51 protein-coding genes (1 of these 51 cut by a window edge) are annotated in these 55,459 nt (G+C 65.2%); 22 read left to right on the top strand and 29 right to left on the bottom strand.

Annotated features, from left to right (window positions below):
- Nucleotides 1-250, bottom strand: partial view of a helix-turn-helix domain-containing protein gene (locus tag ACIPK7_RS27420; protein WP_401091400.1) — the 5' portion only. It extends 182 nt beyond the left edge of the window; only the first 250 of its 432 coding nucleotides appear in the window; the start codon lies at nt 248-250; its stop codon lies beyond the left edge, outside the window.
- Between the two features lie 108 nt (nt 251-358).
- On the opposite strand from ACIPK7_RS27420, the gene ACIPK7_RS27415 reads away from it, so the two are divergent.
- Together ACIPK7_RS27415 and ACIPK7_RS27410 are read left to right on the top strand one after the other, a co-directional pair.
- Nucleotides 359-949, top strand: coding sequence for a flavodoxin family protein (locus ACIPK7_RS27415; protein ID WP_401091398.1), 591 nt, complete (start codon nt 359-361; stop codon nt 947-949).
- Nucleotides 946-1,170: a DUF2798 domain-containing protein gene (locus ACIPK7_RS27410; RefSeq protein ID WP_401091396.1), complete on the top strand. Its 225-nt coding sequence runs from the start codon at nt 946-948 to the stop codon at nt 1,168-1,170. The genes ACIPK7_RS27415 and ACIPK7_RS27410 overlap by 4 nt, the downstream gene beginning before the upstream one ends.
- A 179-nt stretch (nt 1,171-1,349) precedes the next feature.
- Here ACIPK7_RS27410 and ACIPK7_RS27405 read toward each other — a convergent pair whose 3' ends face one another.
- The 8 genes from ACIPK7_RS27405 to ACIPK7_RS27370 form a co-directional block, all read right to left on the bottom strand.
- Nucleotides 1,350-1,751 (bottom strand): hypothetical protein, encoded by a 402-nt coding sequence (locus tag ACIPK7_RS27405; RefSeq protein ID WP_081520563.1) that lies wholly within the window; start codon nt 1,749-1,751, stop codon nt 1,350-1,352.
- 283 nt (nt 1,752-2,034) lie between these two features.
- On the bottom strand, nt 2,035-3,285 hold the full coding sequence (locus ACIPK7_RS27400) for an OprD family porin (RefSeq protein ID WP_401091394.1): 1,251 nt from the start codon (nt 3,283-3,285) through the stop codon (nt 2,035-2,037).
- Between the two features lie 79 nt (nt 3,286-3,364).
- Entirely contained in the window at nt 3,365-4,309 is a 945-nt protein-coding gene (locus ACIPK7_RS27395; RefSeq protein WP_401091392.1) for an electron transfer flavoprotein subunit alpha/FixB family protein, read from the bottom strand.
- Entirely contained in the window at nt 4,309-5,058 is a 750-nt protein-coding gene (locus ACIPK7_RS27390) for an electron transfer flavoprotein subunit beta/FixA family protein (RefSeq protein ID WP_401091390.1), read from the bottom strand. Before ACIPK7_RS27390 ends, ACIPK7_RS27395 begins: the two co-directional genes overlap by 1 nt.
- Before the next feature lie 193 nt (nt 5,059-5,251).
- Nucleotides 5,252-6,490 (bottom strand): CaiB/BaiF CoA transferase family protein, encoded by a 1,239-nt coding sequence (locus ACIPK7_RS27385; protein ID WP_401091389.1) that lies wholly within the window; start codon nt 6,488-6,490, stop codon nt 5,252-5,254.
- 22 nt (nt 6,491-6,512) lie between these two features.
- Nucleotides 6,513-7,715, bottom strand: a complete 1,203-nt coding sequence (locus ACIPK7_RS27380; protein ID WP_401091387.1) for a 3-oxoadipyl-CoA thiolase — start codon at nt 7,713-7,715, stop codon at nt 6,513-6,515.
- A 33-nt stretch (nt 7,716-7,748) separates the two neighbouring features.
- Nucleotides 7,749-9,293: a 3-hydroxyacyl-CoA dehydrogenase gene (locus ACIPK7_RS27375; protein WP_401091385.1), complete on the bottom strand. Its 1,545-nt coding sequence runs from the start codon at nt 9,291-9,293 to the stop codon at nt 7,749-7,751.
- A complete protein-coding gene (locus tag ACIPK7_RS27370; protein ID WP_401091383.1) occupies nt 9,290-10,066 on the bottom strand; it encodes an enoyl-CoA hydratase in 777 nt (258 codons plus the stop codon). Before ACIPK7_RS27370 ends, ACIPK7_RS27375 begins: the two co-directional genes overlap by 4 nt.
- Before the next feature lie 243 nt (nt 10,067-10,309).
- Between ACIPK7_RS27370 and ACIPK7_RS27365 the strand changes: the two genes are divergently transcribed.
- The 3 genes from ACIPK7_RS27365 (at nt 10,310) to ACIPK7_RS27355 (ending at nt 13,799) form a co-directional block, all read left to right on the top strand.
- Entirely contained in the window at nt 10,310-11,176 is an 867-nt protein-coding gene (locus ACIPK7_RS27365) for an IclR family transcriptional regulator (RefSeq protein ID WP_081520824.1), read from the top strand.
- A 59-nt stretch (nt 11,177-11,235) separates the two neighbouring features.
- Nucleotides 11,236-12,390 (top strand): acyl-CoA dehydrogenase family protein, encoded by a 1,155-nt coding sequence (locus ACIPK7_RS27360; RefSeq protein WP_401091381.1) that lies wholly within the window; start codon nt 11,236-11,238, stop codon nt 12,388-12,390.
- Nucleotides 12,391-12,521: 131 nt separating this feature from the next.
- Nucleotides 12,522-13,799 (top strand): MFS transporter, encoded by a 1,278-nt coding sequence (locus ACIPK7_RS27355; RefSeq protein ID WP_401091379.1) that lies wholly within the window; start codon nt 12,522-12,524, stop codon nt 13,797-13,799.
- Between the two features lie 144 nt (nt 13,800-13,943).
- On the opposite strand, the gene ACIPK7_RS27350 is transcribed toward ACIPK7_RS27355, so the two are convergent.
- Nucleotides 13,944-14,153 (bottom strand): cold-shock protein, encoded by a 210-nt coding sequence (locus tag ACIPK7_RS27350; protein ID WP_017518411.1) that lies wholly within the window; start codon nt 14,151-14,153, stop codon nt 13,944-13,946.
- A 290-nt stretch (nt 14,154-14,443) separates the two neighbouring features.
- Here ACIPK7_RS27350 and ACIPK7_RS27345 point away from each other — a divergent pair, with 290 nt between their 5' ends.
- Nucleotides 14,444-14,611 (top strand): hypothetical protein, encoded by a 168-nt coding sequence (locus tag ACIPK7_RS27345; protein ID WP_184596138.1) that lies wholly within the window; start codon nt 14,444-14,446, stop codon nt 14,609-14,611.
- Between the two features lie 47 nt (nt 14,612-14,658).
- On the opposite strand, the gene otsA is transcribed toward ACIPK7_RS27345, so the two are convergent.
- From otsA to otsB, 3 genes are read right to left on the bottom strand one after another with little or no spacing between them, the layout of a single operon-like run.
- Nucleotides 14,659-16,068 (bottom strand): alpha,alpha-trehalose-phosphate synthase (UDP-forming), encoded by a 1,410-nt coding sequence (gene otsA / locus ACIPK7_RS27340; RefSeq protein ID WP_192431000.1) that lies wholly within the window; start codon nt 16,066-16,068, stop codon nt 14,659-14,661.
- Nucleotides 16,050-17,849, bottom strand: coding sequence for a glycoside hydrolase family 15 protein (locus ACIPK7_RS27335; protein WP_401091377.1), 1,800 nt, complete (start codon nt 17,847-17,849; stop codon nt 16,050-16,052). The genes otsA and ACIPK7_RS27335 overlap by 19 nt, the downstream gene beginning before the upstream one ends.
- A complete protein-coding gene (gene otsB / locus ACIPK7_RS27330) occupies nt 17,849-18,661 on the bottom strand; it encodes a trehalose-phosphatase (protein WP_401091375.1) in 813 nt (270 codons plus the stop codon). Before otsB ends, ACIPK7_RS27335 begins: the two co-directional genes overlap by 1 nt.
- 285 nt (nt 18,662-18,946) lie before the next feature.
- Between otsB and ACIPK7_RS27325 the strand changes: the two genes are divergently transcribed.
- Together ACIPK7_RS27325 and ACIPK7_RS27320 are read left to right on the top strand one after the other, a co-directional pair.
- On the top strand, nt 18,947-20,173 hold the full coding sequence (locus ACIPK7_RS27325) for an EAL domain-containing protein (protein ID WP_401091373.1): 1,227 nt from the start codon (nt 18,947-18,949) through the stop codon (nt 20,171-20,173).
- 388 nt (nt 20,174-20,561) lie between these two features.
- A complete protein-coding gene (locus ACIPK7_RS27320) occupies nt 20,562-21,434 on the top strand; it encodes a hypothetical protein (RefSeq protein ID WP_192430997.1) in 873 nt (290 codons plus the stop codon).
- On the opposite strand, the gene ACIPK7_RS27315 is transcribed toward ACIPK7_RS27320, so the two are convergent.
- Entirely contained in the window at nt 21,418-22,371 is a 954-nt protein-coding gene (locus ACIPK7_RS27315; protein ID WP_192430996.1) for a LysR family transcriptional regulator, read from the bottom strand. The two genes, ACIPK7_RS27320 and ACIPK7_RS27315, sit on opposite strands and share 17 nt — an antisense overlap.
- A gap of 105 nt (nt 22,372-22,476) precedes the next feature.
- Between ACIPK7_RS27315 and ACIPK7_RS27310 the strand changes: the two genes are divergently transcribed.
- Nucleotides 22,477-23,478 carry a zinc-dependent alcohol dehydrogenase family protein gene (locus tag ACIPK7_RS27310; RefSeq protein WP_401091370.1) on the top strand — a complete coding sequence of 334 codons (1,002 nt, stop codon included), beginning with the start codon at nt 22,477-22,479 and terminating at the stop codon, nt 23,476-23,478.
- Between the two features lie 130 nt (nt 23,479-23,608).
- Here the strand turns inward: ACIPK7_RS27310 and ACIPK7_RS27305 are convergent, their stop codons facing one another.
- On the bottom strand, nt 23,609-24,652 hold the full coding sequence (locus ACIPK7_RS27305; RefSeq protein ID WP_401091368.1) for an NAD(P)-dependent alcohol dehydrogenase: 1,044 nt from the start codon (nt 24,650-24,652) through the stop codon (nt 23,609-23,611).
- 462 nt (nt 24,653-25,114) lie between these two features.
- Complete coding sequence (locus ACIPK7_RS27300; protein WP_192430993.1) at nt 25,115-25,354, bottom strand: cytoplasmic protein; 240 nt, start codon at nt 25,352-25,354, stop codon at nt 25,115-25,117.
- A 131-nt stretch (nt 25,355-25,485) separates the two neighbouring features.
- On the opposite strand from ACIPK7_RS27300, the gene ACIPK7_RS27295 reads away from it, so the two are divergent.
- Nucleotides 25,486-26,184 carry an MOSC domain-containing protein gene (locus ACIPK7_RS27295; RefSeq protein WP_401091366.1) on the top strand — a complete coding sequence of 233 codons (699 nt, stop codon included), beginning with the start codon at nt 25,486-25,488 and terminating at the stop codon, nt 26,182-26,184.
- 1 nt (nt 26,185) lies between these two features.
- Here the strand turns inward: ACIPK7_RS27295 and ACIPK7_RS27290 are convergent, their stop codons facing one another.
- Nucleotides 26,186-27,136, bottom strand: coding sequence for a DMT family transporter (locus ACIPK7_RS27290; protein WP_401091365.1), 951 nt, complete (start codon nt 27,134-27,136; stop codon nt 26,186-26,188).
- 168 nt (nt 27,137-27,304) lie between these two features.
- On the opposite strand from ACIPK7_RS27290, the gene ACIPK7_RS27285 reads away from it, so the two are divergent.
- Nucleotides 27,305-28,177 carry a LysR substrate-binding domain-containing protein gene (locus ACIPK7_RS27285; RefSeq protein ID WP_401091363.1) on the top strand — a complete coding sequence of 291 codons (873 nt, stop codon included), beginning with the start codon at nt 27,305-27,307 and terminating at the stop codon, nt 28,175-28,177.
- A 166-nt stretch (nt 28,178-28,343) separates the two neighbouring features.
- On the top strand, nt 28,344-29,762 hold the full coding sequence (locus ACIPK7_RS27280) for an alkaline phosphatase D family protein (RefSeq protein WP_401091361.1): 1,419 nt from the start codon (nt 28,344-28,346) through the stop codon (nt 29,760-29,762).
- 50 nt (nt 29,763-29,812) lie between these two features.
- Here the strand turns inward: ACIPK7_RS27280 and ACIPK7_RS27275 are convergent, their stop codons facing one another.
- The 5 genes from ACIPK7_RS27275 to ACIPK7_RS27255 form a co-directional block, all read right to left on the bottom strand.
- Nucleotides 29,813-30,901: an MBL fold metallo-hydrolase gene (locus tag ACIPK7_RS27275; protein WP_401091359.1), complete on the bottom strand. Its 1,089-nt coding sequence runs from the start codon at nt 30,899-30,901 to the stop codon at nt 29,813-29,815.
- A gap of 86 nt (nt 30,902-30,987) precedes the next feature.
- Nucleotides 30,988-31,470 carry an HIT family protein gene (locus ACIPK7_RS27270; protein ID WP_401091357.1) on the bottom strand — a complete coding sequence of 161 codons (483 nt, stop codon included), beginning with the start codon at nt 31,468-31,470 and terminating at the stop codon, nt 30,988-30,990.
- A 49-nt stretch (nt 31,471-31,519) separates the two neighbouring features.
- Nucleotides 31,520-32,209, bottom strand: a complete 690-nt coding sequence (locus ACIPK7_RS27265) for a class I SAM-dependent methyltransferase (RefSeq protein ID WP_192430989.1) — start codon at nt 32,207-32,209, stop codon at nt 31,520-31,522.
- Nucleotides 32,210-32,225: 16 nt separating this feature from the next.
- Entirely contained in the window at nt 32,226-32,612 is a 387-nt protein-coding gene (locus tag ACIPK7_RS27260) for a DUF1360 domain-containing protein (protein ID WP_151186924.1), read from the bottom strand.
- 104 nt (nt 32,613-32,716) lie between these two features.
- The gene (locus ACIPK7_RS27255) at nt 32,717-33,148 is read right to left on the bottom strand and encodes an Rrf2 family transcriptional regulator (protein ID WP_192430988.1); all 432 of its coding nucleotides are present in this window, start codon (nt 33,146-33,148) and stop codon (nt 32,717-32,719) included.
- A 142-nt stretch (nt 33,149-33,290) separates the two neighbouring features.
- On the opposite strand from ACIPK7_RS27255, the gene ACIPK7_RS27250 reads away from it, so the two are divergent.
- From ACIPK7_RS27250 to ACIPK7_RS27240, 3 genes are all read left to right on the top strand, one after another.
- Nucleotides 33,291-33,794, top strand: a complete 504-nt coding sequence (locus ACIPK7_RS27250) for a GNAT family N-acetyltransferase (RefSeq protein WP_401091355.1) — start codon at nt 33,291-33,293, stop codon at nt 33,792-33,794.
- Nucleotides 33,795-33,903: 109 nt separating this feature from the next.
- Nucleotides 33,904-34,347, top strand: a complete 444-nt coding sequence (locus ACIPK7_RS27245; RefSeq protein WP_192430986.1) for a nuclear transport factor 2 family protein — start codon at nt 33,904-33,906, stop codon at nt 34,345-34,347.
- 57 nt (nt 34,348-34,404) lie between these two features.
- Nucleotides 34,405-34,917: a thioredoxin family protein gene (locus ACIPK7_RS27240; RefSeq protein ID WP_401091353.1), complete on the top strand. Its 513-nt coding sequence runs from the start codon at nt 34,405-34,407 to the stop codon at nt 34,915-34,917.
- A 293-nt stretch (nt 34,918-35,210) separates the two neighbouring features.
- Here ACIPK7_RS27240 and ACIPK7_RS27235 read toward each other — a convergent pair whose 3' ends face one another.
- Both ACIPK7_RS27235 and ACIPK7_RS27230 read right to left on the bottom strand, forming a co-directional pair.
- Nucleotides 35,211-37,616: a TonB-dependent siderophore receptor gene (locus ACIPK7_RS27235; protein ID WP_401091351.1), complete on the bottom strand. Its 2,406-nt coding sequence runs from the start codon at nt 37,614-37,616 to the stop codon at nt 35,211-35,213.
- A 229-nt stretch (nt 37,617-37,845) separates the two neighbouring features.
- Complete coding sequence (locus ACIPK7_RS27230; protein WP_401091349.1) at nt 37,846-38,769, bottom strand: LysR family transcriptional regulator; 924 nt, start codon at nt 38,767-38,769, stop codon at nt 37,846-37,848.
- Between the two features lie 132 nt (nt 38,770-38,901).
- Between ACIPK7_RS27230 and ACIPK7_RS27225 the strand changes: the two genes are divergently transcribed.
- From ACIPK7_RS27225 to ACIPK7_RS27195, 7 genes are all read left to right on the top strand, one after another.
- Complete coding sequence (locus ACIPK7_RS27225) at nt 38,902-39,636, top strand: SDR family NAD(P)-dependent oxidoreductase (RefSeq protein WP_192430982.1); 735 nt, start codon at nt 38,902-38,904, stop codon at nt 39,634-39,636.
- 32 nt (nt 39,637-39,668) lie between these two features.
- Nucleotides 39,669-39,884 carry a 4-oxalocrotonate tautomerase family protein gene (locus ACIPK7_RS27220; RefSeq protein ID WP_192430981.1) on the top strand — a complete coding sequence of 72 codons (216 nt, stop codon included), beginning with the start codon at nt 39,669-39,671 and terminating at the stop codon, nt 39,882-39,884.
- 110 nt (nt 39,885-39,994) lie between these two features.
- Nucleotides 39,995-41,191, top strand: a complete 1,197-nt coding sequence (locus ACIPK7_RS27215; RefSeq protein WP_192430980.1) for an MFS transporter — start codon at nt 39,995-39,997, stop codon at nt 41,189-41,191.
- A gap of 58 nt (nt 41,192-41,249) precedes the next feature.
- Nucleotides 41,250-41,750, top strand: a complete 501-nt coding sequence (locus ACIPK7_RS27210) for a DUF2938 domain-containing protein (protein ID WP_192430979.1) — start codon at nt 41,250-41,252, stop codon at nt 41,748-41,750.
- A 56-nt stretch (nt 41,751-41,806) separates the two neighbouring features.
- Nucleotides 41,807-43,504, top strand: coding sequence for a response regulator (locus tag ACIPK7_RS27205; RefSeq protein ID WP_192430978.1), 1,698 nt, complete (start codon nt 41,807-41,809; stop codon nt 43,502-43,504).
- 95 nt (nt 43,505-43,599) lie between these two features.
- Entirely contained in the window at nt 43,600-48,150 is a 4,551-nt protein-coding gene (locus ACIPK7_RS27200) for an autotransporter outer membrane beta-barrel domain-containing protein (RefSeq protein WP_401091346.1), read from the top strand.
- Nucleotides 48,151-48,218: 68 nt separating this feature from the next.
- Nucleotides 48,219-48,425 carry a hypothetical protein gene (locus ACIPK7_RS27195; protein ID WP_401091344.1) on the top strand — a complete coding sequence of 69 codons (207 nt, stop codon included), beginning with the start codon at nt 48,219-48,221 and terminating at the stop codon, nt 48,423-48,425.
- 106 nt (nt 48,426-48,531) lie between these two features.
- Here the strand turns inward: ACIPK7_RS27195 and ACIPK7_RS27190 are convergent, their stop codons facing one another.
- From ACIPK7_RS27190 to ACIPK7_RS27170, 5 genes are all read right to left on the bottom strand, one after another.
- On the bottom strand, nt 48,532-49,977 hold the full coding sequence (locus ACIPK7_RS27190; RefSeq protein ID WP_401091342.1) for a SulP family inorganic anion transporter: 1,446 nt from the start codon (nt 49,975-49,977) through the stop codon (nt 48,532-48,534).
- Between the two features lie 228 nt (nt 49,978-50,205).
- Entirely contained in the window at nt 50,206-51,159 is a 954-nt protein-coding gene (locus ACIPK7_RS27185; protein ID WP_401091340.1) for a hypothetical protein, read from the bottom strand.
- Complete coding sequence (locus ACIPK7_RS27180; RefSeq protein WP_401091338.1) at nt 51,150-53,852, bottom strand: toxin VasX; 2,703 nt, start codon at nt 53,850-53,852, stop codon at nt 51,150-51,152. Before ACIPK7_RS27180 ends, ACIPK7_RS27185 begins: the two co-directional genes overlap by 10 nt.
- A gap of 5 nt (nt 53,853-53,857) precedes the next feature.
- A complete protein-coding gene (locus ACIPK7_RS27175) occupies nt 53,858-54,418 on the bottom strand; it encodes a DUF4123 domain-containing protein (RefSeq protein ID WP_192430972.1) in 561 nt (186 codons plus the stop codon).
- A 39-nt stretch (nt 54,419-54,457) separates the two neighbouring features.
- Nucleotides 54,458-55,459, bottom strand: a 1,002-nt coding sequence (locus ACIPK7_RS27170; RefSeq protein WP_401091336.1) for a DUF2345 domain-containing protein, incomplete at its 5' end; no start/stop codon positions are given.

Below are 55,459 nucleotides of genomic sequence, written 5' to 3'. Positions count from 1 at the left end.
CCGCTTTGGCCGCCAGCATCTGCCGGTTGATGTTCGTCCCGCCGTCGCCTGCGAACATCGAGCGGATTTCCTCCAGGCTGAACCCGGCCGACTGGCCCAGGCTAATCAACGCCAGTTGATCGAGAATCTGCGGCGCGAACTGGCGCCGAGCGCCGGGTTTGGCGAGCGAGACGATCAGCCCCTTCTCCTCGTAGAAACGCAGGGTCGATGCCGGCACGCCGGAACGCCTGGCTACGTCAGCGATATCCATGCAACACCTCTTGACCTCAAGTTCGCTTGAACTTGTAGGTTCACGCCAAAGGCCGCCGAGGTCAATCCACAAGCGGCCTTCCCCCTGCGTGCAACCTGCGGAGAAACCATGAAAACCATCGCCATCGTCTACCACAGCGCCAGCGGCCGTACCGAGCGCATCGCCCAGACCATCGCCAGCGGCGCCCGCCAGGTGCCCGGCTGCGAAGTGAACCTGCTCAAGGCGCAGGGGTTGATCGAACAGCCGCAAGCGCTGCTTGCCTGCCACGGCCTGATCCTCGGTTCGCCCACCTACCTGGGCGGCGTCTCGGCGCCGCTGAAAGCGCTGATGGACGCCACGGGGCCCTTGTGGCGCCAGCAGAAGCTGCGTGGCCGCCTGGCCGCCGGCTTCACCGTCTCGGCGCTGCCGGCGGGCGACAAGCAGTCCACGCTGATCTCGCTGTTCACCTTCTGCATGCAGCACGGCATGCTCTGGGCCGGCAACCCGATCCTCCCCGAGCAGCACCTGGGCGTGCCTGCCGAGGAAGCCGCCAACCGCCTTGGTTCCTGGTCCGGGCTGATGGCCCAGGCAGAGAAGACCACCGCGGACTTCTGCCCCGGCGACCTGAAGACCGCGCGGCTGTTCGGCCAGCACTTCGCCGAAACCCTCGGTCGCCTGCACCAACCGCAGCTTGAGCACGCGCAGGAGGCCCACGCATGATCCCGCGCCGTTACGCACCGCTTCTGTTCGCGCTGATTTTGTCCGGCGTGATGACCCTGCTGGTCTCCGGGCTTGCCACCGGGCGCGCCGTCGGCCTGACGCCGGCCTTCGCCCAGCTCTGGCTGGGCGCGTGGCTCACCAGCTGGAGCATCGGCTTCCCGCTGGTGCTGGTCATCGCCCCGCTGACCCACCGCCTCGTGGAAAGGCTGGTCCGCTCGTAGGCTCAGGAATATCAGGAGGCTCGTGCCTAGGATGGGTGGAGCGGACCATGCCCGCGATCGCGCGCATGGCGCGCATGGCGCGCTCCTACAATTTGCCGGCACGCCGTGCATTCACCGGCACGAATGGATTCGCCCCGCGATGGATTCGCTGGCAGCGCCCGCTCCTAAGGGAGTGGGCCTCACTGCCGAATCCCATCGGTAAACCGGCAGAAGCCGTCACGCACCGCGCCCTCGGTGGTGTACATGCCGCCCAGGGTGACGAAGACATAGCTTACCTTGGAGCCGGAGCCCGACTTTTCCACCACAACGTTCAACGGTGCGTTGCGGCTGCTCAGGATCACGCCCTGGTAGGCGGAGATGGTGCCGCTCTTCTCGTCGGCGTTCTGGATGGTGAAGCCTTCCTTCACCAGCGTCTTCTGCGCCCGGTCGAAGACCTTGGCCACCGGCATGTCCAACTGGACGTTGGACGTGAAGGTCTTGCCGGCAATGAAGCCACCTTCGGTGTTGAAGTTGTCTTCGCACTGGTTGCCGGTCTTCTGGTGCGCACAGCCCTGCAACAGGGCGGCAGCGAGCAGAATCATCGTCACTCGTCGCATCATCGTTCCTTGATCTCGTGGGGCCGCCATCCCTGCGGGTCTACAGCGGCGAAGGGGTTTTATAAGCCGAGGACACGAGCCCTGACCAGACTTTTCCTCGCCTTGTGAGACCGCCAGCACGTAGGAAATATCCCCTCACTCGCTCAAGCACGGGCTTTCACGCCGTTCGTCTCGGAATCTCGCCGGGGTACGTTCCGGGCCTGCCTGCGCAGCGCCCGGAAACTCGGCCCCCCCCCAATCGTCAAGACCGGGAGGCTCCAAGCCGCACTTACCAGATCGGCAAGGTGTAGCTGACGATGAAGCGGGTTTCGTCCATGTCGTTGCCGAAGCTGCTGCGGAAGGTACTGTTGCGCAGCTTGAAGCCGACGTTCTTCAGGGGGCCGCTCTGCACCAGGTAACCGACGTCGGTGTCGCGCTCCCACTCCTTGCCGTTGCCCTGCCCGTTCAGCAGGTCGATGTTGTCGCCGCGCAGGTAGCGGGTCATCAGACTCAGGCCGGGCAGCCCGTAGGAGGCGAAGTTGAAGTCGTAGCGCAGCTGCCAGGAGCGTTCGTCCTTGTTGGCGAAATCGCCGATCTGCACGTAGTTGACCAGGTATGGGTCAGTACCGGACAGGTAGGCGAAGCCGGTGTCGCCGGACATGCGCTGCAGGCCGAGGCCGAACGCCTGGTTGCCCAGTTTGTAGGTGAACATGGCGTTGAGCGCGCGGTTGTCGACGTTGCTGCCGCCATCGTCGGTGGAGCGTGCCCAGCGGATGTCGGACTTCAGCGACTGACCCTCGGCGATCGGCAGCGTGTGCACCAGGCTCACGTAGTGCTGGCGATAGAGGTCTTCGAGGTTGGCGTAGTGGTAGCTGATGCTGAGCTGGTTGCTCCAGCGGTAGGTCCCGCCAGCGAGATTGAAACGGTCGCTGGTGAGGTGGCTGCCAGCAACAATGTTGCGCTTGTTGCCGCGGGTCATCGACAGGTCTTCGTCGTTGGACGAATCGCGCTGCTTCACCTCGCGAAGCTGGCCAAGTTGCAGGTCGAGGTCATCGAGTTCCTTCGACTCCACCAGCGCGCCCTGGAAAGTCTGCGGCAGCAGGCGGGTGTCGTTGTACTGCACCACCGGCAGCTTGGGCAGCAGCGTGCCGACCCTCAGGGTGCTCTTGGAGACGCGTAGCTTGGCGGTCAGGCCGAGGTCGCTGTAGTCATCGGCGGCGCGCTTGTCGCTGGCGGAGTACGGCAGCAGGCCGGAGCCGGAGCGATCCGGGCTGGAGTCGAGCTTCAGGCCCAGCAGGCCGAGGGCATCGACGCCAACGCCGACGGTGCCGTCGGTGTAGCCCGATTCGTAGCGCAGCAGGAAGCCCTGCGCCCATTCCTCGGATTTAGACTGGGCGGCGCCGCTCTGGCGGTAGTCGCGGTTGAAGTAGAAGTTGCGCGTTTCGATGCTGGCCTTGCTGTCGGCGAGGAAATCGGCGTGGACGAACGGGGGCAGCAGCGCCAGTCCGGAGACCAGCACGGGGAGTCGACGAGTATTCATTGTTCTTGTTTCTTTCTACTTGAGGTGTTGGCAAAACGCCGGGCCGATGACGCTGGCCCGGCCAGGGGAATGAGCCGGATCAGATAGTCCGTTCCAGCTCCGGTACGGCTTCGAACAGATCGGCGACCAGGCCGTAGTCGGCGACCTGGAAGATCGGCGCCTCTTCGTCCTTGTTGATCGCAACGATCACTTTCGAGTCCTTCATGCCCGCCAGGTGCTGGATGGCGCCAGAGATGCCGACGGCCACGTACAGCTGCGGAGCGACGATCTTGCCGGTCTGGCCGACCTGCATGTCGTTCGGCACGAAGCCGGCGTCAACGGCAGCGCGGGAAGCGCCGACGGCAGCGCCCAGCTTGTCAGCCAGGGAGTAGAGGATGCTGAAGTTGTCGCCATTGCCCATGCCACGGCCGCCGGAAACGACGATCCTGGCAGCGGTCAGCTCCGGACGGTCGGACTTGGCCAGTTCCTCGCCCACGAAGGCGGACTTGCCGGCGTCGGCCGGGCCGGAAACGGCTTCGACAGCGGCGGAGCCACCTTCGGCAGCGACGGCGTCGAAGCCGGTGCCACGCACGGTGATGACCTTGATGGCAGCCGAGGATTGCACGGTAGCGATGGCGTTGCCGGCATAGATCGGACGCTTGAAGGTATCGGCGCTGACCACTTCGATGATTTCGGAGATCTGGTCGACGTCCAGCAGGGCGGCAACGCGCGGCAGGAAGTTCTTGCCGTTGGTGGTGGCCGGGGCCAGCACGTGGCTGTAGCCCTTGCCCCCATTCTCACCAACAAGAGCTGCGATCAGGGGAGCCACATTCTCCGGCAGCTGGTGAGCGTAGGCGGCGTTGTCGGCGACCAGCACCTTGGCAACACCGGCGATCCTGGCGGCGGCTTCAGCCACGCCACCGACGTTCTGGCCAGCGACCAGCACGCTGATTTCGCCGCCAATCTTCTGCGCAGCGGCAACGGTGTTCAGCGTCGCCGAGCCCAGCGCGCCATTCGAATGTTCTGCAACAACCAGGACAGCCATCAGATCACCTTCGCTTCGTTCTTCAGTTTCTCGACCAGTTCGGCCACCGATTTCACCTTGATGCCGGCGCTGCGCGCGGCGGGCGCTTCCACCTTGAGTGTCTTCACGGTGGAAGCCGTGGAGATGCCCAGCGCATCGGGGGTGAGGATTTCCAGCGGCTTCTTCTTCGCCTTCATGATGTTGGGCAGCGACGCGTAGCGCGGCTCGTTCAGGCGCAGGTCGGTGGTGACGATTGCCGGCAGGTTCAGGGCAACGGTCTGCAGGCCGCCGTCGATTTCACGGGTGACGTTGACCTTGTCGCCCGCGACTTCGACCTTGGAGGCAAAGGTGCCCTGGGCGTAGCCGGTCAGCGCCGCCAGCATCTGGCCGGTCTGGTTGTTGTCGCTGTCGATGGCCTGCTTGCCGAGGATGACCAGTTGCGGCTGCTCTTTGTCGACGAGGGCTTTCAGGGCCTTCGCCACCGCGAGCGAGTTCAGTTCGTCATTGCTCTCAACCAGCACCGCGCGGTCTGCGCCGAGGGCCATCGCGGTACGCAGTTGCTCCTGGGCAGCGGTCGGGCCGACGGAGACCGCAACGATCTCGGTGACGACGCCTTTCTCTTTCAGGCGGACGGCCTCTTCCACGGCAATTTCGCAGAAGGGGTTCATGGACATCTTCACATTGGCCAGATCGACGCCGAAGTGGTCCGCCTTGACGCGGACCTTGACGTTGTAATCGACCACGCGTTTTACCGCGACCAGTACTTTCATTCGGTTGTTTCCTTGGCTTGCGCCGTCATGGATCGACGCTGCGGTTGGGATGGGTTCGCGAGCAGGCTCCCCCCTACGAAGAGCAATGGGGGAACACCCGTAGGAGCGAGCTTGCTCGCGAACGAACTCAACGAACGTAGGGCGGATAACGCTGGCGCGTTATGCGCCCTACTCTCTTGCGAGCATTGAAGCGTCAGGGTTTGCCCAACTGTTCGATCACACCCTCGGCCTTGAGCACAGCCAGGCGCGCGTCGTCGAGCCCCAGGCGGCGCTTGAGCACCTCGTCGGTGTGTTCGCCGAGCATGGGCGCCGGGCGCTGGTACTCCACCGGGGTCTCGGACAGCTTCAGCGGGCTGCCGACCATGCGGAACGCAGGGTTCTGCGCGTGGGGAATCTCCACCAGCATGTCGCGGGCGACCACCTGCGGCTCGTCCAGCGCGCGGCCGATATCGTTGATCACGCCGACCGGCACCTTCATCGCGTGGATGCGCCGCACCCAGTTGTCGGCGGTGTCGCCCTGGAAGTGTTCGGCCAGCTTGCCGACGATCACGTCGCGGTTGCGCACGCGGTCGGCGTTGCGGGTGAAGCGCGGGTCCTTCGGCAGTTCGGGCAGGCCGATGGCGTCGCACAGCGAGACGAACTGGCTGTCGTTGCCGCAGGCGATAATGAAGTCCATGTCCTGCGCGCTGAACACCTGGTACGGCACGATGTTGACGTGGGCATTGCCCTGGCGGCCCGGCGAGCGGCCGGTGGCGAGGTAGTTCTGACTCTGGTTGCCGAGCATGGCGACCTGCACGTCGAGCAGCGCCATGTCGCAGTGCTGTCCGCGGCCGGTCTTCTCCCGCGCCAGCAGCGCGGCCTGGATGGCGACCACCGAGTACAGGCCGGTCATTACGTCGGACACGGCGACACCGACCTTCTGCGGGCTGGCGCCGGGCACGCCGTCCTTCTCGCCGGTGATGCTCATCAGCCCGCCCATGCCCTGGATGATGAAGTCGTAGCCGGGCTCTTCGGCGCGCGGGCCGGTCTGGCCGAAGCCGGTGATGGAGCAGTAGACCAGGCGCGGATTGACCTTGGACAGGCTGTCGTAATCCAGCCCGTACTTGGCCAGCGAGCCGGCCTTGTAGTTCTCGATCAGCACGTCGCACTCGCAGGCCAGGGCGCGCACCAGCGCCTGGCCTTCTTCTGTCGCCAGGTTCAGCGCCACCGACAGCTTGTTGCGGTTGGTCGACTGGTAGTACGCCGCCTCGGAGCTGTCCGAGCCGTCGGCAGCCTTCATGTAAGGCGGGCCCCAGCCGCGGGTGTCGTCACCCACGCCGGGACGTTCGATCTTGATCACTTCCGCGCCCAGGTCGGCCAGCACCTGGCCGCACCAGGGGCCGGCCAGCACGCGGCTGAGATCGAGTACGCGGTATCCGCTCAAAGCACCCATCTTCAATTCCTCGCAGGCGCGCTTACGCGCGCTCGATAACCATGGCGAGCCCCTGGCCCACACCGATGCACAGGCTGATCACCGCATAGCGTTGACCCGTGCGCTGCAGTTGTCGCGCCACGCTCAGCGCCAGCCGCGCGCCGGAAGCGCCCAGCGGGTGGCCGACGGCGATGGCGCCGCCATTGGGATTGACCCGTGCATCGTCGAAGTCCACGCCCAGGCTGTGCAGGCAGCCGAGCACCTGGGAGGCGAAGGCTTCGTTGATCTCGATGATGTCCATGTCGGCAAGGGTCAGTTCGGCACGGGCAAGTGCCTTGTTGATCGCCTCCACCGGGCCGACACCCATGATGCGCGGCTCCACGCCGACCGCCGCCGCCGAGAGAATCCGCGCGAGCGGCTTGAGGCCGTGGCGCTCACCCGCCGCAGCGGAACCGATCAGCAGCGCAGCCGCACCATCGTTGACACCGGAAGCGTTGCCGGCAGTGACCACGCCGCCTTCGGACAGCGGCTTCAGGCGCGCCAGCGCGGCTTCGTCGGAAGACGGACGCGGATGTTCATCCTGCTCGACCAGGTTCGGCGGCGTCTTGCGTCCGGTAGGCACGCTGACCGGGAGGATTTCCCCGGCGAAGAAACCAGCCTTGCGGGCGGCTTCATAGTTGGCCTGGGAACAGGCGGCGAAGCGGTCGGCCTGTTCGCGGCTGATGCCGAACTCGCGGGCCACGTTGTCGCCGGTCTCCGGCATAGTGTCGTTGCCGAAGCCGGCGACGATCTTCGGGTTGGGGAAGCGCGCGCCGATGGTGCTGTCGAATACTGTCAGGTCGCGGCTGTAGGCGGCCTCGGCCTTGGCCATGACGAAGGGCGCGCGGGACATGCTTTCCACCCCGCCAGCGACGAACAGTTCGCCTTCGCCACAGGTCACGGCACGCGCCGCGTCAATGACGGCCGCCAAGCCGCTGGCGCACAGGCGGTTCACCGTCTGCCCCGGCACGGTCACCGGCAGGCCGGCGAGCAGCGCGGCATGGCGGGCGACGTTGCGGCTGTCTTCACCGGCCTGGTTAGTGTTGCCGAGGATCACGTCCTCGATGGCCTCGCCGGGCACGCTGGTGCGGGCCAGCAGTTCGCGGATCACCTGGGCGATCAGGTCGTCCGGGCGTACCGGGGCCAGGGCGCCGCCATGGCGCCCGAAGGGGGTGCGCAGTCCGGCGTAGATAAAGGCATTGAGCATGGAAATCTCCTTGAAAGAGGTGGGCGCCGGGCCTCAGCCCAGCGCGGGCTCGGCGTGGCGCAGCGACAACCCCAGCGCGGCGCGGCGGCGCAGCCAGGGGCCGGGGCGATAGCGAGCGTCGCCGGTCAGGCCGGTCATGCGTTCGAGAATGGTCTGCAGGCGCGCCGGGCCGACGCTGTCGCCCCAGGCCAGCGGGCCTTGCGGGTAACCCAGGCCACGGCGCACGCCTTCGTCGAGGTCATCGACGCTGGCGATGCGCTGCTGAACGATATCGCCGGCCAGGTTGACGATCAGCGCCAGTACGCGCTGGGCGACGAAGCCGACGCTGTCATTGATCACCGTGACGCCCACGCCATCGGCGGCCAGCAGCGCATGGGCGGCGTCGCGCATGGCCGGGGCGGTCGCCGGGTTCTGCATCAGGCAGCGGTGGCGTTGCGGGTCCAGCAGCAGGTCGATGCACAGGGTGCGCGCCGGGTCGGTGCCGAAGGTCTGGCACGCCGTGGTGGCATCCACGCCATAGGGCGCCAGCAGGCACAGCGCCTCGCTGCTCGGCTGGGCGCCCTGCTCCAGCTTCGCGCCAAGCTGCTTCAGCAGTTCGCCGAGGCGTTCGCGGTCCTGGTCGTTCTCCGCGCCGATCCACACCGGCGGCATTGCGGCCACGTTCGGCACCGGTTGCGGTGCGGGCGCATCGATCATCTCGCCGTCGGCATAGCGATAGAAGCCGCGCCCGACCTTGCGCCCGACGAAGCCGGCTTCGAGCATCTGCCGGGTCAGCGCCGCCGGGCGATAGCGCGGCTCCTGGTAGAACTGGTTATAGATGGACTCGATCACCGGGTGCGAAACGTCCAGCGCGGTGAGGTCGAACAGTTCCAGCGGTCCCATGCGGAAACCCAGGCCTTCGCGCAGGATGCGGTCGATATCGGCCGGTTCGGCGATGGCTTCCTTGAGCATCTGCAGGGCTTCGGTGCTGTAGGCGCGGCCGGCGTGGTTGATGATGAAGCCGGGGGTGTCCTTGGCGCGGATACCGCGATGGCCCATGCGCGCGGCGAGCGCCACCAGACGGTCGCCGACCTGCGGGTCGCTGGCCAGGCCGTCGATCACCTCGACCACCTTCATCAGCGGCACCGGGTTGAAGAAGTGGAAGCCTGCCACTCGCTGCGGATGCTGGCAGCCACGGGCGATGCTGGTGACCGACAGCGACGAGGTATTGGTCGCGAGAATGCAGTCGGCGCTGACCACGGCTTCCAGCTCGGCCAGCAGCGACTGCTTGGCATCCAGGCGCTCGATGATCGCCTCGACCACCAGATCGGAATCCGCCAGCTCGCTCAGGGAGCCGGCGACCAGCAGCCGCGCCAGGGTGGCGTCGGCCTCGGCGGTGGTGATCTTGCCCTTCTCCGCTAGCTTGGCGAGGGTCCGGCCGAGGTTGTCGCGGGCGCTTTGCGCGGCGCCGTCGCGGGCGTCGAAGAGTTTCACCTGGATGCCGGCCTGGGCAGCGATCTGGGCGATGCCGCTGCCCATGACACCGGTGCCGACAATCGCTATGCGCTCGATGCGCTCGAAAGAAAGGGTCATGCTCATTCCCCCAGGAAGCTGGCTTGGCGTTTTTCCAGGAAGGCGGCGGCGCCCTCCTTCTGGTCCTGCGAATCGAACAGCAGCTGGAAGGCCTTGCGCTCCAGGGTCAGGGCGCTTTCCAGCGGCAGGTCGGCGCCGGCGAGCATCACTTCCTTGATCTGCGCCACGGCCAGCGGCGGCAGCGCGGCGATCTCGGCGGCCAGCTCCAGCGCTCGGGGCAGCGTGCGTGCATCTTCCACCACCTCGCTGAGCATGCCGATGGCCAGGGCTTCCGGCGCCTTGATCAGGCAGCCGGTCAGGGCAATGCGCATCGCCTGGAACTTGCCCACGGCGCGGATCAGCCGCTGGGTGCCACCCGCGCCGGGCATCAGTCCGAGCTTCACTTCCGGCTGGCCGAAGCGTGCCGACTCACCGGCGACGATGATGTCGCAGTGCATCGCCAGCTCGCAGCCGCCGCCCAGGGCGAAGCCATTCACGGCGGCGATCACCGGCTTCGGGCAGTGCGAGATGGCTTCCCACAGCAGCTCGGTGTGACGGCGGTACATCTCGATGGGGCTGGCTTGGGCGAATTCGCGGATGTCCGCCCCAGCGACGAAGCACTCCTCGCCGCCGGTCAGCACCACCGCGCGAACGTCGCGGTTTTCGCTCAGGGCACGGAAGTGCTCGGCCAGCTGCTGGCGCACGGCAGCATTCAAGGCGTTCTTGGCTTCCGGTCGGTCGATGCGGACGACCGCCACACCATCGGCCTGGATATCGAGATGAACCACGCTGGTATTCATTGGAGCTCTGACCTCTTATATGTTTCGTCTGACGAAACTACATTCCGTATTTCGATTTCATCATAGTGACACCCAATCCAGCCTGTAAACGGTGAAGATCGGCACACCCTCTCAAGGCCTTTAAATACGAGGCTTTTAATATTTTTAAGGGTGCACCTGTACTATCGTTCCCAGACCTATTACAATTTCGCCTGACGAAACTGCATTTTATTTTATTGATTTTCCGTGAATAGGGGTTCTACCATGCGCCGCAACAAGACGGAGATGGATTCGGCTGCGCCGACGAAAAACGAAGGTGAGATCGGCCTGCTGGAACGGGGACTGTATGACCCCGCCACGGCACTGAGCGAAGAGGAAAACAGCGGCCAGTTCGTGACGGCCCTGGCTCGCGGCCTGGAGATCCTGCGTTGCTTCACGCCACGGGAAAACGTGCTGAGCAACCAGGACCTGGCCCGCAAGACCGACCTGCCCAAGCCGACCGTGACACGCCTGACCAACACCCTGATGCGCCTGGGTTGCCTCAAGCGCGAGGTGCATTCGGGCAAGTACCAACTGGACGTCGGCGTACTGGGTTTCGGCTACGCGATGCTGTCGAACCTGTCGATCCGCGCGGTGGCCCATCCGCTGATGGAGGAACTGGCCAACCACGCCCAGGCGGCGGTGGCCATGGCTGCCCGCGACCGCCTGCAGATGGTCTATGTGGACGTCGTGCAGGGCCAGGGAAACATGACGATGCGCCGGCAGATAGGCAGTTACCTGCCGCTGGCGGCGAGTTCGGTGGGCCGCGCGTGCCTCGCGGCGATGCCGGAGAACGAGCGGGAATTCCTGCTCGACCACGTTCGCCAGCGCGAACCGGAAAACTGGCCGGCCATCCGCAAGGGTCTGGACCGCGCCTTCAGGGACTTCACCGATTACGGCTACTGCCTGTCGATCGGCGAATGGCACCGCGACGTCAACTCCGTCGCCGTGCCCTTGGTACATCCGCAGTACGGGCTCCTGGCCTTCAACTGCGGCGGCCCGAGCTTCCAGCTGACACGCGAGAAGCTCGAGGACGACATCGGGCCCCGCCTGATCAACATGGTCAACAACATAGGTGCCGCCGCTCGCTGAATCTCGGGTGACGGTGCCTCGGAAGACAGGCCCGCTCGCGGGCCTTTTGAGGAGTGCACATGATCCGAGACCCAGAAACGCTGCAGATACTTCTGGATTCCATCCACCAGTTCGTCGGCGAAGTGCTGATCCCGCGGGAGAACGAGGTCGCCGAGACCGACGCAATCCCGCAGGACATCGTCCAGCAGATGCGCGAGATGGGCCTGTTCGGCCTGACCATCCCCGAAGAGTTCGGCGGCCTGGGCGTGACCATGGAAGAAGAGGTGAACATCACCTTCGAACTCGGCCGCACCTCCCCCGCCTTCCGTTCCTACATCGGCACCAACAACGGCATCGGCTCCATCGGCATCCTGATCGACGGCACGCCGGAGCAGAAAGCCCACTACCTGCCCAGGCTCGCCAGCGGCGAACTGCTCAGCGCCTTCTGCCTGACCGAGCCGGACTCGGGTTCCGACGCCGCTTCGCTGAAAACCACCGCCGTGCGCGATGGCGACTTCTATGTGCTCAACGGCACCAAGCGCTTCATCACCAACGCCCCGCATGCCGGCATCTATACGGTGATGGCCCGCACCAACCCGGCGATCAAGGGTTCCGCCGGCATCAGCGCGTTCATCGTCGAGCGCGGCACGCCGGGCATCTCCCTGGGCAAGCCGGACCACAAGATGGGCCAGAAAGGCGCGCACACCAGCGACGTGATCTTCGACAACGTGCGCATCCCCGCCAGCCAACTGATCGGCGGCGTCGAGGGCGTGGGCTTCAAGACCGCCATGAAGGTACTCGACAAGGGCCGCCTGCACATCGCCGCGCTGAGTGTCGGCGCCGCCGAGCGCATGCTCGCCGACGCGCTGCAATACGCCCTGGAGCGCAAGCAGTTCGGCCAGCCGATCGCCGAGTTCCAGCTGATCCAGGCAATGCTGGCCGACAGCAAGGCCGAGATCTACGCCGCCCGCTGCATGGTGCTGGACGCCGCGCGCAAGCGCGATGAGGGCCGGAACGTCAGCACCGAAGCCTCCTGCGCGAAGATGTTCGCCACCGAGATGTGCGGCCGCGTGGCCGACCGCTGCGTACAGATCCACGGCGGCGCCGGCTACGTCAGCGAGTACGCCATCGAGCGCTTCTACCGCGACGTCCGCCTGTTCCGACTCTACGAGGGCACCACCCAGATCCAGCAGGTGATCATCGCCCGCAACATGATCCGCGAAGCCCAGTCCTGACAAACAGGCACTGAGGCACCCAATTCGGCAGCGCGTGGCCACGCACCACGCGCCTGCCGGCAGGATTCGCACGCACGCTTACCGAGGGTCGGCCAACCGCCCCGCCAACAACTACAACAGGTAATTCGTTCATGGAAAACACTGCTTCCGCAACGGCTGCAACCGCTGCCACTCAGAGCAAGACCTGGGTCCTGGTCTTCGCCTTCTGCTTCATCGGCCTGCTGATCGATGGCGCAGACCTGATGCTCCTCTCCTACAGTCTCACCAGCCTCAAGGCCGAGTTCGGCCTGAGCAACCTCCAGGCCGGCAGCCTGGGCAGCGTCACCCTGGCCGGCATGGCCTTCGGTGGCATCTACGGCGGCTGGGCCTGCGACCGCTTCGGCCGGGTCAGGACGGTGGTCTGGACCATCGTGCTGTTCTCCGTCGGCACCGCAGTGCTCGGACTGACCCACAACTACTGGCAGTTCGCCGCAGCGCGCTTCGTCGCCTCGCTGGGCCTCGGCGCCCTGTACGTGGCCTGCAACACGCTGATGGCCGAGTACGTACCGACCAAGTACCGCACCACCGTGCTCGGCACCCTGCAGGCCGGCTGGTCGGTCGGCTACATCGTCGCCACCCTGCTGGCCGGCTGGATCCTGCCGGACCACGGCTGGCGCTACCTGTTCTACATCGCCATCATTCCGGTAGTGCTGGCCGTGGCGATGCGCAAGCTCATCCCCGAACCCGCCGCCTGGGTCCAGGCGCAGGCCGAACGCCAGCAGCGCAAGTCCGCCGGCCCGTCGAGCCAGCCCGTCGCGCCGCGGCAGAATGCCTTCCGCCAGATCTTCAGCGATCCGAAGGCCAGCCGCATGTTCCTGTTCTGGGCACTGACCGCCGGCTTCCTGCAGTTCGGCTACTACGGCGTGAACAACTGGATGCCGTCGTACCTGGAAACCGAGATGGGCATGAACTTCAAGGCGATGACCTCCTACCTGGTGGGCACCTACGCCGCGATGATCCTCGGCAAGGTGCTGGCCGGCGTCGCCGCCGACTGGTTCGGCCGCCGCACCGTATTCTCCTTCGGCGCCCTGGGCACTGCGGTATTCCTGCCGGTGATCGTGCTGTTCCACAGCCCCGAGAACATTCTCTGGATGCTGGTGGTGTTCGGCTTCCTCTATGGTATCCCGTACGGTGTGAACGCGACCTACATGACCGAGAGCTTCGCCGCCGCCTTCCGTGGCACGGCAGTCGGTGGTGCGTACAACATCGGCCGCATCGGCGCAGCCATCGCCCCGGCGGTGATTGGCTTCCTCGCCACGCAGATGTCCATTGGCGTGGGCTTCCTTGTGATGGGCGCGGCGTACTTCATCTGCGGCGTCATCCCCGCCCTGCTGATCCGCGACAAGCAGTTCGACCCGCAACAGGAATGACCTGGGCGCTCAGCGCCCAGCCACGAAAAACGCCCGGCGCACTGCACCGGGCGTTTTTATTTGCGCGCCCGAAAGAGTCATCGGGACAAATCGCAGGTAAAAAAAAGCCCCGCCGAAGCGGGGCTCTTTCGTCAGCGATGTCGATTAGACAGCGCGAACTTGTTCAGCTTGCGGGCCTTTCTGGCCGGCAGTCACAACGAAGCTGACCTTCTGGCCTTCGTCGAGGGACTTGTAGCCGTTGCCTTCGATCTGACGGAAGTGAACGAATACGTCCGGGCCGCTTTCCGGGGTGATGAAGCCGAAGCCCTTCTCAGCGTTGAACCACTTGACGATGCCGTTTTGACGATCGGACATGATGTTGTCTCCTAAAAGAATGCTAAAGGCCGGCCGAAAGCCGACCGGCGATGAGCTGAATGCGTAGTGAAGAGGTGCCGAGGAGATGGAGCATCTTGTAGAAGAACATCAAGTCGCGGAACTCGTTACTGGGCAGGCAGCCCATGCAGAATACAAGGTTTGGCGCTAATTCATAGCTTTTTTTCACGACCAGTGGTGATTTTGACAAATGGTCGAGCTATCCCGGCCAAATTCACAAAAGACGTGTAGGCTGACCGGGCCGGTTTGGCGCCCAACGCAAAGGTGACTTCATGACTGATTCACAGCTGATTCGCGAACGTTCGGAGCTCGATGAAAAGATTGCCGCTTTCCTTTCCCAGGGCGGCGAAATCCAGGAAATCCCCGTTGGCCAACTGGCAGTGAAGGTCGAGCGAAAGTCGCAGTGGGCGAAGTCCGAGGGCAAGAAGCCGGCGCCCTGAGCATTTTGAATGCATGAAGAAAACCCCGCACGGCGGGGTTTTGCGTATCAGTGGCCCAGGTAATGGTTCGACAGCCAGTTCAGCGCCCTGCCCGGCCGCGTCAGCGCGTCGATGAAACTCGGCCCCCAGAAACGGATGTCGTTGGCCTCCAGCACCGCATACATGTCGCGGTGGCGTGCCTGGCGCTCCCTGAGGGGCATGCGCAGGGCCTTGAGCATGGCGTCGGCCAGGGCGTCGCGGTCATGGGGGTTGATGATCAGCGCGCCGCCCAGCTCGGCGGCGGCGCCCGCGAACTGGGAGAGGATCAGCACGCCGGGATCGTCCGGGTCCTGGGCAGCGACGAATTCCTTGGCCACCAGGTTCATCCCATCCCGCAGCGGCGTCACCAAGCCGATCCGTGCATGGCGCATGACCATCGCGATGTCCGCGCGCTGGTGATTGCGCGCCACATAACGCAGCGGCACCCAGGACACGGCGCCGAAACGCCCATTGATATGCCCTACCCGCGCACTCACGGCGGCATCGATGTCGACGTACTCGGGAATGTCCTGGCGGCTGCCAGGCGATATCTGCAGGCAGGTGACGCGGTTGTGCCAGTCCGGGTTGCGCTCGAGGAAGCGCTCGTAGCCGTCCAGCCGGTTGACGATGCCCTTGGAGTAGTCGAGACGGTCCACCCCCACCATCAGCGAGCGGCCGCCCAGGCTTTCGCGCAGGTCCTCGGCCGCCTGGCTCTGCGCGGCCTCCTCTGCCAGCCGGCGGAAACCTGCAGCGTCGACGCCCACCGGGAAGACACCGACGCGAAAATGCTGGTCCTCCAGGTGATAACGCCGCCCATCTGGCGTTGCCGCTCCGACCACGCGAGTCAAGTAGCGGGCAAAGTTGCTGGCGTCATTCTCGGTCTGGAAGCCGATCAGGTTGTACTGGGTCAGCGCGCGGATCAGTTCGTCGTGGTGCGGCAGCGCGGTGATGAGGTCGGCCGGCGGCATCGGGATGTGCAGGAAGAAGCCGATACGGTTGCCGTGCCCGCGCTGCCTCAAGGCGGCAGCCAGGGGGATCAGGTGGTAGTCGTGGACCCAGAGGACGTCGTCCTCCTCCAGCAACGGGCTCAGGCGCTCGGCGAAGAACTCGTTGACCCGCTGGTAACCGCCGAACTCGGCTTCGTTGAATTCGGCCAGGTCGACCCGGTAATGCAGGATCGGCCAGAGCACGCGATTGGCGAAGCCGTTGTAGTACTCATCGAAGTCCTGCGGGTGCAGGTCGGTGAGTATGTACTGCAGGTTGTCGCGCTGGACCATGGTCGGCGGGCCTGGCTCCTCGGCCTTCTCGCCGCTCCAGCCGAACCAGATGCCCTCGCGGTTGCGCATGGCGGCGTCCACCGCCACGGCCAGACCGCCCGGCGCCGGGCCGTTTTCATCGGGGATCGCGACCCGATTGGAAATCACCACGAGGCGCGGCATAGGCCTTCCTCCCAACCAATGGAAAGACGCATGGCGGAGTTGATCAGACCGGCCATGGAGTAGGTCTGCGGAATGTTCCCCCAGAGTTCGCCGGTCTCCGGGTGGAGGTCCTCGGAGAGCAGTCCGTAGCGGTTGCGCGCGGCGATCAGTTGCTCGAACAGCTGGCGCGCCTCATCGATGCGGCCGATGGCCGCCAGCGCGTCGAGGTACCAGAACTTCACCACCAGGAAGGCAGTTTCCGGCACGCCGAAATCATCCGCGGCGGCGTAGCGCAGCATCTGCCCGTTGACGTTGAGTTCGCGGCCGATGCACTCGACTGTGGCGATGAAGCGCGGGTCGTCGGCCTCGATGATGCCCAGCTCGTTCATCAGCAGCACACTGGCATCGAGGTCGTCGTGGCCAAAGGCGCCAGTGAAGCACTGCATCTTCTCGCTCCAGGCCTCGGCGAGGATGCGTTCGCGCAGGTTGGCGGCCTTGTCCATCCAACCGCCAGCTTCCTCGTCGCGCCCCAGGCGTTTGGCGATGCGCCCGACGCGGTCGCAGGCAACCCAGCAGAGCAGCGCGGAATGGGTGTGGATGCGCTGGCGACCACGGTATTCCCAGATGCCGGCATCGGGCTCGAAAGCCGCGTGCACGGCCTTGGCGGCGAGGTTCTCCAGCAGTTGCAGCATGCCGTCGCTGCTGGGGTTGGGCAGGCGCTCATCGACGAAGCTCTGCAACACCGCCAGCGCTACCGAGCCGAACACATCGTGCTGGTTCTGCTCCACGGCCTGGTTGCCGACGCGCACCGGCGCGTGGTTGAGGAAGCCGGCGAGCTCCGGCTCGATGCGTTCGGTGAGGACCTGGTTGGGGATGATCCCATACAGCGGCTTGAGCTCGGCATTTCCGCTGGCCACGGTAGTGATGAAGTCGATGTAGCCCTCCATGGTCCGCGTGGCGCCCAGGCGGTTCAGGGCGAGGATCACGAAGTAGGCGTCGCGCAGCCAGCAGTAGCGGTAGTCCCAGTTGCGCTGCGAGTCCGGCGCCTCCGGCACGGAGGTGGTGGCCGCGGCGATGATCGCCCCGGTGTCTTCGAAATTGCACAGCTTCAGGGTAATAGCCGAACGGATCACCACCTGCTGCCATTCGAAGCAGATGGCCAGCCCCCGCACCCAGTCGTGCCAGTGGTTCTGGGTGCGTTTGAGGTAATCGCGGACTACTTCGCCGGGAGCGTTGTCGAGCGGTTCGTCGAGGCCGATCACCAGGCTTAACGGGTGGCGCAGGGCGAACGGCGTTTCGTGCTGGATGTAGGCCAGCGGCGCATCGGTGGTCAGGCGCAACGGCTCGTCGCCGTGCAGGTAGCGGATATGACTGGAGCCGCTGGTGCCCCGGCTGGGCTTGCCGTAGCCATGGGTCGGGCGCACGCGAAGGGTGATCTTCGGCACGCCCTCGATGGGCTCGATCAGCCGGCATAGCTGCGCCGGCCGGTAGAGGTGGCCGTGTTGCAGGAAGCGCGGAGCGAAGTCGGTGATGCGCACCGCGCCGCCGTTGTCGTCGCGCAGCACGGTGGTGATGATCGCCGTATTGCGCTGATAGTCGGACGTGCTGCTGATCTGGTTCTCCAGCACCACGTCGGCAAAGCCTTTCTCGTCATCGCCGGCCAATAGCCGGGAGAAAGCCGGATCGCTGTCGAAGTTCGGGTAGCACCACCAGACCAGCCGTGCCTGCGGGTTGACCAGGGCGGCCACCCGGCAGTTGCCGATCAGGCCCAGTTCCAGAGCACCTTCGTGCCGGTTCGTCATCAGTGATTTCCTCCTGCGGCTTGCATGAGTGCTTCACGGACTTGCTCCGCGTCGCTGAACACCGCGCTGGCACCGGGCAAGGCACGTCCGACCGAAAGGCCGAGGCCGCCCAGGGCAGGCATCAACGCGATGGCGGGTTCGTCGGTCACGTCATCGCCGATGTATAGCGGCAGGCGTCCGGCAAAGCCGGGCATGCCCAGCAGCCGCTGGATCGCCTGGGCCTTGTCGACGCCCTCGGGGACGACTTCGTAGACCTGTTTGCCGTTGAGCAAGCGCAGCCCTGCGCCTTCCGGCGCCCGCAGCAATGCCTGCAACTCGGAACGCAAGTCGGCGGCCAGCGCGGGGGCGTTGCGGTAGTGCAGCGCGTAGCTGCTGCCCTTGTCCTCGGCATGGATTCCGACATGCCGGTTCGCCAGGGCGTTCAACTGCACTCGCACGCTGGCGGGCAGGTCCTTGGTGGTGCGGCGAATCGGGCTGTCGCCGCTTTCGCGCCAGTGAGCGCCGTGGCCGCCGCTGGCGGCGAGGCGCAAGGGTTGCATGAGCAGGTCGAGCTCTTCGACCGGCCGGCCGCTGATCAGGGCCAGGGCACCGTCGAGTCGGCGATGCAAGTGCGTGAGGACATCGAGCAGCCCAGGCGGTACGACGACCGCGCCGGGTGATTCGGCGATGTCCAGGAGGGTTCCGTCGACATCCAGGAACAGTGCGGTCTGCTGAGGTCGGCTGAGCCAGAGGTTCAGCAGCGCAGTGGCTGAGGCCTCGCTATGCGGGACCATGGCGGTGTCGACAGGTCCCCTTGATACGGGACGTGACATGAGCCATTTCTCCTTGTTCAGGGCGTGCCGCGCGGCCGTGGGTAGCCGTTGCGGACGTGAAAGGGAGCCCAAGGACCCTAACATGTGGGACCACGAGGGTCGACCTTGGGTTTCACTGCCTTTTCCAACCGAGAAGGCGCAGGCCAGAGCAGCCGGGAGAGACAGGCAAGTTCTCCGCACCAACGTCGATGGGATTTTCCTGACAGAAGAACTGGAATCATCCGCCTCACAGCGCGGAAGGCATTTCCGAGAATGCGTCGGACCAGTCTCACATGAGAAAACCCCATGCTTCCGCTCTCTGCCCTGGTCCTCCAGGCTTCCGGCCTGCACCGTTCCACCGCTGTCACTGCGTTGCAGCACCTGGGCTACAGCTTCCTGTCGGCAGTCTCCAGCAATGCTTTCGCGCTGGATCGGCTGCGCAGCCAGGGCGGCGTCCACCTGTTGATCTGCGATGTGCGCATCGATCCGGTCTCGCGCCTGGATCTGCTCCAGACCGTGGCCCGCGAGCGCCTCGCTCATGGCGTAGTGGTCAGCGGGGAGATGGTGCCAGGCACCTGGAGCGCCCTCTCCCACCTGCTGCAATTGCAAGGCTTGATGGTGTTCTGGCTGGGCAACGAGGCCGCGACCCTGGAGCGCTTGCGCACACTGCTCGCCGACTTTCAACCCAGGGAAGCACGGCTTGGCCTGCCGCTGAATGAAGCCGCCGCGGATGAAGTAGGCGAAGCCGCCAATCTGCCCCCACGTGGACGTCTGCGCGCGCACCTGCAGCCCAAGGTATCCGTGGCGACCGCGCAGGTTTATGGGTTCGAGGTGCTGGCGCGCTGGCAGTTGGAGGACGGAAACTTTCTGCTCCCCGGAGAGTTCCTCCCGGGGCTGCGGCGGGCCGGCAAGCTCGACGGCATGCTCTTCGAACTGATGACGCAGGCTGTCGAGGCCCTTCGCCCCCTGGGCAACAAAGAGCTGAAGCTGTCCTTCAACCTGGAAGCCGAACAGATCGCCCAGACCGACTTTGCCGCCACGGTGGAGCGCAATCTGCGACGACTGGACATCGACCCTGGACGCATCACCTTCGAGCTGACCGAGACCTCGCCACTGCGCGCGCCGCCGCTGAGCCTGGAGAACGTGCTGCGTCTGCGCCTGCTGGGCTGTGGCCTGGCCATCGACGATTTCGGCTGTGGCCACTCCACCCTGCAGCGCTTGATGGAGCTGCCGTTCACCGAGATGAAGCTCGACCGCCACCTGGTAGCGGACGCGAACAATGGCGACCCGCGCCGCCTCATCGTGCTGCGCAACGCCCTGGCGCTCGGCCGCGAACTGGGCCTCAGGGTGATTGCCGAGGGTGTGGAGAACCCCGCGCAACTTCGCCAGTTGCAGCAGCTGGAATGCGATTGCGCGCAGGGGTATCTGTTCGGCAAGCCGATGGATGCCAGCCAGATCGGCACGTTCCTGCGCGGCGCGCCGCCACTGCTGCAGAAGCTGGACGCAGTTCAGGCGCTACGCCCGGCGCAGTGAGACGCGGAAAAGAAAACGGCTGTTGCGGACTTCCTGTCCGCAACAGCCGTCTGGATTGTCCTCAGCAAAGGACGCGGGAATTGTAGGCCAATGGCCATCAGCGAGTCTTCCCAATTCTCCCGCATGGACCACAAACGCGGCAAACAGCCGCTAGTTCACCGGGCGATGCCTACCCATTCCCTGCACATTCGTCCCAATATGGTCGGCTATACAACGATTGCCCCGGCGTGGCCGCACTGCGCGGCGTGACATTTGTCATGACGTTTTAGCCTAGCCCGCCGATGAACTGTCTGGTTACCATGACCTGCTGCACGCTGGATGCCAGGAAGGCATAAATCCAAAAGGATCGCCCCAGCGTTGCCCACCCTCAGCTTTTGGCAGCCGATACATGCCCCAGACTTCCGTGCGTTCGCCCCGTCGCTCGCTGATTCGCCTTGCCCTGACCGTCACTGGCACCAGTGCCTTGGCCGCCCTTGGCTTCTTCGCCTGGCAGGATTTCTACCCGGTGCAGGCCGGCAATGGCTGGTCCGTCGCGGTCCTGCACAAGAACGTGCAGAAGGCCGCGTCGCTGGTGCCGCTGCCCGACGGCGGACTGCTGGTCAGCCAGGAGCTGAAGAAGGACAAGGGCAACATCCTGCGCATTGCCGCCGACGGAGAGCGCCGGGTCATGGTCGACGGACTGTCCAAGCCTGACGGTATGATCGCTGCCCAGGGCGGCTGGGTGTTCAGCCAGGAATCCGAAGGCAAGCCGGTTCAGCTGCTCAAGGACGGCAAGGTCACTGACCTGTTCATGGGGCAGTCCGTACAGGGCCTGTGGAACGACGGTGAGAACCTCTATGCCATCGAAGACCGCCGCGACGACGGCCGCCTGCTTCGCTACCGATGGAGCGATGGCGAGCTGACCGTGCTGCGGGACAAACTGCAGGAAACCGAATCCGTTACCCGCTGCACCGACGGCAAGTTGCTCTACACCGAGAAGAAGAAAGGCCTGGTGCACCAGTTCAGCGACGACGGCAAGGACCCGGTCCTGCTCTCCGGCCTTAACCAGCCCACCTTCCTGATGTGCGACGCCCGCGGACTGTGGATCAGCGAAGATTCCACCCATCGCGCCCGTCTGCTGCTGTGGGACGGCAAGGGCGAGCCGCGCACCATCCTGTCGTTCCTCAAGGCGCCGCAGTCCATCGTGCCCGACGGCAAGGGTAACTACCTGCTCGCCGAAGGCGGTCGCGATCGCGTGCTACAACTCACTCCGGCCGAGTGACGCCCCCGGCGGCGCCCAGGCCGCCCTGCTCCTGCGCCGGCGTCTCCAGGCCGGGTATCACTTCGACCAGCGCATCGATTGCCAGCCGCACCTTGCGCGGCAACTGGGTGGTCTGCAACCAGGTCGCATGGACGTCGTAGAGGAAGCCCGGCTGCCACCGCAGCAACTCCTCCAGCGCCCCGCCGTCGATGACTTCGCGTACCAGCCAGTAAGGCAACCAAGCGAGCCCCATACCGCGCACCGTCGCGTCGGCAAGGGCTGCGAGGTCGTCGAAACGCAGCCGGGAGCTCGGCGCGAACTCCGCGGGTGGCTGCCCTTCTCGGGGGAACAGCCAGGGGTTGATTCGTCCGGCGCGGTGGTAGACCAGGACCCGATGGTCGGCCAGTTCTTCGATGCTCTCCGGGCGCCCGTGCTCCTCCAGGTACGCCGGCGCCGCGCACACCACCATGCGTTGCCGGCCGATGCGCCGCGCGATGATGCCGTCCCTGGGTTGGGGCTCTCCGGTGCGAATGGCCAGGTCGATCTGCTCTTCCGCCAGATCCGTCAGGCGGTCGCTGAAGCGCAGGTCCAGTTCCAGTCGCGGATAGCGCTCCGCCAGCTCAAGCAGAACCGGCGCCACACAGCGCCTGCCAAAATGCACCGGCATCGCCACCCGCAGCCGGCCGCGCGGCTCGGCCACTTCGCCAGCGACCAGGATGTCCGCCGCCTCCGCATCGGCCAGCAGCGCGCGACAGCGCTCGTAGTAGATCCGCCCCGCCTCGGTCAGGCTCTGTCGGCGGGTGCTGCGTATCAGCAGCTGGGCGCCCAGGCGCTCTTCGAGAGAGCGAACGTGCTTGCCCACCATGGGCGCGGACATTTCCAGAGCGTCTGCCGCCGCCGCGAATGACCCAAGATCCACCGCGCGGACGAAGACGTCCATGCTGGTCAGACGATCCATTCGAAACTCCTGATTACGACTCGATGTGTCTATACGCCATTTATCCACGAATTCCCATCGCGGATAGTGCGTTTACTTCAAATAACTTTCGTATCGGAGCATCAAATGGAAAGAGTCACCAGCCGTGCCGTCCGCTTCCACCAGATCGGCGGCCCCCAAGTCCTGCGTCTCGAGCCCGTGGAAGTGCGTCAACCTGGCGCGGATGAAGTAAGTATCCGGGTCAAGGCGCTCGGGCTGAACCGCGCCGAGGTTCTGCTGCGCACCGACCGCTATATCGAAAGCCCGCAATTCCCCTCCGGCCTCGGGCTGGAAGCCACAGGGGTGATCGAGGACGTGGGCAGCGAGGTGCGCGGGTATGCCGTGGGCGACGCGGTGAGCGTGCTGCCCGCGAGATCGATGGGGCAGCATCCGACTCACGCCGAGCGCCTGGTCGTACCGCAGACGCGCCTGGTGAAGAACCCGCCGGGACAACCCTGGGCCGAGGCCGCCGCGACCTGGATGCAATACCTCACCGCCTATGGCGCGCTGGTTCAAGTAGCCGGGCTGCGTGAGGGGGATTATGTGGTCATCACTGCAGCTTCCAGCAGCGTCGGTCTCGCGGCCATTCAGATCGCCCGCCGCGTGGGCGCGGTGCCCATTGCGGTGACCCGCACCTCGGCCAAGCGTGAAGCACTGTTCGCGGCAGGAGCCGCCGAAGTCATCGCCAGCGAGGAGGAGGACCTGCATTCGCGCCTGGTGGAAGTCACCGGCAAGCTCGGCGCGCGAGTGGTATTCGACCCCGTGGGCGGCCCGATCTTCGAGCCGCTGACCGCCGCCATGGCCGAAGGCGGCATCCTCATCGAATACGGCGGCCTGTGCCCTGAGCCCACGCCCTTCCCGCTGTTCGCAGTGTTGAGCCGCTCGCTGATCCTACGTGGCTACCGGGTCTATGACGTGCTGGAAGACCCGGCTCGCCAGCAGCAGGCCAAGGACTTCATCTTCGACGGGCTGGCGGACGGAGCCTTGCTCCCGGTGATTGCTCGCAGCTTCGCCTTCGACGAGATAGTTGAGGCCTATCGCTACCTGGAATCGAACCAGCAGTTCGGCAAAGTCGTGGTCACCCTGTAACCATCGGACACTCTCTGCACCGAACGGCGCACGTTGGAACCGCTACAAAGTCAGGCCTGCGCGGAGGCATCGCGCAGGCCTTTGGCCGAACATCCGGCGCACCAGCACCGAGCACAACCGGCCTGCTGCTTCAAGCCAATGTCGCCAGATCGATGACGAAGCGATAGCGCACGTCGGAGCGCTCCATGCGCTCGTAGGCATGGTTGATCTCATCCATGCGGATCATCTCGCACTCCGGCAGGATGTTCTTCTTGCCGCAGAAATCGAGCATCTCCTGGGTCTCGGCGATACCGCCGATGGGCGAGCCGGCGATTCGCCGACGGCCCAGTAGCAGCGGGATGCTACTGATCTCGTCGATCGGTCCGACCTGCCCGACCATCACCAGGGTGCCGTCGATATCCAGCAGCGGCATATAGGGTTTCAGATCATGCTTCACCGGCACCGTGTCGATGATCAGGTCAAAGCTGTTGGCCGCCGCCTTCATCGCTTGCGCACCGGACGACACCAGCAGCGCATCAGCACCCAGCTCCTTGGCATCGCTGCGCTTGTCCGCCGTGCGGCTGAGCACCGTGACGGTCGCTCCCAGCCCGATGGCGAGCTTCACCGCCATGTGGCCCAGCCCGCCGAGACCGACCACACCCACGCGGCTTCCCGGCCCGACGTTCCAGGTACGCAGCGGCGAATAGGTGGTGATGCCGGCGCACAGCAGCGGCGCCGCCTTGCTCAGGTCCAGGCCGTCCGGCACGCGCAGGACGAACTCCTCGCGCACCACCAGTTGCTTGGAATAACCACCCTGGGTCGCTTCGCGGGTCACGCGATCAACGCCGTTGTAAGTCTGGGTATTGCCCTGCCGGCACAACTGCTCCTCGCCCTTGCGGCACTGATCGCATTCCTGGCAGGAGTCCACCATGCATCCCACCGCCACGGCGTCGCCGATCTTGTAGCGGGTCACCTTCGGGCCAACGGCAGTGACCCGGCCCACGATCTCGTGGCCCGGCACCATCGGATAACGGCTGAAGCCCCAGTCATTGCGGGCCTGGTGCAGGTCGGAGTGGCAGACGCCGCAGTAGAGGACGTCCATCGCCACGTCGTTGTCGCGCAGCGAGCGGCGCTCGAAGGTGAAGGGGCCGAGCGGGTCCTGCGGGTTCTGCGCGGCGTAACCAAGGGTCTTCATCGGTGTTGCTCCTGACGCTTCGGATGGATGAATTTCAACGACGGGCCGTCAGCCCTTCAATCGCGACGAAAATCCTTGAGTAAAGCCCATGTCAGACGTTTCGCCGGGAGTTCCCGCCTTTCCCGGACGTGGATTGCGCGCCAGGGTCCATCACATGCTCAACTGCAAAAGCGAGCTTGCAGGGTGAATTCCCGTCGATGGTGACTGGCAAGGCAACCTCTGGCCGCGCTGGCGTGATGCCGCCGGCCTGCTAGAAAGCCAGTTGCGCGCCTGACGTCGGGCCGGCCCTGCGGGCCCGAGGGGCGACCAGCCCTTGCTCCTACCCAAGACACGCCCTGCCTGCTTTTGGGCGCGTGACGCGCCAGCGTTATCTGCCCTACAGCCTGATACTGGAATCACCCTGCAGGGGCGCCCTATGAACAAGACCGCACCCCTATCTCATCTCTAGCGAGCGGCTTGCTCCTACAGGGTGTCCAGCGGCATCGGACGGAACAAGGGCTCGCTGGCCAGCACCTTGATGCCGGCCGGCGAACTTTCCAGCAGACGCCGCTCGCTGTCGGCCACCTGCAACACCAGGTCGAAACCCTGCCCGCCCAGGCTCTCTGCGATGGCGCGAACGGCGTCGCGGGCCCAGGGCAGGTCGGAATCGAAATGGCCGAGCAACTGGCCGTGGCGCTGGATAGTCAGGCGGTACTGGTGCATGGCGGACTCTCGTGAAGATGAAACAGGGAGTTATTGGTATCGAATCGAAACCTTGACAGAGCCTACCGTTCTGGCGGATTTTGTCCAGGTAGTTTTTGGTCGATACCATTTCCAAGCCCGAGAATCCCGACATGAGCCTGCCCGCCGTTTTCCTCGACGCCCTCCTCACCGGCCAAGCCGTGCCCTTCACCCGGCCCGGTTCGCGCAGCGCCATCGCCAAGCAACCGCGCCAGGCCATTCTGGCAGTGACCACGCTGGGGCTGGAGAGCGACGAGCAGGGCGACCTGCGCGTCCACGGCGGCATCGAAAAGGCTATCCACCACTACCCCCGCGAGCACTACGCAGACTGGGCCGCCGAGTTGGGCGCGCACCCGCTGCTGGGCGAGCCCGGCGCGTTCGGCGAGAACTTCAGCACCACCGGCTGGACCGAAGCGGACCTTTGCCTGGGCGACCGCATCCGCGCCGGAACGGCCTTGCTGGAGGTGTCCCAGGGGCGCATGCCCTGCTGGAAGCTCAACGACCGCTTCGACGTGGCGCAGATGGCCCTGCGGGTTCAGGAATCGGGACGCACCGGCTGGTACTACCGGGTGCTGGAGGAAGGCTCGGTGGCCGCCGGAGCGACGCTCGAACTGGTCGAACGACCCTATACCGAATGGTCGCTGCAACGGCTCTCCGCCGTGCTGTTCGACAAGCGCGTGGACGCCGACGTGCTGCGCGAATGCCTGGAACTGCCATTACCACCGAACTGGCGCCGCACCCTGTCGCGGCGCCTGGAGAATGGTGCGGTGGAAGACTGGAGCCCGCGCCTGGAAGGCAGCCCGAAGGCCTGACTCAGGACTCCACCGCGCGCGCCGGGACCTCAGCCGGCGCACGGTGCAGGCCGATGGCCCAGAGCACGCCGACGGTCAGCAGGACGATCGCCAGCGCCTCCACCGGACCGGGCAGCCGCTGCTCGTTGATGTAGGCATAGGCGCAGGCGAACAGCGTTTCGAAGACGATCAACTGGCCACCGAGGCTCATCGGCAGGCGGCGCGTCGCGGCGTTCCACAAGCCGTTAGCAACCCACGAGCCGAAGATGGCGAGGAACAGCGAGACCCAGAGGAACACCATCCAGCGCTCCGAGGAAATACCGGTCGGCACCGCCTGCGGCGCGATCAACACGCCCACGCCTGCCAGCACCACAGCCATGACGCCGGTGACCACGCCGGTCAGGGTCGACCATTCGTGGCTGTTGAAGTGGCTGGCCTTCAGGTAGCGAGCGTTCGCGGTGGCGAACCAGGACCAGCAGGCCACCGCCGAGAAACCGCAGACGATGCCGAGGATGCGCTCGCCCGGTGTACTGCCGGCAGCCATCAGCGCCGATGGATCAAGGATGATGCAGAGGATGCCCAGCGCCACCAGCGCCAGCGGCATCTTCATCCGCGACAGCGGCAGCGAGTCCTGTTCCGAACGACTGCGGTAGCTGATCGCCAGCGGCATGATGCCGTTGATCAGGGAGGCCGCCGCCACTCCGGCGAACTGCACCGCCGCCGACAGCAGCGCGAAGTACAGCAGGTTGCCGGCCAGGGACAGGCGAATCAGCAGCGACAGGTCCTCGCGGCTGACCCGGCGCAGCAGGCCGAGGGCCACGGGCAGCGCGATCAGCAGCGAGATGGCGCCATACAGCGCGAAACGCACAGAGCTGATGAGCAGCGGGTTGAATTCCGGCACCAGCGACGGCGCGAGGATCACCCCGCCCCAGATTGCCCCTGCCATGCCTGCGTAGACCACCCCGCGCTTCATCCCCAACAACCTCGATACATCAGTGAATGCCCATAAAGAGCCGCCACGGTAGCGGTTGTGGTAGGTTCTGACCAAGGATAAATCCGCACCGAGGCATTCCCACAAGGAATACCTAAGGCCTTTCACCGGAGAGCCGTCATCAGCCGTTACCTGCGAACCCTGCCGCCCTTGGAAACCCTCATCACCTTCGAGGCCGTGGGCCGCTATGGCAGCTTCACCCAGGCCGCCACGGAGCTGTTCCTCACCCAGAGCGCGGTGAGCAAGCAGATGCGCGCACTGGAAGACAGCCTCAAAGTGCCGCTGTTCGAGCGCAAACCACGCGGTGTCACCCTGACCGCCGCTGGCGCGGAGCTGCTAACCACTGTCGACATGCTGCTCGATCGCCTGCAACACAGCGTGCGGCGCATCCGTAATGTGCACCAGAGCAACGCCGTGTCGGTGCTGGCGACCCATGCACTGGCGCAGTTCTGGCTATTTCCCAAGCTGATCGAATTCAACAAGGCCCACCCCGGCATCGCCGTGCACGTGCACGCAATCAACGAGATCGACGAAGCCAGCCTGGTGGATTTCGACCTGGGCATCCTCTACGGCGCCGGCGACTGGACCACGCTGAACAGCCGCTTCGTGCTGCCGGAGGTGGTCTACCCGGTGGCCCGGCCGGACTTCGACGCATCCCGCATCACCACCCTCGACCAGCTCGCCGCGGCCCCCCTGGTGCAGCTGGATACCTCGGCCTGGAGCTGCCTGGACTGGCACGATTGGTTCGGCCACTTCGGCAAGGACTACCAGCCGGCGGAGAGCGACCCGGTGTTCAACCAGCTCACCCTCGCCTACCGCGCCGTCCAGCAGGGCATGGGCATCGGCCTGGCCTGGGGCTTCATGGCCGACGAGGCGGTGGCCAATGGCGAGATGCAGCGGGTGACGGACCTCGCCATGGTCACGGAGCGCGGCGAGTACCTGGTATCCCTGCGCCACCGCCAGCTGTCGCCGGCGGCGCAGCTGTTCCATGACTGGTTGCTGGCGTCGGTCAGATCCGTCTGAGCCCGGCAGGCAAATCTGCGGAAAACCGTCTATGCCATCTGAAGCATGCCCACCGGCATGCACCGGCGGCCTCCAGGTCGTGCACGATGACGGAGCTTTGCGGGCGTTAATGTCGAGGCATGGCTTTCCTGGAGCGGGTCCCTTTCAAGGAAGCGGAGATCCCTTCATGAAGCTCAATCAACCGACCGTGGGTCCCATCGTGGGCCATACCTCGACCGACCTCGTGCGCATCTTTCTGCGCGGCAGCCAGGAGCGCGAGGGCGACGGATTCCGACGTTGCTTCGCGATACTGCGCTGGCGCCCCGCCGGTGGTAGCTGGTCCAAGCCGCTGTTCAACAAGCTGACCTTGAACTTCGACTTTACCGGCGTGCTCGTGCCGCAAGGGCTTACTCCAGCCACCCGCTATGAATATCAGGCTTGCTGGTTCTTCGCCGAAACTGAATTGGAGAGCCTGCCTGCAATCGATGAAAAAACCTTCGAGTGGCCCACCCCGGACGATGGCCTATACGATAGTTTCAGCACTAGCCCTGCCAACGATCTCGCACCACGACGTTACGCCGTCGGATCCTGTCGCTACCTGTTGAGGCTGTTCGAACAAACGCTGTTCGACGACCGTGGCGACAAGCTGTTCCGCTCGATACTGGAAAAGCGCAAGACCGAACCAGTCGACGGCCTGATGATGATCGGCGATCAGATCTACGCGGACGATCTGAATTTCATCGCCCCGGACACCACCATTCTCCAGTACCTGGAACGCTACCGGTCAGTCTTCTCTCAACCCTACATCCGCAAACTGATGGCGAATGTGCCGACCTACATGATCCTGGATGATCACGAAATCGAGGACAACTGGCCCAAGGGCGCCAAGCGCAAGTCGGCGACCACGCTGTTCACCAACGCAATGTATGCCTACCAGATCTATCAGTGCAGCCACAGCCCGCTGCTGAATGTAACACCCGATGGCCGCCTCGACGGGATTCCGCGCCGGTACTGGTATAGCTTCAGCGATGGCTGCGCCGACTGGTTCGTCATGGATTCGCGCACCGAGCGGGTCATCGCGCCGGATGATCCGAGCCGACACCAGATGATCAGCCAGACGCAGATGAAAGCCTTGCTCGATTGGCTCGACGACCAGTCCGCCCGCGTGAAACTGGTGGTCACTTCAGTGCCCATCTTCCCCGACATGGCTGCGGAGAACGACGACAAGTGGGGCGGTTTCCAAGCGCAGCGGCAAACCATACTGGAACACATTCGGACAAAGGGTATTCGCAAGGTCGTCTTCGTCTCCGGAGACGTCCACTGCTCTTTCGCCGGCCGACTGGAGCTCAAGAACGACAGTAGTTTTGCAGTTCACTTCGTGGTGTCCTCGTCCTTCTACTGGCCAACCGCGCATATGCAGGAGCATCAGTTCGCTTTCGGTAGCGCATTGCAGGGAACCGCTCCGCAGCAATACGTCAGCAAGCGCCTGACCCAGGTCCACTCAGACGACAACTACGCCCGCCTGGAGGTTTCGCCTACAGACCTGGTCGTCCGCTACTACGACCGCAAGGGCAGCGCCCTGGAGAAAAAGAAGATTACTTTCTAGTACCGGCCGCAAAGGCGGAGCCACCTTGTCGCGCCCTGCCAAGCGGTGGCTCACCTTGGAGCCGGAAAGGCAACCTCGGACAATGGTTCGAGAACCTTGTATCGCCCGGCGTATCCCGAGTCCTCGATGTTCTCGATCAGGCCAGCGTAATTCAGCAACGGAATGGTTCGTGCCGGTTCGCCCGGGTCGTTGCCGAAGAAGTTCTCCCAGTGCCCAAGCAGGACGAGGCTGGGGCGGGTCACCTGCAGCAGTCCATTAGGGTAGTAGTCCACCTGGTTCCAACTGGCCGCACAGAGTATCTCGACATCCACTGCTTTGCTGTCCGCCAGCAGCGGCGGAAAGCCGTAGGGAGGGTTCGCCGCGCTGTCCTGGAAATGGATGCGATAGACCGGCCGGCCCGCTTCGTCGAGCAGGTCGATCAACCATGCGAAGGTATGATGGCCGAGCTTCCAGTCACGGATGTATGTGGGCACCCGACCGAGATCGTCGTCGTAGGCGCCTGGCAGGAAGTTGTAACGAAACACGTGCCCGGCATGCTCACTGGCAATCGGCATGGCCCGGATGCGTCCCAGCGGCTGCCCTTCGGGGAGGTCTTGCGCTGTATCCCCGTCACGCATGCGGCCACGGATCGAATAGAACCAGGTCCCCCTGACGCCAGGCAGGCCTACCGGCGCGATTTCGGCTCCGCTCGGCTCGACGATACGCGCCGGGTCCACCAGCGGCCGGGGGTCGTTCTCGCTGCGGTGCGCACGGAGAATGTGCGCCATCGTTTCCGAACCGAATACCCTGGCCTTGGGTGTATACCGATCCATTATCGTCGGCACGTCGAGCAGATGGTCGTAATGAGCGTGCCCTACCAGCAGCATGGTGACGTCATCCGCGTGAGGCATGTAATCGGCGATGCGCTTCTCGTCGGCGGACACAAAAAGCGGCGGGAAGCCCGGCAGGCCCGGATTGGAGAACATCGGCGCGATCAGCACGCCTTCGCCGCCCCAGTGGATCAGCCAGCCGCCGACTCCCAGGTACTGCAACTTCGGCTCGGGGAGCCCTCTCTGGTTGTCGACTTTGAGCCCTCGGGATGCAGGCGAATGAGTGCAGCCCAGCAGCAATACAAAGAACAGGGTGAGGATGATTCGCATGGCCAGCGCTCGCTGATCCAGCACCCGGCGGCGCTGGCTCTCCGAAGCTTAGTCGCTCCTGCCAGCCTCACGGCACAAGCGCAGACTCAGGAAAAACGACTACGCAGCCGCTCGATCACCTGTTCAATCGATGGCCCCTGCACCGCTGGCGGTATCGGCGCTTCGCCAAATTCACGCCAGACGAACAGGGTCAGTTCGGCGCCGTCGGTCTGGGTGGCCGCGTCCTCGATATGCGCAAACTCGCCGAGCAACCGATAACGCTCATCGGCCCAGAACGCTTCCTCGACCCAGGCGTAAACCGGGATGAAATGGAAGTGGATCGGCAAGCCCGGCGAATGGCCGAAACGGCCGATGTACAGCCACTTGGGATGCAGTGTTGTTTCGAGGACGCGTTGCACCTTCGCCATCAGCACGCCCATTTCCGCCAGCGCGGCTTCCGGCAGGTCAGCCAGGGAATCCACCGACTGCTTCGAACCGAGCATCAGGTAGCCCGGCAAGGCGGACGCCAGATGATGGTTGAGCAGCCAGTGCTCGGCCTGGTGGATGACGTGGGTGGCAGGAATCTGCATCGACTGGCGTCCAGCGCAAAACGGGATGCCAGCCTAGCAGAGGTCAGCTTCAGGCGAGCGCGACCCAGCCACGGAAGGCGAAGCCGACGTAGAAGGTTTCGATGCGGCCGAAGCCGGCCTCCCAGAGCAGCGCTTCGTCCTGCTCGGGCGTGAGGATGTTCAGGTGCGCATCCACGGCGCTGCGAGCCTGCTGCGCGCTGGCGGGTTCCATCCCCGCGCTGACGGCGAACTCGGCATAGCGCGACAGCCAGCGGGCCCGCTCGCCAGCGCCTTGCGGCGCGCAGAGATGCGCCATGACGAAGGCAGCGCCGGGACTCAATCGGGCGTGGATCTCGCGCAGCACGCGCAGGCGCTCCACCTCGGGCAGGAAGTGCAGAGTCAGCAGGCAGGCGCCGCCATCGAACGGCCCCGGCGGTGCGTCGTCAATGTAGCCCTGCTGCAGGTCAGCGCGCCCAGCGTTCGGCCCGAGCATCTGTGCCGCCACCGCGAGCATCTCGGCAGATGGGTCGACGCCGGTGAAGCGCCAGGCCGCCTGGGCTTCGGCAAAGGCGCGCAACTCCATGCCGCCGCCCGCGCCGAGTACCAGCAGGTGGCCGTCGTGCGGCGCCTGCTCGGCCAGCAGGATGGCTGCCATGCGATGCAGGTCGAACAGGCCGGGGACGAAGCGCGGCGGGTTTTCCGCGTAGCGCGCGGCGGCGGCGGGGTCGTGGAACGGGGCCAACAGTTCGGAGGGGGTCATGCAGAGTCCTTTCTGGTCACTCGCTGGCGAACAGCTTCTTCAGCTCCCGCTCGCTGACGGCCTTGGCCATGGCGGTGAGGAACACCTTGAACAGCAGCCCGCAGAACATTGCGGTGAGGGCGATGGTGAAGAAGGTCGCCACCAGCCAATCGACCGGCGCCCAGCCACTGGCGATCACTACCGGACGGTAGACCAGCGTGCCGGCGATCACCACCCAGTGGCTGAAGCAGTAGAAGCACTGGAACAGGTGGCCGACCTGCGGGTGGACCTTCCAGGCCAGTGCGCGCAGGGGTGCGAAGAGTTCGGTCTGGGTGACGGTCATGGACAGCGCGGAGGCGGCGATGGCCAGGGCAAGGCAGGTCCACAGCGCGCCGGCCAGCGGCGAGTTCAAGAGATCGATCATGGGAGGTTCCTGGTGGGCTTGGTATCTTTCGTTACTTTTAAAGTAACCTGATTGAGCGCACAGGGTCAACGCCGGTCATCGACCGGCATTTCAGCCAGGAATCATCAGTGGTCTTTCGGGTAAAGCGCCGTGAAGCGTTCGGCCAGATCAGCCAGGGACACGGCGCCCAGGCGCTCCAGGAGGATGGCGGTGGCCTGCTCCATGGCGTCCTGAAGGGCGGCGTTGACCACCTTTTCCACCAGGCAGTCCGGGTGCACGTTGTCGAAGCCCATGGCGAACAGGCGCTCGCTGCCCACCGCGCGGTAGACATCCAGCAGCGTCACCTGCGCCAGGTCGCAGTCCAGCGTCCAGCCGCCGCCGTGGCCCTTCTCCGAGCGCACGTAGCCGGCCTCGCGCAGGCCACCCATGGTCCGCCGCACCACGGCCGGGTTGGTGCCGAGCATCTGGGCGATGCGCTCGGAGGTCACGGGCTGGTCGTCGCGGGCCATGTGCAGCAGCACGTGGAGCATGCGCGAGAGGCGGCTGTCGGTTCGCACGGTGGGTCTCGAAGGTGAAGGCGCGTGCATCATCGCACCCCGCCGCGGCGCGGTTCAAACCCGTCTGCCACTGGCATTGCCACGGGAATGGGCGACAATGGCGATCACCCGCCCTCTTCCGCCTCCCCGCGAGCCCTCGACCATGAACGATCTTTCCATCCAGCTGGTGCAGGCCGGCCCTGAGCACCAGGACCTGATCCGCAACCTCTACCAGTATTACGCTTACGAGTCGTCGGACTGGGAAGACGAGGACGTCGAGGTCGACGGCCGCTTCTACATCCACGAGGAGCACCTGGCGCGCTACTGGAGCGAGCCGGAGTGGAGCGCCAACCTGATCCTCGCCGACGGCTTCATTGCCGGCTTCCTGCTGGTGGAAGGCAGCGAGCTGCCGGGCATCGACGCGCTGGAGCTGTCGGACCTGTTCGTGCTGAAGAAGTACCGGCGCCTGGGAATCGGCCGCGCGCTGGCCAACCAGATGCTGCTGGGCAATCCCGGCCCCTGGCTGGTGCGTTTCTATTCCCAGGACGAGGTGGCGGCAGCCTTCTGGAAAGCCGTGTTTGCCGACCTGCCGCGTCCGGTGCAGAGCATCGAGCCGGGGGACGACCCGCAGCTGGTGAGCTACCTGATCAGCCCGGCCACGCACTGAAGGCGCTGTGCGCCAGGATCAGTCTTCTGTCATTTCCGATCATTGAGCGACCTGCCGGGCCGGCCGTATCGTCCTGAGTGAACAACAAGAACTCTCAGGAGGTATTCCCGTGACCGCACTGAACCTGCATCCCCAGGCCGCCGCTTCGCTGGCCAGCTGGCACCAGATGGTGGCTGCCCAGAACCTGTCCAACCTGCCGCAGCTGCTGGCGCCCAACGCGGTGTTCCGCTCGCCCATGGCGCACTCGCCCTATCCCGGCGCGCCGGTGGTCTCGACCATCCTCAACACCGTGCTGCAGGTGTTCGAGAACTTCACCTACCACCGCGAGCTGGCCACCGGAGACGGCCTCAACGTGGTGCTGGAGTTCAGCGCCACGGTGAACGGCAAGGACCTCAAGGGTATCGACATGGTCCGCTTCGACGAGAACGGCAAGATCGTCGAGTTCGAAGTGATGGTCCGTCCGCTCAGCGGCCTGCAGGCCCTGGGCGAGGAAATGGGCCGCCGCCTGGCGCCCTACCTGGCGGCAGCCAAGGCGCAGACCGCCAAGAGCTGATTGCCCGCCGCGGGGATTTCTGCTGGGATGGGCCATTACCCGTTCAAGGAAATCCCCATGGCCTCCTTCGAGGAACTCTTCTCCATCGGCGAGGGCTTCGACGCCTTCGTCGCCCACGGCCTGCCCGACGAGATCGCCGGCGTGCGCAAGGTCCAGCAGCAGTTGGCCGAGCCCGGCACGATCAGCGCCGATACCCTGCGCCGCATCCAGGCCGTCGAAGGCCGCTACCACCTGCTGATCGCTGGCGAGATGTGGTGTCCGGACTGCCAGATCAACATCACCGTGATGGACCACCTGCAACGCCTGCAACCACGCGTGGAGCTGGCGGTGATCACCAAGGGCCGCGCCGAGGACGACCTGCGCGAACGCATGACGCTGGAGCGCATCCTGATTCCGGTGGCGCTGGTGCTCGATGGTGATTTCCAGCCGGTGGGCCGCTTCATCGAACGGCCGCTGAAGGTGGTGACAGGCGGTGAGGCACTCAAGCCTGCCTACCGTGCCGGCGAGTACCTGGAAAGCACGCTGACGGACCTGCTGGCGCTGTTCGAGAAGGCTGAAGGTCGGGCGTAAGCGCGCCTTGCCGGCGCGTTCGCGGGCATGGCCCTCCTACAGGTCCGTCATCTGCAGGAGTGTAGGGTGCATAACCTGGAACAGGCTATCCGCGGCGGATAACGCTGGCGCGTTGTGGGCCCTACGGCCCTGACGACCGCACGTGCCCCCCCTGTAGAAGCGAGCTTGCTCGCGAACCGCCCCCTACCGGAGCCGCCGGAGGATTGTTCGCCAGCAAGAACTAGGCGTCCCCCTCGGTCCTACGAAAAACAAAAGCCCCGCGATGCGGGGCTTTTTCGTTCAGGCCAGGCGGATCACATCGAGTACTTCACCGTGAACATCAGGTTGCGCGGCTCACCATAGTTCAGGTTGCCGAAGCTGATGCCGCTGTAATAGTACTTGTCGAAGATGTTGTTGAAGTTCACCCGGGTGTCGATGTTCTCGTTGACCTTGTAGCCGAGCATGGCGTTGGTCACCGTGTAGCCGCCCTGCTGGAAGCCGGTGGTGGTGTCCTCGGTCTGGCTCTGGGTTACCAGGTTGCCGCCCACGCGCCACTGGTGCAGCTCGCCCGGCAGGGTGTAGCTGGTGGCGAGCTTGAACAGGTGGCGCGGCTTGCTCGGGTCGAACGGCTTGCCGACGTTGTCCTCGTTGCTGTCGTGCTTGTACTTGGCGTCGACGTAGGTGTAGCCGGCCATGGCCTGCCAGTTCTCGGTGATGGCACCGCTGACTTCCATGTCCACGCCCTGGCTGCGCACCTTGCCCGAAGCCCGCGAGCAGTAGATCGAGGTCGGCGAGCTGGGGCACGGCGAGGGACCGCTGGTGTCGTCCGTGGCGCGGTTTTCCTGATCGATCTGGAACAGCGCGAGCTGGGTGTTCAGCGTGCCGCCGAAGTGTTCGCCCTTCAGGCCTATCTCGTAGTTCTTGCCGGTGATCGGGTCGAGAAGGCTGCCGCTGGAATCGAAGTTGCTCTGCGGCTTGAAGATGTCGGTGTAGCTGGCATAGACCGAATAGACGTCGTTCAGGTCGTAGACCACGCCGGCATAGCGGGTGACGTTGCGGGTGACCTTCTGGGTGCCGGTGTCGTTGTGCGGGTCGGCCTCGTACCAATCCAGGCGGCCGCCGAGGATGACCTTGAGCGGGTCGGCGACGTTCAGGCGGGTGGTGACGTAGGCGCCCTTCTGCTCCTGGTCGAGCTTCATGTTCCAGAGGCTCATGTCGATGTTTGGCTTCTGCACCGAACTGGGGTCCCACTTCGTCGGGTCGAACGGGGTCACCGGCGAGCCGTCGTTGTAGGTCAGGTCGCCCCAGCCGCCGTGGCCGTCGAAGCGCTCTTCGCGGTAGCTGCCGCCGAATACCAGTTCGTGCTCACGGCCGAAGGCCTGGAACGGGCCGTTGGCGAAGGCGTCGTAGCTCTGGTGGTCGTCGGTGTAGGCGTACTTGCCCGGCCCCTGGATCATGGTCGGGCAGCCTTCGGTGTAGTAGCAGCTGTTGTACAGGCCGAGCATGTCGATGCGCGCCCAGAGCTTGTCGGCGGCGACCTTCATCTGCCAGCCGTTGTCGAAACGGTGCACCACGTCGCCGAACAGGTGGGTGGTGGTGGTATCCCAGTAGGACCAGTCGGCACCGTAGTAGTCGGAGCGCTTGAGGTCCAGGTGACGACCACCCAGCGGCGCTGGCAGGCCTACCCAGTTGTCGTTCTTGTTGTCGTTCTGGTAGGACGCACCCAGGGTCAGGGTGGTGTCCGGGTTCAGGTCGGCCTCGGTGATGCCGTAGAGCACGCCACGCTCACCGCTGACCACGTCCTGGAAGCTATCGCGGGTCTCGTAGGCGGCCACCGCACGGCCGCGCAGGGTGCCTTCGCTGTTCAGCGGGCCGGACACGTCGACCTGGCTGCGGTAGCGGTCCCAGGTGCCGGCGCTGCCTTCCAGGCTCATGTGGAAGTCCTGGGTCGGGCGCTTGCGCACCATGTTGACGGCGGCGGCCGGGTTGCCCGCGCCCTGCATCAGGCCGGTGGCGCCGCGCACCACTTCGACGCGGTCGAACATCGCCAGGTCTGCGGCGGAAATCACGTCCTGGGTGTAGGTGGAAATGCTGGTGGCGAGGCCGTCGTACATGATGTTGTCGACATCGAAGCCACGCGCGGCGTAGCTCACTCGCGCCGGCCCGTACTGCTGGACAGTCATGCCGGTGACGCCGCGGATCGCGTCGTCCAGGTCCTGCATGTTCTGGTCTTCCATCTGCTGCCGGGTGACCACGCTCACCGACTGCGGCGTCTCGCGGACAGTCATGTTCAGCTTGGTGGAAGTCTGCATCACGCCGGTGGTGTAGGAGCCGGTGCCTTCGGTGGTGCCCGGCGCCACAGGGGCGGCGCCGACGACCTCGGTGGCACCCAGGTCGACGCTGTCATTGCCCGATGCGCCACCGCGCACGGCACCGCTGACCTGTGCGCTGTTGCCGTTGACCGTGCCCTGCAGGCCGCTGTCCGCCAGCAGACGATCGAGTGCCTCGCCCGGCTCCATGTTGCCCTTGAGTGCCGGCGCGCCAATCTTGGCGATCTGGGCACGGTCATAGGAAATCCGCATTCCGGTTGCGGACTGCAATTGCTCCAGGGAAGCGGCCAGGGGCTGCTTGGGCAGGTCGATGGCCACGGGGGCGGCGACCGCGGAGAGAGCAAGGGTGGAGAGACTGAGCAGGAGCGCGCCCGAGGCCACGTCTTTCATCTGCTGGAAGATCCTTCGGTACGAGATTTACGCTCTGACGGCGCAATGACTCGGGTTGGCGAATGCCGACGTGGTGGACGCCGACGGGGAACCGAAGTGTATGCAGATGTAAATTGTTTGTAAATGCGAATACTTCGTATCTAATTTCTCGAAAAGTCACCTGCGTCTGCCGGAGTAACGTAACCAGCCTGTGGGAGCGCGCCAAGCGTGCGATCGCGGGCAAGGCCCGCTACGGGGATACACCGCCGTTACGTGTCTCCAGCATGAACTCGATGAACGCTCGCACCCGCGATGGCACATGGCGCGCGTGGGGGTAGATCAGCAGGAATGGCCGTGTCGTCTGACCGTAGTCCGTCAGCACTTCAACCAGCTCGCCCCTCTCCAGTTCTTCCTGCACGGTAAAGCGGTACGCCTGCATCACCCCTCCGCCGCACTTGGCCAGGGTCGCGGTGGCCAGGTAATCCTCCAGTACTGTGAGGCTGCCAGTCGTCTCGATCTCCACCGCCTTGCCGTTGATCCGGAAGGACCAGGGCACGCGTCGGCCGGTGCTCGGTAGCTCGAACTGGATGCATTCGTGCGCGGCGAGGTCATCCGGCGTCTGCGGCGTGCCGGCACGCGCGAGGTACTCGGGCGTGGCGACCACCACGTTCTCCGCTTCCTCGAGGCGCCGCGCCACCAGGCTGGAATCCGCCGGGTCGCGGCCACGGATCGCCAGGTCGTAACCCTCATTGGCGAAGTCGATATTGCGGTTGCTGACATGCACCTCCACCTGCACCTGCGGATAACGCCGGCGGAACTCCGGCAGCCGAGGGAACAAGCGGTAATGCGCGTAGGGCGTTGGCACACTGATGCGCAGGCGCCCGGAGGCGATGCTCTGGCCGCCGCTGACCGCACGTTCGGCATCCACCAGCTGAGTCAGCGCCTGCCGGCATTGTTCGAAGTAGTTGCGGCCGTCTTCGGTCAGACGCATCTGCCGCGTGGTGCGGACGAACAGGCGCACGCCCAGGCGCTCTTCCAGCCGCGCCACCGAGCGGCTCACCGCAGCGGGCGTGATGCCGGCCCCGTTGGCGGCGGCGGTGAAGCTGCCGGTCTCCGCCGCCAGGCAGAACAGCTCGATGCTGCCCAGTTGCAGGTCGTCGAAATGGCGGGGCATGGTGCGGCTCGATTGATTACACAAGGTATCAATTCAAATGTCTTCGGCCTCATTTTTCAATCCTTGATTGCAGCCTAGATTGGCCTCCAAGACGCGGGCACACCGCCCCGCCCCACTCTCGGAGAAACCACCATGAGCAAGACCGTCATCGTCACCGGCGCCTCGAGCGGCCTCGGCTTCGCCATTGCCCGCGCCTACCTGGAGCGCGGCTACAACGTGGTCGGCAACGCCCGCACCCAGGCGCGTCTGGAGGAAGCGGCGGCCAAACTGGGCAACCCGCACAACTTCCTCGCCGTGGCCGGCGACATCGCCCAACCGGATACCGCCAGGCGCCTGTTCGCCCAGGCCATCGAGGCCTTCGGCCAGGTGGACATTCTGATCAACAATGCCGGCATCTTCATCGCCAAGCCGGTGGAGGACTACACCGAGGAAGAACTCGAAGCCATCGTCGATACCAACCTCAAGGGCTTCTTCTACCCATCGCAAGCCGCCGCGAAGCACATGGCCGCCAACCGCTCGGGTCACATCATCAGCATCACCGCCTCCATTGCCATGCAACCCAACGTGAAGGTGCCGGCGCTGCTGCCGGTGCTGATCAAGGGCGGCCTGAACAGCGCGGTGCGCGGCCTGGCCCTGGAGCTGGCGGCGTCCCACGTGCAGGTCAACGCGGTCGCACCGGGGATCATCGAAACTCCGTTGCATCCCGACGACGAAGGCACCCGAGCCTTCCTGCGCGGCCTCGCCCCCAGTGGCGAGATCGGCAGCCCGCAGGATATCGTCGACGCAGTGCTCTACCTGACCGACTCGACCTTCGTCAGCGGAACCATCCTCAACGTCGACGGTGGCTCCACCACCGGCGTCTGGTAAGCCAACCTTCACAACAACAACGGAGATCCTCCATGCCCTACGTAAACATCCAGGTCACCGACGAAGGCGTCACTGCCGACGAGCGCCGCCAGCTCATCGAAGGCGTCACCGAACTGCTGGAGCGCGTGCTGCGCAAGCCGCCGTCCACCACCTACGTGGTGATCCAGGAAATCGCCACCGACGCCTGGGGCGTGGGTGGCAAGACCGTTGCCGAGCTGAAGGCCCAGGGCAAGCACGGCAAAAGCTGACCCAGCGGACACGCCGAGGGCTCGCCAGAGCCTTCGGCGCTTGCCATGCACCAAGTCGGTGCTGATAGGATCGGGAGCCCAACCGTTCCCACCGACAGCCGAGGCATGGAATGCTCGCCGCGCTCAAGCGTTACCCGCTACAGGTCAACCTGCTGCTGTGCGGCACCTTCCTCCTCACCATGGGCCGCGCCATCACCCTGCCCTATCTGGTGATCTACCTCTCGACCCGCTTCGGCCTGGGCGTCGACCGCATCGGCCTGATCATGGGTGGCGCGCTGTTCGGCGGCTCGCTGCTCAGCCTCTACGGCGGTTTCCTGATCGACCGGATGCCCGGCTTCCGCCTGATCCTCGGCTTCGGCAGCTGCTTCGTCGCCGCCTTCGCCGGCATGCTGCTGACCAGCCAGCTGTGGCTGTTCTTCCTGTTCCTGCTGGGTTTCAACTTCGCCTACTCGGTCACCGACGTGGTGGTGAAGACCATCTTCGGCCGCCTGCTGCCGGCCGGTGAGCAGGGCCGCGCGTTCTCCATCCGCTACACGCTGATCAACCTCGCGTACGCCATCGGCCCCTTCATCGGCGCGGCCCTGGCGCACTGGAGCCAGCACCTGCCGTTCGTGCTCTCGGCGCTTCTGGGCACCCTCTTCCTGCTCGCTTTCCTGCGCTATGGCGACCGCGGCATGCGCCCGGCCGAAGGCGTGGCGCCGCCCTCGTTCATCGCGGTGCTGGGCGTGCTGACGAAGGACCATCGGCTGATGTACTTCACCATCGGCGGCGTGCTCACCGCCGTGGTGTTCGGCCAGTTCTCCGCCTACCTGTCGCAGTACCTGGTGGCTACCGGCACGGCAGAATACGCCTACCAGGTAATCCAGACGCTGCTGGGAGTCAACGCCGTCACGGTGATCGCCCTGCAGTACCTGCTGGGCAAGCGCATCGGCAACGAGCACCTGCAACGCTGGCTGATCGTCGGCCTGGGGCTGTTCGTGCTGGGCATCGTCGGCTTCGGCCTGTCCCACAGCCTGTGGCACTGGGGGCTGGCGATGGTGGTGTTCACCCTGGGCGAGATCATCGTGATTCCCGCCGAGTACATGTTCATCGACCGCATCGCCCCGCAGCACCTGCGCGGCGTGTACTACGGCACGCAGAATCTGGCGAACCTGGGCGGTGCCTTCGGACCGATCCTGGTGGGGCTCTTCCTCTCGCTGTTTGCGCCGCACTGGGTCTTCGTCATGCTCGGTGCCTTTATCGTCGGCGGCGGGGTGTTCTATGTGCTGGGCTCCAACCTGAGCCGACGCATCGCCAGCGGGGCTTGACCTCAAGTCCACTTGAACCGGGATGCTGGTTCCATCGACTCACTCGAAGGAATCAGCCATGCCCCTCTCGACCTTCCTCACCACTATCGCCATCGGCATTGGCGCCACCCTGCTGATGGACGGCTGGACCGTCCTGCGCCGGCGCGTGCTCGGCGTGCCCTCTCTGGACTACGCCCTGGTCGGCCGCTGGATCGGCCACATGCCGCGCGGTCAGTTCCGCCACACCGCCATCGGCAAAGCCTCACCGGTAACCGGCGAACGGCCGCTGGGCTGGGCCATCCACTACCTGACCGGGATTGTCTTCGCCGTCGTGCTGGTCGCGCTGACCGGCAGCGCCTGGCTGTGCCGGCCGACCCTGCTGCCGGCGCTGCTTTTCGGCGTGGTCACCGTGGCCATGCCCTTCTTGCTGATGCAACCGGCGCTGGGCCTGGGCATCGCCGCCAGTAAGACTGCGAATCCGACCAAGGCCCGCCTGCACAGCCTGATCACCCACACGGTGTTCGGCCTGGGGCTGTACCTGAGTGCCCTCGCCCTGCGCCCGCTGGTCTGCCTCGTCTGATCAGGCGCAAGCTGGACTACCCTTGCTGCACGACCAATCCGCGCAGGAAGCCCAGGATGAGCCGCATCGTCATCGCCGACCCGCAACCCTTCGTTCGCGCCGCCCTGCGCCAGCGCCTGAACGCCGCCGGGCACGAGGTCATCGGCGAAGCCATGGACGGCCGTCATGCACACGAACTGGTGCGCCGCCTGCATCCCGACCTGCTGCTACTCGACCTCGACCTGCCGCGCCTGAGCGGGCTGGAACTGCTGCAACGCCTGCACCATGAAGTGCCCAGGCAGAAATCACTGGTGTTCACGCAACTGGCCGGCGCGCACTACCAGAGCCTGGCGTTGCGCGCGGGAGCCCGTGGCTTCGTGCACAAGAGCGACCGCCCCGAGGAGCTGGATGAGGCTGTAAGACTGGTGCTCGGCGGCCGCCAGGTGTTCCCCGCACGCCTGCCGGACGGCCTGGGCGGCGCGCCCGGATCGGACAGCCTGGGCGAACACATCACCCCACGCGAGCTCACCGTGCTGCAGTACCTGGCCCAGGGCTACCGGGTCAAGGACATCGCCGAGGCACTGGCCATCAGCGATCGCACGGTCAGTACCTACAAGACCCGCCTGCTGGAGAAGACCCAGACCGACTCGCTGATCGACCTGGTGGACGCCGCCAAGGTACGCGGGCTGCTCAGTGACGGCGTGATCGGCCACCTTTCCCATGCATCCACGCCCCCTCCCAGCAGCACCGACGAGCTCAGGCAACTGCTGGAAGTCCTGCCCAACCCGGTCAGCCTGTGGAGCACCGCAGGTACGCTGCTGTCCTGCAACCAGAGCTTTGCCGAGGTCTACCAGAAACGCCCGGACGAACTACTCGGTGCACGCGTGTTCGAGCTCGGCAAGGTCGAGCCGGCGCAGATACCCCAGGCGCAGCAGGAATTCCTCAAGGGTGCCGCAGGCGGCAAAACGTTTTCGCTGATCGTCGGCATGCGCGCGCTGGGCGAGAGTCGCACCGTGCGACTGATCGGCGTGCCATTGAAGGAAGAGTCCGGCGAGGTGATCGGTGTCCTCGCCTCTTACGTGGACATCACCGAGAACGAGCGCTACGTCGAGCGACTGCAGGAGTCCAAGGCGTACCTGGAATCGCTGTACGCCAGCCGCACTGAATTTCTCCTGAGCTCAGGCCAGGACCTGCTCGCGGAGACCGACAGCCTGGGCCACCTGCTCGCCCAAGCGCAAACCCGCCACCCCGAGGACGACGCGCTGGCCGCCGCTCACCCGCACCTGGCAACCTTGCGCGACAAGCTCGAAATCCTTCAGGAACTGATCCAGCTGGAACGCGGCACCGTGCTGGCGATCCCGCAATCCGAGGAACTCAACCGCCTGACCGAGCAGGCCCTGCGGATTACCCACCCGCAGTTGCGCTTCGAGGCCAACCCGGAGGATGTCTGGGGCTGGATCGATCCCAATCGCTACCAGCGCCTGATCAGCGTCCTGCTGCGCTGTTTCGACAAGGCCGGGATCCACCCGCTGGAGCTCACGGCCAGCGGCGCTCCCCTGCTGCATGGCGAAGTGGAATGGCGCCTAACGTTCCATGCTCCAGCCGCCGGCGATATCCGCGCCCAGCTCAGCGGCCTGGGCAGCCAGGCGCGCATTCACCTCGCCCATCGGCTGTGCCGCCTGCTGGGCGGCGAACTGGAGGTCGGCAGCCCGACCCGGGCACAGGTCGCCGCCTTGATCCAGCTCAAGCTTCCCAAGGGTAGCCCGCGCTTCTAGTGCTCCCACTACACCGCTTTCAGGCGCCCATGATGGGGACCCCAGCGGCCTGATCCGATGCTTGCGCCATAGCCCTCTCGCTATGGAGCCGCATCATGAAAAGCCGTAGAAAAACCTCTTTGTGCACCACGCCCCTCGCCCACCTGCGCCGCTCACGCCTGGCCCAGGCTATCAGCCTGGTGCTGGCCAGCCTGTTCAGCCTGCGGATGATCGAGGCCGAAGCCGAGGACAGTGTCGTCGAGGCCGACACCGAGGATCTCAACCAGCCCTCCGAGGCCGGCGCGGTGTTCGACCCGCCCGCCCCCTCCTACCTGGACCTGGCGCTGCAGGCAGCCCATGAGGCGCCGGCGGTGTTCGCCAGCCGTGCCTTGCTCGGCGCTCTGCCATCCATGGTGAACGTGGCTGCCGCCGGCGCCGTCGGGATCGTGGATGGCACCCATGACAATGTCACCGTGAAGCTCGCCGCCGCGTCCACCACAGGTCTGAAGGTCGAAGGCGGCGACAGCCTGGTGTTCGGCAACGGCAGCATCGTGAGCAGCGCCAACACCGCCCCGAACGCACTGGGTCAGGCCGGTGCGCAGGTCGGCGACAACAGCTCCCTGTCGATCGCCTCCAGCAGCATCCTGCTCGACCCGAAGACCACCACGGGTGCGGCCATTACCGCCAGCAACCTGACCGGCCTGCGCGTCGGCACCAATGGCGATGCGCGGTTGAGCAACGTCGACGTGCTGGTGGGCGGCGGCGCCAAGGGCAACAACAACCTCGGCATCGCGGTCGATGGCGGATCGCTGGCGATGGCCGGCGGCTCGATCACCACCCAGTCCTGGGGCGCCCGGGGCCTCTCGCTGGACAACAACGCCCGCGCCACGCTCGACACTGTAGCCATCGCCACCTCCGGTGCACGCAGCACCACCACTGGCGGCGCCCACGGCGTGACCCTGGGCGCGGGAAGCCATCTTGACGCCCAGGGCGCCACGATCACCACCAGCGGCGGCTCCGCGTATGGCGTGCGGGCGGACGGCGACTCCAGCGCCAAGCTGAGCCACAGCGCCATCAGCACCTCCGGGGGCAACGGCCACGCCGTGGTGGCCGACGGCGCAGGCACCCGCATCGATTTCCACGAAGGCTCGCTCGATACCACGGGCAAAGGCTCGGTAGGCATCTGGGCGCGCAATGCAGCCCAGGTGCACCTCGATAGCGACACCAGCGTCAGCACCAGCGGCGCAGCAGTGTCCTCGGCGGCGCCGGTGGATGGCGAAAAACCCTTGAGCCTCAGCCATGGTCTGCTCGCCAGCGGCAACGGTACGAGCATCGAGGCGCAGCAAGCCACGGTGCGCACCAGCGCCGGCAGCGCCAGCGCGGCGCGCGCCGAAGACGGCGCCAGGATCACGCTCGACCGCAGCGCTATCCAGGCCAGCGGCGGCGCCACGACCACCACGACAACGGCGGCCTTGCATGCCCTGGGCGGCGGCCAGATCGAAGCGACGAGCAGCGTTCTCACCGTTTCCGGAAACAACGTCGGTGGCGTGCGCGCCGAAGGACCGGGCAGCAGTGTGCTGCTCAAGGACAGCCGTGCGACGGTGCAGGGGGCCGGCGGTGTTGCCAACCCTGCCGCTGGCGCGCGGGCCATGGCAGGCGGCAGCGTGACGGTGGAGAACTCCGTGCTGGACGTGCATGGGCTGACCTACGGCCATGGCGTCTCCATCGAAGGCGCGGGCTCCACGGGCACTGTCGCGCGCTCGGACATCAAGGTAGACGGCAATCGCTCCATCGGCGTGAACATCAGCGGCGGCGGCATTGCAGCCGTCAGCAACAGCCGCATCTCGGTGGACGCCCAGCCAGGGGCTGCCGGCCCGTGGTCCCCCGGAGTGATGGTAGAAGGCGCCGGCTCCGTCCTGAAGATGACCGCGAGCGACGTCACCACCACCCCCAAAACCAGCTACGGTGTCCAGGTGCGCGAAGGTGCCGACGTCGAGATTAAGCAGGGCAGCATCACCACCTCAGGCAATTACTCCACCGCGCTGGGGGCCGGCAGTTCCTCCCTCGTCGCCCCCGGCTCAACCCTGACCGTCAGCGACGTCACCGTCAGCACTCACGGCAACGACAACGCCATGGGTATCATCGCCGACCTGGGCGCCACCGTGACCGTCCACGGCGGCTCGGTGACCACCACCGGCAACGGCTCGCCGGTCGCCAGCAACCTGACCTTCCCCCACGCCCTGACGGCACGCAATCCCGGCGCCCTGCTGGTGGCCGACGGCACCAGCGTGCTGACCCAGGGCTCGCAGGCCTACGGCGCAGCGGTGGACGATGGCGGCAGCATGCAGCTGAGCAACCTCAGCGTGAAGACCGAAGGCCAATACTCGGTCGGCCTGTACGCCGGGATCGGCTCAGCCAAACCGGGAGCCGTAAGCCTCAACGCCGATCACGTCACCGTGCAGACCCTCGGAGATCATGCGGGCGGTGCACTGGTCAGCCGGCAGCACAAGGACGAAACCGCCACGCTGAACCTGAGCAACAGCAGCATCGCCACCCAGGGCATCCAGTCCCACGGTCTGCGCGCGGAATCCGGCGCTCTGCTCGACGCCGCCAACAGTACCGTGAGCACCAGCGGCAGCCAGGCGCTGGGCGTCATGGCCAGCAACAAGGCCGAGGTGCAACTTGACGGCGTCAGCGTCGACACGCGCGGCGATCTCGGCCACGGCGTGGTAGCCAAGCAAGGCGGCCACGTCGACGCGAGCTCGGTGGTGGTCGCCGCCCACGGCCAACAATCTGCCGCCCTCTACGCCCAAGGTACCGAGGCGTTGCCCGGCCAGGTACAGATGGATCGCGCCACATTGAGCAACCGCGATGGCGCCACCATCGCGACTGCCGGCTCGGCCGACATCGCCCTCTCCCGCACCCTGGCCGGCGGCAGCGGGCAATGGCTGCACGTGGACAGCTCGGTGGCCAGCGACGGCAGCGCCATTCCCGACATGGGCACCGGCCAATGGCAAGGCGTCGGCAAGAGCGAGGATGCCGCCGGCAATGCACGCATCGACCTGTCCAGCTCGATCGTCGTCGGCTCGGCACAAACAGCCACCGGCAGTCACTCCGACGTCATCCTGCGCGACACCAGCCTGTGGCAGCTCACCGGCGACTCCAACCTGAGCAGCCTGACCAACGCCGACAGCCTGATCGACTTCAGCGCAGACGGCGGCTACAAGAAACTCACCACCAACGACTACCACGGCGCCAATGGCACCCTGGCCCTGAACACCTACCTGTACAAGGACGACTCGCCTTCCGACCAGTTGGTGATCGACGGCGGCCAGGCCACCGGCGAGAGCAACCTGCGCATCAAGAATGCCGGCGGCCCCGGCGCTCTCACTGAAGGCAACGGCATCAAGGTGGTCGACGCGGTCAACGGCGGCACCACCGAGGCCGACGCCTTCCGCCTGCTCAACCGGGTCAAGGCCGGCCCCTATGAATACACCTTGCATCGCGCCAGCCTCGACGACAGCAACGCCCAGGCGTGGTACCTGCGCTCGACCCAGGACGCACCGCCAGTGGACCCTGTCGACCCTGTCGATCCCGTGGAACCGGTCATCCCCGGCGAACCGACCGACCCGCTGCCGGTCGATCCGCGCACACCCGACCCGGTACCGCAGAAGCCCAACTACCGCGCCGAGACCTCGCTCTACAGCGCCCTCCCCGCCATGGCGCTGAACTACAGCCGCGCGCTGGTCGATACTCTGCACGAGCGCGTCGGCGAGGAGCGCCGCAACGTCAACGAGCCGCTGCCCGCTGAAGCGGTCGAGGACTACGGTCCGTCACTGGGCTGGGGCCGACTGATCTACCAGAAAGGCAAGGACAGCCTGGGCGACGGCGCGGACTACGACTACCGCATCCAGGCCTTCCAGGTCGGCGCCGACCTCTATCGCCACGAAGACACCGACGGCAGCACCGATCAGGCTGGCCTGTCTCTGCAGGCCGGGCGCATCAACGGCAGTGTCGATCACAGCAACGGCCAGGACGCCGGCGACGATACGTTGCGCTCCTACGGCATCGGCGGTTACTGGACGCACTTCGGGCCCAAGGGCTGGTATCTGGACGGTGTGCTGCAACTAAACCGCTTCGACCTCAAGGCCAGCGGCAACGAAAGCAACTCGCTCAAGACCCGTGGCCATGGCGTCACCGCCTCCCTGGAAGCTGGCTACCCACTCAAGCTCGATTCGGACAAGACCCTGCACGTGGAACCACAGGCTCAACTGATCGTCAGCAAACTCAAACTCGATAACAGCCATGACGACGCCGCCGACGTGCGCTTCGATGACGTGGACTCCCTCACCGGGCGCCTGGGTGTACGCATCGACAAGGACTGGTTCCGCGAGGACGACAAGGGCAAGCAGCAACGCACCAGCGTCTGGGTTCGTCCGAGCGTCTGGCACGAGTTCAAGGGCAAGGCCAAGACCGAGTTTTCCTCGGCGGACGGCTACATCCCCTTCGGCGCCGAGATGGACGGCAGCTGGGGCGAGCTCAACCTGGGCGTGGACTACCAGCTCAATGATCGGACCAGCGTCACCGGTTCGCTCGGATTTCAGAAATCCTTCGATGGCGAAGGCCGCAGCTACGAGGGCATCCTCGGCATCAAGGTGAAATTCTGAAATTTTGAATCCTCGACCGCGCAGCCGCGCTGCGCTTTCTTTCTCATTCCCCAGTACAGGAAATCGTCATGCAAAACCCTGACTTTCTCGCCCTGCGCACGGTTCGCTCCACCGCCTACAACAATGAAGTGGCCGCGGAGCTGCTGCGCGAACTGGCACCCTTCATCGCCAATGCCGAACTCAACCGCCGCCTGCGTTGCGCCACCCGCCAGCTGCGGCGCGATGCCGATGCGCTGGAAGGGGCGTATCAGCAGATGGCTGCGCCGGGGCATTGAGCCCAACCCACGCAGGCCCGCGCCTACAAATGAAAAAGCCTCGCTGACGCGGGGCTTTTGTAGGAGCGAGCTTGCTCGCGAACAGATGTCCAGACAGCTCCTGCGCTCAGGCGTGCTGCGCGCCCGCCCGCTTGAGCAGTTGCTTGCAACGCTCGGACAGATGCACCACGCGCAGGTGCTTGCCGGCCTTGGCGTAGCGCTCGCGCAGGGTCATCAGCGCGGCGATGGCCGAGTAATCGACAAAGCTCAGATGCGCGCAGTCCAGGGTAACCATCTGCGGATCGCCCGCCGGGTCGAACTGGTTCAGGAAAGGCGTGGTGGACGCGAAGAACAGCGTGCCGTGGACGCGGTACAGCTTGCCGCCGTCAGCGTCTTCATGGACGTCCGCATACAGTTCGCGGGCGTGCTTCCAGGCAAAGTCCAGCGCCGCCAGGATGATCCCGCAGAACACCGCTGTCGCCAAGTCGGTGGCAACGGTGATGGCAGTCACCGCGATGATCACCAGCACGTCGCTCAACGGCACCTTGTTCAACACCCGCAGCGAAGCCCAGGCGAAGGTCTGCTGGGACACCACGAACATCACCCCCACCAGCGCCGCCAACGGAATGCGCTCGATCAGAGGCGAGAGGAACAGCACGAAGAGCAGGATCATCACCCCCGCCACCACACCGGAGAGCCGGCCACGGCCGCCGGAGCTGAGGTTGATCACGGTCTGCCCGATCATTGCGCAGCCGCCCATGCCGCCGAAGGCGCCGGAGACCATGTTGGCCGCGCCCAGAGCCACACACTCGCGGTCCGGGAAGCCGCGGGTCTCGGTGATTTCGTCGGTCAGGTTCAGCGTCAGCAGGGTTTCCAGGATGCCGACCATCGCCATGAGGAAGGCATAGGGCGCGATGATGCGCAGGGTTTCCAGGTTCCACGGAATATCCGGCCACGCGAACTGCGGCAGGCCGCCGGCGATGTGCGCCATGTCGCCCAGGGTGCGGGTCGGCAGGCCGAGCAGGTACACCGCCAGCCCGACGCCGAGGATCGCCACCAGCGCCGGCGGTACCGCGCGGGTCAGCTTCGGCAGCCCGTAGACCACCGCCATGGTCACGGCCACCAGCCCCAGCATCACGTACAGCGGGTTACCGCTGAGCCAATGCTCGCCGTCCTTGAAGTGCTCCAGCTGCGCCAGGGCGATGACGATGGCCAGGCCGTTGACGAAGCCCAGCATCACCGGGTGCGGCACCATGCGCACCAGCTTGCCCAGGCGCAGCAGGCCGAACAGGATCATCACCACCCCGCCAAGCAGCACCGTGGCCAGCAGGTACTGCACGCCGTGTTGCACCACCAGCGCGACTATCACCACCGCCATCGACCCAGCGGCGCCGGACACCATGCCGGGACGCCCGCCGAACAGCGCGGTGAGTGTGCAGAGGATGAAGGCGCCATACAGGCCCATCAGCGGGTTGAGATGGGCGACCAGGGCGAAGGCGATGCACTCGGGCACCAGCGCAAAGGACGTGGTGAGTCCGGCCAGGACATCGGCACGCAGGCGGGCGGGTTTCATTTTCTACTCGGAACGGGGACTGCGAAGGGGCCGCCATGGTACGGAAAACCGCCCTGCCCGGCCACTCGCGCTTCCCGCACGGCAACTGTGCTCCCCTCACGGCATACAGGCACTGAGCCGCGCTTTTTAGTCAGTTGCCCCGGAGCGCATTTTATCGGCAGGTCTCGTTGAGGCGGATGACAGCTAATGGTGCGCACCGTGTTATTCGCCCTGCGGGTGCCGCCATGGTCAGACGTTCAGCCCCTGTTCGCGCTCCAGGTCGATCAGCCGCGTGGTGGGGCCGTCGGCGCGCAGGCGCTCCGTGACCAGTGGCGGCCAGTTGCCTCGGGAGCGGCGTTTGGCGGCGGCATAGGTAAGGTCCTGAATCTTGAAAATCGGAAACAGCATCAGGGATAAAACAAGCATCACGAAGTCGGTGAGGCGAGGCTTCTTACTGATGCCATTGGATTCCTGGCCCCGGATAATCCGCCAATAACGTGCGGCGCTATCGGACAGACGGAACTTCCCAATCTCCACCGCTTCTTTGACGTGGGCATCTGACTCGCTGTGCTGGCCGTTCTCATCAAACCAAGGGCCGTTGTCCATATACGCCTGCAACCAGGCCCACAGCCCCTGCTGCATTTCCAGTCTCCGGCCCATGGGGGGAACCAGGGATATGAACAGCGCCTGCTCGGCATCGCCATAGCGCCGCACCACGGTTTCCAGGGTAGCGTTATCCATGCCACCACTGTGCGGCCCCACGGTCATGAACTGACAGGCCACGGCCTGTGCCTCGTCCCAGGGCATGTGGTACAGCTCGCCATCGTGGTCGTAATAGATTTCGCGGGTGCGGCGGCTGAACAGAATGGGCAAGGGTAGCGGTTGACTGATTTCCCAGAGAAAGGCGGGGACAACCAGCGCCAGACTAAAAGTCAGCATCATCCCCGCGCTCTGCCAATCGCTATCCAAGGCGAATAGCACTGTAAAGAACGACATACCCAGCGCGATAAACCCCATCACGCCCGTAGGCATCCCTCGGTAAGTCTCCCCCCCCGCCTTCAGTGCCAAGTAGTGCTCGGTATGTTCCTCGGTAACGAACATTTCCCACGGCTGCTGCCCGGTGGGCTCATTGGCCTTGAGGATGACGCCGGGAGTATTGCCGTGGCGCAGCAAGGCCTGCTGCATCAATGCATTCAGATCCACAGACGTTCCTCCACATCCAACGGGGGCAGTACCAGGCCCGGTTGCGGGCTGTAGTGCAATACGCCCGTGAGCGCCGCCAGGGTGCGTTTGCCCTCCGGGTGGTAGACGCGCCGATACAGCGGTTTGTAGGCCTTCCAGTTCAGCTCGCTATTGATGACGGCATCGAAGTCGCGCAGCGTCCAGATCACCGGCCGGGACTGCGAGTCGACGCCCGGCAGGTATTCCCAGCCTTCCATTCCGGAAAATTCCACTTGGGCGTCGTCGGGCAGGAAGGCGCCGCCGGTGTACAGCAGCAGGTAGACGGAAGAAATGGTGTCTCCGCTGTAGGGATGGGTTTCATTGAGGCGGTGCAGGCTGAGGCCGATCGGGAACAGGATGCTGTAGAGCCTGTCCAGGGTCGCCGGGCCGTTCGCCGCCCAGTCGGCCGGGTTGCGGCCAAAGCGGTTCTGCTTGAGCCAGGCTTCCAGCGGGGTGTGCTGCACGTACCTGTCGAGGAACACACCGCCAACTACCATCAGGGTCAGCGCCAGGCCCTTGGCGGCCAGGTGCGGGGCGACGCGCAGGCCGGCCTCCAACGCTCGTACTTCACCCAGCAGCACCGCCGCCCGGGCGGCGCGCAATTCACGGTACAGCTGCATGCTGTTGCGCACCAGCAAGCCCGAAGCCGCCGACTGTCCGCTCCGGATGCCGCCACTGGCATAGTCGCCGGCCAGGTAGGCCTCCAGGGCATCCATACCGTAGAGCAGTACATCGAAGGCAGCAGTGGCAGCTTGTAGAAAAGCAGTTAACGCGCCAGCCCCTAGGGCGGTGGCAAGCGTTTCCTTGGCAGACTTGGACGTCGCACCGCTGCTTGTTACCGCCTGCTCCCAACTACTTTCCGCCAGTTTCTGGAACACGGCGGAAGTAGCAGTGACTACACCTGTAAAGCCACCCGCAGCAGCGACTCCACTTTTCATATCGCGTTTTTTATAAAGCTGAATTCCAGATACGGCAAAATTCACCCCCGCCGCCCCCACCAGCACAATCTTCAACTGCGCCGCCTTGAGATTGTCGAGGTTGAGCAGCCGGCTCAGCGGTTGGCCGCCGCCCAATGGCGGGGGCACAGGCGGCAGGTTTTTCGCCGCGCTGGCTGCCAGGGGATAGACAAAGGGCAAGCCCGTGGGGCGAGGTGGCGTGACGCCCATGCGGCCGGGCGCATGGGCCTTGGCGGCGGGCATGCGGGTGCCCAGGGTATGGCTGAGCCATTCGCCGTATTGCTCGGCGCTGACGCTGGCCACGGCCAGGCGCTGGCCGCCACGCGCCAGGGCGGCGCTGAAATAACGCTGGGCGGCGCGGCTTTCCGCGCTGGCGGCCTGGCTGGCGCGCGGCGCGCCGGCAGCGAAGACGGTCGCCAGGGCATTGAACAACGTCTGGCCGGCGGCGCCGAGCCTGTCGCCGCTATGCGGCAAAAGATTGTCGGCGGCACGGTTGAGGCCCAGAGCCCAGCGCTGCAAGGCCGCCAGCAACTCGGGGCCGTCACCGATACCGCCATCGAGCAGGCCCAACAGGTTGTTGATCTCGCCAATGCCCAAGCGTCGGGTTACCCCCAGCACAGCCCAGAGCAGCCAGGGCTTGTGCTCGCCATGTTCGCGGCCCAGTTCCTCGGTGATGGCCTTGAGCCCCAGGCTGGTGGAGGCCGGCCCAAGGCACGCGGCGGCGAAGTGGGCCTGCAGGTCTTCGCGGGCCTCCTCCCGGGTGATATCGAAGTGCCCACAGGCCGAATCGAGGCTCTGCGGGCCCTGCCCGGCAAGGGTGGCGAACCCGTCTGCCCAGATCTGGCCAAGCTGGCGCAGGGCCTGTTCGTGGCGCTCCTCGGCCTGTTGCTGTTCGGCCCAGGTACGCTCCAGGCGTGGATAGTCGGTCATCGCCGGCAGGTCGCGGGCCGTCTTCGGATCATGCTCGGCGAGGGAGCGGATCAGTCCGGCGATGTGCCAGTCCTCTCCGCGAATCTGACGGATATCCTGGGCGGCTTGTTGGCTCAGGCGCATCAGTTTGGCCAGGTCGAGCTGTACTCCCCAGGGATCATCGATGATGACGTAGGCCTGTTGCTCGCATTCACGCATGTTCCTGAGCAGTTTGAGCCAGTCGGGCACGTAGTGTTCTGGGTCCGTCCAGTCGTAGTACTCCGGCTCGTGGTAGTCGGCGATGTTCTCCTTGAAGCCGGCAACCTGGCCGCCATAGGGCGCGGCGCCGGGCGTGATGTCACGCATGATGCGCTGACGCACCTCGGGCCTTTCCCGCGCGCTGAGAAACTGCGCGTCACTCCATTGGACTGGCGACCAGACCAGGCTGGCGGGCTCCCCGGCGAAGCAGATCAGGTAAGGCTTGGTGCGGGTGTCGATGGCTCGTCCACCACGGTCGGTCTGGCCCAGTTGCGCACGTTCGACGCGGTATTCGGCCAGGGCGTTCTTGTGCCATAGGTAAAGCCAGCCATCGCGCAGCAGGCGTGCGGTGTAGTTGAGGTTGCGGCCCTCCTCCGTGAGCGGCTTCACGCGGGGGCCAAGGTCTGGAAATCTGCCCTGCAGCTGCGGCAGGTTGTAGGCACTGACATCCAGGGGCTGCTCACTCGGCCCGATGGCGTAACGCAGGGGCAGGATGGCGGTCAGCAAGGGGCAGGCAGCTACGTTCAGGTCAGTTGGTGCTTGTTGGTGCACAGCGCTTACTCCGGGAGAACAGGGTTGGCGCCCAGGGCACGCAGCAATGGCCAATCGAGGGTGATCTGGGCGCTCAGGCCCGTTGTCTTCGGGGCAGCATCCAGATCGGGAGTTGGGTTGTGCCATAGGCACACGGGCTGCTGCTCATGCAGGGCCCATACGCGGGAAACCTGGTGCCAGAACCCTTCCGGCCATAGGGCTCCGGCCTGCCAGGCATGGCGCAGCGGCAAGGCATCACCCAGGCGCAACCAGAGCTCTCGTCCATCCGGTGCTGACACGCGTAAACGACGCTGCAGGTGTTGCCACAGGTCTTCCACGGCAGCAGTGGTTTCCAGCCAAAGTGCATCGGGGAAATCGCTGCCCTGTTTCCAGGCCTCGTGCACCCTTTCGCCCACTGGCGCCGCCAGGAGAATGGGCCCCGTGTCGGCGATGGCGTCATAGCTGGTTTCGTAGAACAACGGATAAGCCTTGTGCATGGCCCAATGGCGCTTCAGCCAGGCAAAGACATCTGGATAGCGTGCTCCGTCGAAGAGCAGGCAGCCGCTTTCGTTCGGGAGAGTATTCATGCGTCACCCTTCTGACGCTTGCGCGCGGCCTCGCAGACTTCACACACCAGCGCGTGTACTGCGGAACAGATCGGCCTGTTTGAGCAGGGCTGGGGGCGCCATATCGGCTTGACGCGCTGGAAGAGTGACGAATTCCGCTGGCAACTTCGCAGGCCCAAGCAGCGAGAAATGCGCCGCCTTGATGTTGAAATCCCCCTTGGTGCCCAGCTCGATGCGGTGCGGGTCGAGGGTGATGTAGGTACCGCCAGCGTTAAAGGTGACCTTCTTTCTAGCGGTGATATGGACTTCGTCTTCGGTGCTGACGATGTCCAGCCCCTGGCGGGCTAGCAGTTCCATGCGGTCGTTCTGTGCCTGGATGCTGACCGGTCCCTGGTTGGCGAAGAACTTCATGCCCAGTTTGCGCACGAAGACGCTGATGTTCTGGCCGACGGCGGCGGTAAGGCGCTTGACCACGCTGACGTCCATGCCGCCACCTGCGTTGGCGATCAGGTTCTGTTGTGCGGCCAGCTGCAGGTGATTGCCGCTGGTGAGGGCGATGCCTTGCGGAGCGCTAAGCAAGGCGACGGCGCCTTCGATCTGGTCGAGTTGTTCGTTCATGAACGCGATCTGCGCAAGCACGTTGGCCGGATCGACCTTGACGGTCTCGGCATCGCTGGAGAGCTTCTGCATCTCGTCGCCGGCCTGCTCCAGGCGGGCGATAGCTTCCTGCATGGCCAATACCGGACCCTGCGCGCCGGGCTGCACGTCGGCACTGATGAACACGCTCTTGCCGGCGCGCACTGCGCCCCAGTCATCGGTGCGCAGTTCGAAGCCTTCGCCGCGCTGCTGCCGTTGCGCATCGACCAGATGCCCGAGATTCAGCTGGCTCTTGCCACTGTGTTCGGTGGACAGCTTGATGTGCTCTTTTCCGCGCGAATCGTCCATGCGCAGCTTGTTGTTAGCCGGTGTGCGCAGGACGTTGCGCTTGTAGTTCTTCAGGGTGACGTGGTCGGGGTGCTGGCTGTCGTGGATGGCGTGGGCGATGTAGGGGCGGTCGGGATC

It is taken from the genome of Pseudomonas sp. NPDC086581, from assembly GCF_044746165.1.
Classification (GTDB): domain Bacteria; phylum Pseudomonadota; class Gammaproteobacteria; order Pseudomonadales; family Pseudomonadaceae; genus Pseudomonas.
This window is presented reverse-complemented; position numbering and strand designations above follow the sequence as displayed.

What these genes read in the sequence shown, in the direction of transcription:
- ACIPK7_RS27415 (WP_401091398.1), top strand. Translation starts at nt 359, where the DNA reads ATGAAAACCATCGCCATCGTCTACCACAGCGCCAGCGGCCGTACCGAG.
- ACIPK7_RS27410 (WP_401091396.1), top strand. Translation starts at nt 946, where the DNA reads ATGATCCCGCGCCGTTACGCACCGCTTCTGTTCGCGCTGATTTTGTCC.
- ACIPK7_RS27405 (WP_081520563.1), bottom strand. Translation starts at nt 1,751, where the DNA reads ATGATTCTGCTCGCTGCCGCCCTGTTGCAGGGCTGTGCGCACCAGAAG.
- ACIPK7_RS27400 (WP_401091394.1), bottom strand. Translation starts at nt 3,285, where the DNA reads ATGAATACTCGTCGACTCCCCGTGCTGGTCTCCGGACTGGCGCTGCTG.
- ACIPK7_RS27395 (WP_401091392.1), bottom strand. Translation starts at nt 4,309, where the DNA reads ATGGCTGTCCTGGTTGTTGCAGAACATTCGAATGGCGCGCTGGGCTCG.
- ACIPK7_RS27390 (WP_401091390.1), bottom strand. Translation starts at nt 5,058, where the DNA reads ATGAAAGTACTGGTCGCGGTAAAACGCGTGGTCGATTACAACGTCAAG.
- ACIPK7_RS27385 (WP_401091389.1), bottom strand. Translation starts at nt 6,490, where the DNA reads ATGGGTGCTTTGAGCGGATACCGCGTACTCGATCTCAGCCGCGTGCTG.
- ACIPK7_RS27380 (WP_401091387.1), bottom strand. Translation starts at nt 7,715, where the DNA reads ATGCTCAATGCCTTTATCTACGCCGGACTGCGCACCCCCTTCGGGCGC.
- ACIPK7_RS27375 (WP_401091385.1), bottom strand. Translation starts at nt 9,293, where the DNA reads ATGAGCATGACCCTTTCTTTCGAGCGCATCGAGCGCATAGCGATTGTC.
- ACIPK7_RS27370 (WP_401091383.1), bottom strand. Translation starts at nt 10,066, where the DNA reads ATGAATACCAGCGTGGTTCATCTCGATATCCAGGCCGATGGTGTGGCG.
- ACIPK7_RS27365 (WP_081520824.1), top strand. Translation starts at nt 10,310, where the DNA reads ATGCGCCGCAACAAGACGGAGATGGATTCGGCTGCGCCGACGAAAAAC.
- ACIPK7_RS27360 (WP_401091381.1), top strand. Translation starts at nt 11,236, where the DNA reads ATGATCCGAGACCCAGAAACGCTGCAGATACTTCTGGATTCCATCCAC.
- ACIPK7_RS27355 (WP_401091379.1), top strand. Translation starts at nt 12,522, where the DNA reads ATGGAAAACACTGCTTCCGCAACGGCTGCAACCGCTGCCACTCAGAGC.
- ACIPK7_RS27350 (WP_017518411.1), bottom strand. Translation starts at nt 14,153, where the DNA reads ATGTCCGATCGTCAAAACGGCATCGTCAAGTGGTTCAACGCTGAGAAG.
- ACIPK7_RS27345 (WP_184596138.1), top strand. Translation starts at nt 14,444, where the DNA reads ATGACTGATTCACAGCTGATTCGCGAACGTTCGGAGCTCGATGAAAAG.
- otsA (WP_192431000.1), bottom strand. Translation starts at nt 16,068, where the DNA reads ATGCCGCGCCTCGTGGTGATTTCCAATCGGGTCGCGATCCCCGATGAA.
- ACIPK7_RS27335 (WP_401091377.1), bottom strand. Translation starts at nt 17,849, where the DNA reads ATGACGAACCGGCACGAAGGTGCTCTGGAACTGGGCCTGATCGGCAAC.
- otsB (WP_401091375.1), bottom strand. Translation starts at nt 18,661, where the DNA reads ATGTCACGTCCCGTATCAAGGGGACCTGTCGACACCGCCATGGTCCCG.
- ACIPK7_RS27325 (WP_401091373.1), top strand. Translation starts at nt 18,947, where the DNA reads ATGCTTCCGCTCTCTGCCCTGGTCCTCCAGGCTTCCGGCCTGCACCGT.
- ACIPK7_RS27320 (WP_192430997.1), top strand. Translation starts at nt 20,562, where the DNA reads ATGCCCCAGACTTCCGTGCGTTCGCCCCGTCGCTCGCTGATTCGCCTT.
- ACIPK7_RS27315 (WP_192430996.1), bottom strand. Translation starts at nt 22,371, where the DNA reads ATGGATCGTCTGACCAGCATGGACGTCTTCGTCCGCGCGGTGGATCTT.
- ACIPK7_RS27310 (WP_401091370.1), top strand. Translation starts at nt 22,477, where the DNA reads ATGGAAAGAGTCACCAGCCGTGCCGTCCGCTTCCACCAGATCGGCGGC.
- ACIPK7_RS27305 (WP_401091368.1), bottom strand. Translation starts at nt 24,652, where the DNA reads ATGAAGACCCTTGGTTACGCCGCGCAGAACCCGCAGGACCCGCTCGGC.
- ACIPK7_RS27300 (WP_192430993.1), bottom strand. Translation starts at nt 25,354, where the DNA reads ATGCACCAGTACCGCCTGACTATCCAGCGCCACGGCCAGTTGCTCGGC.
- ACIPK7_RS27295 (WP_401091366.1), top strand. Translation starts at nt 25,486, where the DNA reads ATGAGCCTGCCCGCCGTTTTCCTCGACGCCCTCCTCACCGGCCAAGCC.
- ACIPK7_RS27290 (WP_401091365.1), bottom strand. Translation starts at nt 27,136, where the DNA reads ATGAAGCGCGGGGTGGTCTACGCAGGCATGGCAGGGGCAATCTGGGGC.
- ACIPK7_RS27280 (WP_401091361.1), top strand. Translation starts at nt 28,344, where the DNA reads ATGAAGCTCAATCAACCGACCGTGGGTCCCATCGTGGGCCATACCTCG.
- ACIPK7_RS27275 (WP_401091359.1), bottom strand. Translation starts at nt 30,901, where the DNA reads ATGCGAATCATCCTCACCCTGTTCTTTGTATTGCTGCTGGGCTGCACT.
- ACIPK7_RS27270 (WP_401091357.1), bottom strand. Translation starts at nt 31,470, where the DNA reads ATGCAGATTCCTGCCACCCACGTCATCCACCAGGCCGAGCACTGGCTG.
- ACIPK7_RS27265 (WP_192430989.1), bottom strand. Translation starts at nt 32,209, where the DNA reads ATGACCCCCTCCGAACTGTTGGCCCCGTTCCACGACCCCGCCGCCGCC.
- ACIPK7_RS27260 (WP_151186924.1), bottom strand. Translation starts at nt 32,612, where the DNA reads ATGATCGATCTCTTGAACTCGCCGCTGGCCGGCGCGCTGTGGACCTGC.
- ACIPK7_RS27250 (WP_401091355.1), top strand. Translation starts at nt 33,291, where the DNA reads ATGAACGATCTTTCCATCCAGCTGGTGCAGGCCGGCCCTGAGCACCAG.
- ACIPK7_RS27240 (WP_401091353.1), top strand. Translation starts at nt 34,405, where the DNA reads ATGGCCTCCTTCGAGGAACTCTTCTCCATCGGCGAGGGCTTCGACGCC.
- ACIPK7_RS27235 (WP_401091351.1), bottom strand. Translation starts at nt 37,616, where the DNA reads ATGAAAGACGTGGCCTCGGGCGCGCTCCTGCTCAGTCTCTCCACCCTT.
- ACIPK7_RS27230 (WP_401091349.1), bottom strand. Translation starts at nt 38,769, where the DNA reads ATGCCCCGCCATTTCGACGACCTGCAACTGGGCAGCATCGAGCTGTTC.
- ACIPK7_RS27225 (WP_192430982.1), top strand. Translation starts at nt 38,902, where the DNA reads ATGAGCAAGACCGTCATCGTCACCGGCGCCTCGAGCGGCCTCGGCTTC.
- ACIPK7_RS27220 (WP_192430981.1), top strand. Translation starts at nt 39,669, where the DNA reads ATGCCCTACGTAAACATCCAGGTCACCGACGAAGGCGTCACTGCCGAC.
- ACIPK7_RS27215 (WP_192430980.1), top strand. Translation starts at nt 39,995, where the DNA reads ATGCTCGCCGCGCTCAAGCGTTACCCGCTACAGGTCAACCTGCTGCTG.
- ACIPK7_RS27210 (WP_192430979.1), top strand. Translation starts at nt 41,250, where the DNA reads ATGCCCCTCTCGACCTTCCTCACCACTATCGCCATCGGCATTGGCGCC.
- ACIPK7_RS27205 (WP_192430978.1), top strand. Translation starts at nt 41,807, where the DNA reads ATGAGCCGCATCGTCATCGCCGACCCGCAACCCTTCGTTCGCGCCGCC.
- ACIPK7_RS27200 (WP_401091346.1), top strand. Translation starts at nt 43,600, where the DNA reads ATGAAAAGCCGTAGAAAAACCTCTTTGTGCACCACGCCCCTCGCCCAC.
- ACIPK7_RS27195 (WP_401091344.1), top strand. Translation starts at nt 48,219, where the DNA reads ATGCAAAACCCTGACTTTCTCGCCCTGCGCACGGTTCGCTCCACCGCC.
- ACIPK7_RS27190 (WP_401091342.1), bottom strand. Translation starts at nt 49,977, where the DNA reads ATGAAACCCGCCCGCCTGCGTGCCGATGTCCTGGCCGGACTCACCACG.
- ACIPK7_RS27175 (WP_192430972.1), bottom strand. Translation starts at nt 54,418, where the DNA reads ATGAATACTCTCCCGAACGAAAGCGGCTGCCTGCTCTTCGACGGAGCA.